The sequence below is a fragment of the Maribacter sp. Asnod1-A12 genome, assembly GCF_045063735.1.
Lineage (GTDB): Bacteria > Bacteroidota > Bacteroidia > Flavobacteriales > Flavobacteriaceae > Maribacter.
The window spans coordinates 689658-747328 of the sequence record NZ_JBEFNZ010000006.1 but is presented as its reverse complement, the minus strand read 5'-3'; the positions used below and the strand labels follow the sequence as shown (position 1 = coordinate 747328).

At 35.4% G+C, this 57671-nt stretch carries 48 protein-coding genes and 2 tRNA genes (2 of these 50 cut by a window edge); 26 read left to right on the top strand and 24 right to left on the bottom strand.

All coding sequences use genetic code 11. The features are described 5' to 3' along the window. From ACJJVP_RS03205 to ACJJVP_RS03190, 4 genes are all read right to left on the bottom strand, one after another. Positions 1 to 1615, bottom strand: the 5' portion of a protein-coding gene (locus ACJJVP_RS03205; RefSeq protein WP_405410679.1) for a TonB-dependent receptor domain-containing protein. 770 nt of this gene lie to the left of the window's left edge; 1615 of the gene's 2385 nt are visible here — the first part of the coding sequence; it begins with the start codon at positions 1613 to 1615; the stop codon falls past the left edge of the window. A 246-nt stretch (positions 1616 to 1861) separates the two neighbouring features. Then, on the bottom strand, positions 1862 to 1984 hold the full coding sequence (locus ACJJVP_RS03200) for a hypothetical protein (protein WP_262493301.1): 123 nt from the start codon (positions 1982 to 1984) through the stop codon (positions 1862 to 1864). A gap of 234 nt (positions 1985 to 2218) precedes the next feature. After that, a complete protein-coding gene (locus ACJJVP_RS03195) occupies positions 2219 to 2350 on the bottom strand; it encodes a hypothetical protein (RefSeq protein WP_262493302.1) in 132 nt (43 codons plus the stop codon). 181 nt (positions 2351 to 2531) lie between these two features. Continuing rightward, entirely contained in the window at positions 2532 to 3779 is a 1248-nt protein-coding gene (locus ACJJVP_RS03190) for a 3-deoxy-D-manno-octulosonic acid transferase (protein WP_405410677.1), read from the bottom strand. Between the two features lie 89 nt (positions 3780 to 3868). On the opposite strand from ACJJVP_RS03190, the gene ACJJVP_RS03185 reads away from it, so the two are divergent. The 4 genes from ACJJVP_RS03185 to ACJJVP_RS03170 all read left to right on the top strand — a co-directional run bounded on the left by ACJJVP_RS03185 (position 3869) and on the right by ACJJVP_RS03170 (position 7832). Continuing rightward, positions 3869 to 5023 carry a DegT/DnrJ/EryC1/StrS family aminotransferase gene (locus tag ACJJVP_RS03185; RefSeq protein WP_405410675.1) on the top strand — a complete coding sequence of 385 codons (1155 nt, stop codon included), beginning with the start codon at positions 3869 to 3871 and terminating at the stop codon, positions 5021 to 5023. 44 nt (positions 5024 to 5067) lie between these two features. After that, on the top strand, positions 5068 to 6084 hold the full coding sequence (gene galE, locus ACJJVP_RS03180) for a UDP-glucose 4-epimerase GalE (protein ID WP_405410673.1): 1017 nt from the start codon (positions 5068 to 5070) through the stop codon (positions 6082 to 6084). Positions 6085 to 6160: 76 nt separating this feature from the next. Then, positions 6161 to 7432, top strand: coding sequence for an amidohydrolase family protein (locus ACJJVP_RS03175; protein WP_405410672.1), 1272 nt, complete (start codon positions 6161 to 6163; stop codon positions 7430 to 7432). A 46-nt stretch (positions 7433 to 7478) separates the two neighbouring features. Next, positions 7479 to 7832, top strand: a complete 354-nt coding sequence (locus ACJJVP_RS03170) for a hypothetical protein (RefSeq protein ID WP_405410670.1) — start codon at positions 7479 to 7481, stop codon at positions 7830 to 7832. Positions 7833 to 7839: 7 nt separating this feature from the next. Here ACJJVP_RS03170 and ACJJVP_RS03165 read toward each other — a convergent pair whose 3' ends face one another. Both ACJJVP_RS03165 and ACJJVP_RS03160 read right to left on the bottom strand, forming a co-directional pair. Next, on the bottom strand, positions 7840 to 8943 hold the full coding sequence (locus ACJJVP_RS03165; RefSeq protein ID WP_405410668.1) for an acyltransferase family protein: 1104 nt from the start codon (positions 8941 to 8943) through the stop codon (positions 7840 to 7842). A gap of 36 nt (positions 8944 to 8979) precedes the next feature. Continuing rightward, positions 8980 to 9495, bottom strand: coding sequence for an alpha-ketoglutarate decarboxylase (locus tag ACJJVP_RS03160; RefSeq protein ID WP_405410667.1), 516 nt, complete (start codon positions 9493 to 9495; stop codon positions 8980 to 8982). A gap of 117 nt (positions 9496 to 9612) precedes the next feature. Between ACJJVP_RS03160 and ACJJVP_RS03155 the strand changes: the two genes are divergently transcribed. Further along, positions 9613 to 12408, top strand: a complete 2796-nt coding sequence (locus ACJJVP_RS03155; RefSeq protein WP_405410665.1) for a 2-oxoglutarate dehydrogenase E1 component — start codon at positions 9613 to 9615, stop codon at positions 12406 to 12408. 25 nt (positions 12409 to 12433) lie between these two features. Continuing rightward, positions 12434 to 13654, top strand: a complete 1221-nt coding sequence (odhB, locus tag ACJJVP_RS03150) for a 2-oxoglutarate dehydrogenase complex dihydrolipoyllysine-residue succinyltransferase (RefSeq protein ID WP_405410664.1) — start codon at positions 12434 to 12436, stop codon at positions 13652 to 13654. Positions 13655 to 13698: 44 nt separating this feature from the next. Here the strand turns inward: odhB and ACJJVP_RS03145 are convergent, their stop codons facing one another. Beyond that, positions 13699 to 14148 carry a retropepsin-like aspartic protease gene (locus tag ACJJVP_RS03145; RefSeq protein WP_405410662.1) on the bottom strand — a complete coding sequence of 150 codons (450 nt, stop codon included), beginning with the start codon at positions 14146 to 14148 and terminating at the stop codon, positions 13699 to 13701. Positions 14149 to 14185: 37 nt separating this feature from the next. Here ACJJVP_RS03145 and ACJJVP_RS03140 point away from each other — a divergent pair, with 37 nt between their 5' ends. The 8 genes from ACJJVP_RS03140 (at position 14186) to ACJJVP_RS03105 (ending at position 19339) form a co-directional block, all read left to right on the top strand. After that, positions 14186 to 14953, top strand: coding sequence for a TatD family hydrolase (locus ACJJVP_RS03140; RefSeq protein ID WP_405410660.1), 768 nt, complete (start codon positions 14186 to 14188; stop codon positions 14951 to 14953). A gap of 15 nt (positions 14954 to 14968) precedes the next feature. Then, positions 14969 to 16006, top strand: a complete 1038-nt coding sequence (locus tag ACJJVP_RS03135) for an asparaginase (protein WP_405410658.1) — start codon at positions 14969 to 14971, stop codon at positions 16004 to 16006. Between the two features lie 71 nt (positions 16007 to 16077). Beyond that, positions 16078 to 16165: transfer RNA gene (locus tag ACJJVP_RS03130), tRNA-Ser, on the top strand. 77 nt (positions 16166 to 16242) lie between these two features. After that, positions 16243 to 16992, top strand: coding sequence for a MotA/TolQ/ExbB proton channel family protein (locus tag ACJJVP_RS03125; protein ID WP_396632252.1), 750 nt, complete (start codon positions 16243 to 16245; stop codon positions 16990 to 16992). A gap of 25 nt (positions 16993 to 17017) precedes the next feature. Then, positions 17018 to 17449 carry a hypothetical protein gene (locus ACJJVP_RS03120; protein ID WP_348353261.1) on the top strand — a complete coding sequence of 144 codons (432 nt, stop codon included), beginning with the start codon at positions 17018 to 17020 and terminating at the stop codon, positions 17447 to 17449. Positions 17450 to 17464: 15 nt separating this feature from the next. Next, positions 17465 to 18088, top strand: coding sequence for an ExbD/TolR family protein (locus ACJJVP_RS03115; RefSeq protein WP_405410655.1), 624 nt, complete (start codon positions 17465 to 17467; stop codon positions 18086 to 18088). A gap of 22 nt (positions 18089 to 18110) precedes the next feature. Continuing rightward, on the top strand, positions 18111 to 18593 hold the full coding sequence (locus ACJJVP_RS03110) for a biopolymer transporter ExbD (protein ID WP_076547258.1): 483 nt from the start codon (positions 18111 to 18113) through the stop codon (positions 18591 to 18593). A gap of 77 nt (positions 18594 to 18670) precedes the next feature. Continuing rightward, complete coding sequence (locus tag ACJJVP_RS03105; protein WP_405410653.1) at positions 18671 to 19339, top strand: porin family protein; 669 nt, start codon at positions 18671 to 18673, stop codon at positions 19337 to 19339. 599 nt (positions 19340 to 19938) lie between these two features. On the opposite strand, the gene rpoN is transcribed toward ACJJVP_RS03105, so the two are convergent. The 5 genes from rpoN to pyrH form a co-directional block, all read right to left on the bottom strand. Then, entirely contained in the window at positions 19939 to 21396 is a 1458-nt protein-coding gene (gene rpoN / locus ACJJVP_RS03100) for an RNA polymerase factor sigma-54 (RefSeq protein ID WP_036151821.1), read from the bottom strand. 38 nt (positions 21397 to 21434) lie between these two features. Further along, positions 21435 to 22868 (bottom strand): asparagine--tRNA ligase, encoded by a 1434-nt coding sequence (gene asnS / locus ACJJVP_RS03095; RefSeq protein WP_405410651.1) that lies wholly within the window; start codon positions 22866 to 22868, stop codon positions 21435 to 21437. Between the two features lie 90 nt (positions 22869 to 22958). Beyond that, positions 22959 to 25349, bottom strand: coding sequence for an RND family transporter (locus ACJJVP_RS03090; RefSeq protein ID WP_405410649.1), 2391 nt, complete (start codon positions 25347 to 25349; stop codon positions 22959 to 22961). A gap of 131 nt (positions 25350 to 25480) precedes the next feature. Further along, positions 25481 to 26035, bottom strand: a complete 555-nt coding sequence (gene frr, locus ACJJVP_RS03085; protein ID WP_405410648.1) for a ribosome recycling factor — start codon at positions 26033 to 26035, stop codon at positions 25481 to 25483. Between the two features lie 45 nt (positions 26036 to 26080). After that, complete coding sequence (pyrH, locus tag ACJJVP_RS03080) at positions 26081 to 26788, bottom strand: UMP kinase (protein ID WP_036151830.1); 708 nt, start codon at positions 26786 to 26788, stop codon at positions 26081 to 26083. A 142-nt stretch (positions 26789 to 26930) separates the two neighbouring features. Between pyrH and ACJJVP_RS03075 the strand changes: the two genes are divergently transcribed. Next, positions 26931 to 28814, top strand: coding sequence for a peptidase M61 (locus ACJJVP_RS03075; RefSeq protein ID WP_405410646.1), 1884 nt, complete (start codon positions 26931 to 26933; stop codon positions 28812 to 28814). A gap of 82 nt (positions 28815 to 28896) precedes the next feature. Here ACJJVP_RS03075 and tsf read toward each other — a convergent pair whose 3' ends face one another. From tsf to rplM, 4 genes are all read right to left on the bottom strand, one after another. After that, on the bottom strand, positions 28897 to 29862 hold the full coding sequence (gene tsf / locus ACJJVP_RS03070; protein WP_036151832.1) for a translation elongation factor Ts: 966 nt from the start codon (positions 29860 to 29862) through the stop codon (positions 28897 to 28899). Positions 29863 to 29932: 70 nt separating this feature from the next. Continuing rightward, a complete protein-coding gene (gene rpsB / locus ACJJVP_RS03065; RefSeq protein WP_405410644.1) occupies positions 29933 to 31051 on the bottom strand; it encodes a 30S ribosomal protein S2 in 1119 nt (372 codons plus the stop codon). Between the two features lie 241 nt (positions 31052 to 31292). Then, complete coding sequence (gene rpsI, locus ACJJVP_RS03060; RefSeq protein ID WP_036151836.1) at positions 31293 to 31679, bottom strand: 30S ribosomal protein S9; 387 nt, start codon at positions 31677 to 31679, stop codon at positions 31293 to 31295. Position 31680: 1 nt separating this feature from the next. Then, positions 31681 to 32136 (bottom strand): 50S ribosomal protein L13, encoded by a 456-nt coding sequence (rplM, locus tag ACJJVP_RS03055; RefSeq protein ID WP_116770290.1) that lies wholly within the window; start codon positions 32134 to 32136, stop codon positions 31681 to 31683. Positions 32137 to 32381: 245 nt separating this feature from the next. Between rplM and ACJJVP_RS03050 the strand changes: the two genes are divergently transcribed. Then, the gene (locus ACJJVP_RS03050; protein ID WP_405410642.1) at positions 32382 to 35012 is read left to right on the top strand and encodes a DUF5916 domain-containing protein; all 2631 of its coding nucleotides are present in this window, start codon (positions 32382 to 32384) and stop codon (positions 35010 to 35012) included. Positions 35013 to 35106: 94 nt separating this feature from the next. After that, the gene (locus tag ACJJVP_RS03045) at positions 35107 to 35613 is read left to right on the top strand and encodes a hypothetical protein (RefSeq protein WP_405410640.1); all 507 of its coding nucleotides are present in this window, start codon (positions 35107 to 35109) and stop codon (positions 35611 to 35613) included. Positions 35614 to 35665: 52 nt separating this feature from the next. Here ACJJVP_RS03045 and ACJJVP_RS03040 read toward each other — a convergent pair whose 3' ends face one another. The 5 genes from ACJJVP_RS03040 to ACJJVP_RS03020 form a co-directional block, all read right to left on the bottom strand. Then, positions 35666 to 35965 carry a T9SS type A sorting domain-containing protein gene (locus ACJJVP_RS03040; RefSeq protein WP_405410639.1) on the bottom strand — a complete coding sequence of 100 codons (300 nt, stop codon included), beginning with the start codon at positions 35963 to 35965 and terminating at the stop codon, positions 35666 to 35668. Between the two features lie 89 nt (positions 35966 to 36054). Then, positions 36055 to 36729, bottom strand: a complete 675-nt coding sequence (locus tag ACJJVP_RS03035) for a hypothetical protein (protein WP_405410638.1) — start codon at positions 36727 to 36729, stop codon at positions 36055 to 36057. Further along, a complete protein-coding gene (locus ACJJVP_RS03030; RefSeq protein WP_405410636.1) occupies positions 36726 to 39977 on the bottom strand; it encodes a T9SS type A sorting domain-containing protein in 3252 nt (1083 codons plus the stop codon). The genes ACJJVP_RS03035 and ACJJVP_RS03030 overlap by 4 nt, the downstream gene beginning before the upstream one ends. 118 nt (positions 39978 to 40095) lie before the next feature. Next, positions 40096 to 42930: a DNA polymerase I gene (gene polA, locus ACJJVP_RS03025; RefSeq protein WP_405410634.1), complete on the bottom strand. Its 2835-nt coding sequence runs from the start codon at positions 42928 to 42930 to the stop codon at positions 40096 to 40098. A 102-nt stretch (positions 42931 to 43032) separates the two neighbouring features. Further along, the gene (locus ACJJVP_RS03020; RefSeq protein ID WP_405410633.1) at positions 43033 to 44019 is read right to left on the bottom strand and encodes an isoaspartyl peptidase/L-asparaginase family protein; all 987 of its coding nucleotides are present in this window, start codon (positions 44017 to 44019) and stop codon (positions 43033 to 43035) included. A gap of 41 nt (positions 44020 to 44060) precedes the next feature. Here ACJJVP_RS03020 and ACJJVP_RS03015 point away from each other — a divergent pair, with 41 nt between their 5' ends. From ACJJVP_RS03015 to ACJJVP_RS03005, 3 genes are all read left to right on the top strand, one after another. Continuing rightward, positions 44061 to 44783: a copper homeostasis protein CutC gene (locus tag ACJJVP_RS03015; protein WP_405410632.1), complete on the top strand. Its 723-nt coding sequence runs from the start codon at positions 44061 to 44063 to the stop codon at positions 44781 to 44783. Positions 44784 to 44840: 57 nt separating this feature from the next. Then, positions 44841 to 46070 carry a metallophosphoesterase gene (locus ACJJVP_RS03010; RefSeq protein ID WP_405410630.1) on the top strand — a complete coding sequence of 410 codons (1230 nt, stop codon included), beginning with the start codon at positions 44841 to 44843 and terminating at the stop codon, positions 46068 to 46070. Positions 46071 to 46162: 92 nt separating this feature from the next. Further along, entirely contained in the window at positions 46163 to 46459 is a 297-nt protein-coding gene (locus tag ACJJVP_RS03005; RefSeq protein ID WP_036151869.1) for a co-chaperone YbbN, read from the top strand. A gap of 81 nt (positions 46460 to 46540) precedes the next feature. Here the strand turns inward: ACJJVP_RS03005 and ACJJVP_RS03000 are convergent, their stop codons facing one another. Then, entirely contained in the window at positions 46541 to 49867 is a 3327-nt protein-coding gene (locus ACJJVP_RS03000; protein WP_405410628.1) for a DUF2723 domain-containing protein, read from the bottom strand. A 168-nt stretch (positions 49868 to 50035) separates the two neighbouring features. Here ACJJVP_RS03000 and ACJJVP_RS02995 point away from each other — a divergent pair. Both ACJJVP_RS02995 and ACJJVP_RS02990 read left to right on the top strand, forming a co-directional pair. Next, positions 50036 to 50106 (top strand) — tRNA-Gln (locus ACJJVP_RS02995). 253 nt (positions 50107 to 50359) lie between these two features. Then, positions 50360 to 50692 (top strand): hypothetical protein, encoded by a 333-nt coding sequence (locus ACJJVP_RS02990; RefSeq protein WP_051941699.1) that lies wholly within the window; start codon positions 50360 to 50362, stop codon positions 50690 to 50692. Positions 50693 to 50727: 35 nt separating this feature from the next. Here ACJJVP_RS02990 and ACJJVP_RS02985 read toward each other — a convergent pair whose 3' ends face one another. Beyond that, positions 50728 to 52053, bottom strand: a complete 1326-nt coding sequence (locus tag ACJJVP_RS02985) for a cation:proton antiporter (RefSeq protein WP_405410626.1) — start codon at positions 52051 to 52053, stop codon at positions 50728 to 50730. 222 nt (positions 52054 to 52275) lie between these two features. Between ACJJVP_RS02985 and rimP the strand changes: the two genes are divergently transcribed. The 3 genes from rimP to infB are packed head-to-tail and all read left to right on the top strand — an operon-like array spanning position 52276 to position 56865. Continuing rightward, entirely contained in the window at positions 52276 to 52737 is a 462-nt protein-coding gene (rimP, locus tag ACJJVP_RS02980; RefSeq protein WP_405410625.1) for a ribosome assembly cofactor RimP, read from the top strand. Between the two features lie 12 nt (positions 52738 to 52749). Beyond that, positions 52750 to 53982 carry a transcription termination factor NusA gene (gene nusA, locus ACJJVP_RS02975; protein ID WP_276491957.1) on the top strand — a complete coding sequence of 411 codons (1233 nt, stop codon included), beginning with the start codon at positions 52750 to 52752 and terminating at the stop codon, positions 53980 to 53982. Positions 53983 to 54024: 42 nt separating this feature from the next. After that, the gene (gene infB / locus ACJJVP_RS02970) at positions 54025 to 56865 is read left to right on the top strand and encodes a translation initiation factor IF-2 (protein WP_405410622.1); all 2841 of its coding nucleotides are present in this window, start codon (positions 54025 to 54027) and stop codon (positions 56863 to 56865) included. A gap of 56 nt (positions 56866 to 56921) precedes the next feature. Here infB and ACJJVP_RS02965 read toward each other — a convergent pair whose 3' ends face one another. Beyond that, positions 56922 to 57293: an SPOR domain-containing protein gene (locus ACJJVP_RS02965; RefSeq protein WP_405410621.1), complete on the bottom strand. Its 372-nt coding sequence runs from the start codon at positions 57291 to 57293 to the stop codon at positions 56922 to 56924. A 231-nt stretch (positions 57294 to 57524) separates the two neighbouring features. On the opposite strand from ACJJVP_RS02965, the gene ACJJVP_RS02960 reads away from it, so the two are divergent. Continuing rightward, on the top strand, positions 57525 to 57671 hold the start of the coding sequence (locus ACJJVP_RS02960) for a c-type cytochrome (RefSeq protein WP_405410620.1). It continues 1227 nt past the right edge of the window; only the first 147 of its 1374 coding nucleotides appear in the window; the start codon lies at positions 57525 to 57527; its stop codon lies beyond the right edge, outside the window.

The window sequence follows — 57671 nt, the reverse complement described above, 5'->3', positions numbered from 1 at the left end:
TGGTGTGACCGCTAGGGAAAAGATTACTATAATTTTTATCGTTGCTTACATTCGTTGTTTGTAGTAAGGTAGCAACATCGGTGTCTTCAAAACGAAGTCCTACTTTTATGCCCCATTTATCTCCTTCATAAGCAGTGGTACCGTAAATGCCCAGTACTTTTTGGGTCCATTGGAATACGTTGGTCAAGTTAGGGTCTTCAATGAAATCCGTACCATCAAAATTGCTGATGGCAAAATCATTTTCTACATCATTAATTTGATATTGCGCACCGGTCTCCAAAGTAAATTGCTCTGACCAAGGGTGTGTATAATCTGCTTTGAAAGTATATTCTGCTTGAGTGAAATCTGTTCTACTTTTTTGAAGTGTATCGTCATCAGTACCAATAGTAGTGGTATTGTTAAAGTCTGATGTTTGATCCTTTGCGAATAAGTTTCCAGTAGCACTTAATAACAAGGATTGTTCTTTATTGCCTTCAAAATCCTTTTTGTATTGAAGTTCGTATGAGTATTTCGGATTTGTAGCTTCCGTCAGTTCTTGTCTTCTAAAAGCGTCTGTCAATGTATTGCTTTCATCAAAAGTGCTGAATATGGCATCTGCAATTTCCTTTTCCCATTCATATGCAAAATTTCCCGAGAGTGTAATTACGTTAAGGTCGTTGATATGATAATCTGTGCCTAAAATAAGATTGAAGAATGTCTCGTTCTTGTCGTTCTGGCCAAAACTGTTGATGTATGTGCTATCTTCTAAATTACGATTTTCGGTCTCTTCATCACTTGGGAAGGTTCTACGACCAAAACCAAGCTGACTAAATAAGTTGAATTTTTCAGTACGTCTATTTAAGCTAAGACCTATACTGTGATTATTTGGAATACCTGTGTTTAAAGTAACGGCTCCATTTAGCCCTTTTTTTTCTTCTTTTTTAAGAACGATATTGATGATACCTGAAGTTCCTTCGGCATCGTATTTTGCTGAAGGGTTGGTAATAACTTCAATACGCTCTATCATATCTGCAGTCAAAGTACCAAGGGCATTACCCTGTTCATTAGCTATGACCGATGGTTTGCCATTAATCAACATTTGTACACCTTGGCTGCCCCGTAAACTTATAGTACCTTCAATATTTACATTTACAGAAGGTACATTGTTCAAAACTTCTAATGCACTAGCACCTGTACTACTTAAATCGGCGCCCACATTGAAAACACGTTTGTCTAATTTAAATACTGTCTGACTTACTTCACCTTCTACCACCACTTCGTCTAATTGTTGAGAGTCTTCAGCAATAGAAACTGTTCCTAAATCAATTTTTCCTTGTGTGATGGTGGGGTTATCAAATCTTTTGGTGGTAAAACCTATAAAACTAACTTCAATATAGAAATCTGCAGCTGTTGTCTCTAAGGTGAAACTACCATCTTGCAAAGTTGTAGTGCCCACAATAGGTTTTTGATCTGTAGGGTTACCTACAAGAACGGTGGCAAATTCAATAGGACCGCCATTATTTGTTTCTACAATTTTGCCGGAAATGATAGTAGTGGTCGTGCCTTGTGCTAGGGTTAAATGAGTGCCCAGCAACACAATGATGAGCAGAATCGAGTGATGAAGTTGGTTGTGCATGATAAAGTTGATGTTGTTGAATGTAAAGATGCATTATTGTTCGCATATTTAAAACCAATATTCTACAAACAACATCAGGAGTGTTTTAAACAACCAACTTTTGAGAAAATTCATCCTTAAAAAGGTTGGTGTTCCAATAAATATAAAAAAGGATTTTAGAATAATAATTTAAATAAAAAATGCCCCTTTAGTAAGAGGCATTTTTTTAAAGTAATTTTTTTCCAATAAGGGTTTGGTTTTAAAAGGTTAGACAATCCCCAAAAGGGCTAAAAAAGCTCCTACTACAACTACAGCTAAAAATGCATGCATTGCAATAACAAGCACGGAGAGATAAGTTTCTACTCCGGTTTTAAATGATAAATTGTTCATAACATTACCTACTTTAAAGTTACACTACTAAAGTTAGTTGAATTAAGCAACAATTCCATAGAAAAAGTTGTAAAACTCTCTTAAATAGATGTAAAATTCTATATTTTTGTGGTATATGTTTTTTAAAATATGCATTTCAGCCTAGAAAATGGTATCTCGTCGATAACTGAATTACAGCACTTTAGAATTTTATATCACAATTTGTAGCTTTCGTAAGTATTATTATGATGAAATCTATTTAATAAGATTCAACCAATCTGCTATGCCTGCCAAGGGTACAGATAAAAGTATTATTACCAAGCAGGTAACCATTAATTTAAGAAATCCATTGAGTATTTTAACTCCTGAAGTTAGTTCTTGTTCCATAATCATTATTCTATTGTTCTGCTTTCAATATGGTAGATCTAACCTAAAGTGCTGTTAAATAGAGGGGTAAAATCGATTAACGTATAGAAAGTATCTGTGTAAAGTATGTTTTCTATACAATAACTATCAGTTATGAAAATGGTTTATTAAATAATACAGAAGGTGGTTAATTGAATATAATTCAATTATTTGATGTTAAAACTGCATTTAATTTAGAAACAATACGTTTGGTGGCACCAGCTTTTTCTTTGATGTAGCCTGTGTTTATAAGACCGATTTTTGAGCTGTAGTCAATATTTTCAAAGCACTTATCTGCATGCTCTTGGAATTCATTTTTATTCTTTATAGAAATGACACCTCCTAGTTGTACCAATTCTTCTGCCTCGGCAAATCCATTATACTGTGGGCCTATAATAACCGGGATACCGAAGACAGCTGGTTCTAATGTATTGTGCAATCCTGTAGCAAAACCGCCACCTACATATGCGATGTCGGCATAGCTATATACTTTGGTCAAAATACCGATTATGTCAATAACGATTACATCATATTCAGCTAAAGTTGCATTCTCAATTTCTGTATAGCGTATTACTTTTTTGTCAATAGCTGCTATTATCTCTTCAATATGATTATCCTTGATGGCGTGCGGAGCTATTACAAATTTTATTGGCTGTAAATTTTTATTGATATAGTCTATGATGATTTTTCCGTCCTCTGCCCATGTGCTTCCTGCAACAAAGCAGTACTTATCATTTTTAAAGCGGGTCATGAAATCTAATTTATTGTCACGCTCTACTATTTCACTTACTCTATCAAAACGAGTATCTCCGGCAATGGTTACATTAGTATATCCAACGGAATTTAATAGTGATTTTGATTTTTCGTTTTGTACAAAAAAGTGCGAGAAGTTATTTAATGCGTTGCGCATAAAACCACCATGCCACTTAAAATAAATTTGATTGTCTTTAAATAATGCTGAAATTAAATAGGTTGGAGTATCAGCTTTTTTTAAGGCATTTAAGTAGTTGGGCCATATTTCATATTTAATAAAAATGGCGATATCTGGGTGTGCGGCTGTCAAAAAGGAATTTACTTTCCGTTTCGTATCCATAGGTAGGTAGCAAATAACATCAGCTATTTTGCTATTCTTTTTTACTTCGTATCCTGAGGGGGAAAAAAAAGTAATTATTATTTTATGTGTAGGATGATGAATTTTTAATTGTTCAATAACAGGTAAACCTTGTTCGTACTCGCCTAAAGATGCTGCATGAATCCAAATAACGCTGTCTTCTTTTGAGATAGACTGCTTAATTAACGAAATAGTTTCTTTTCTGCCCCTTACAAATAGCGATAGTTTTGAATTCACCAATGCCAATACCTTTAAAATGGCAGATGCGCTTATGACAAGAAGATTATAGATAAAGTTCAAACAGATGCTTTTAGGCTAAATTACGTTTCTTCCATAAAATTAGTGTCGTCTGTTTCGTATTTTTGTACGACTTCATGTAATTACAACAGATGAAAAAGATACAAATGGTAGACCTAGGTGGTCAATACCAAGAAATTAAAGATCAAGTAAATACTTCTATAACTCAAATTTTAGAAACGTCGGCATTTATAAACGGACCAGAGGTTCATGCTTTTCAAAAGGAGCTAGAAGACTATCTTCAAGTCAAGCATGTAATACCATGTGCCAATGGTACCGATGCTTTGCAAATAGCAATGATGGGTTTAGGTTTGAAACCTGGTGATGAGGTTATTACTGCAGATTTTACTTTTGCTGCAACAGTAGAGGTTATTGCGTTGTTACAACTTACTCCGGTTTTGGTTGATGTCTATCCAGATACGTTCAATATTAATATAGAAGCTATAGAAAAAGCAATAACGCCAAAAACGAAAGCTATAGTTCCTGTTCATTTATTCGGTCAATGTGCCAATATGGATGCTATTCTTGAGTTGGCAAAAAAGCATGATTTGTTCGTTATTGAAGATAATGCTCAGGCAATTGGAGCTAAATATCTTTCAAAAGATGGTACAAAGCACATGGCAGGTAGTTTGGGTAATGTAGGTGCAACATCTTTCTTTCCTTCTAAAAATTTAGGTTGTTATGGTGATGGTGGAGCAATTTTTACTAATGATGATGAACTAGCTCATACCTTAAGAGGTATTGTTAATCATGGTATGTACGAGCGTTACCACCATAATGTAGTTGGTGTTAATTCTAGATTAGATTCTATACAGGCCGCAGTGTTACGAGCTAAACTACCTAAGCTAGACGGTTACTGCGATGCACGAAGAAATGCTGCTCGTGCGTATTCAAAAGCATTTGAGGGTCAAGAGCATATTATTACGCCAGTAACGGTAAATAATTGTGAGGGTATTTGCGATGTGTGCGATTGTCATGTTTTTCATCAATATACGTTGAGAATTACCAATGGTAAAAGAGATGAGCTAGCACAATTTTTGGCTAAAAATAAAGTTCCTTTTGGTGTCTACTACCCAATTCCGCTACATAAGCAGAAAGCTTATCTGGATGATCGATATAAGGAAGAAGATTTTCCTGTAACCAATCAATTGGTCACAGAAGTACTGTCTTTACCGATGCATACAGAATTAGATGAAGAACAGATTAACTACATAACTGAGTTAATTATCGGATTTGTAAACGGGTAGTGGTGTAGTTTTTTAAATTTGATAACAATCAAACAGCATTGTAAATGAAAGTATTAGTAACAGGCGGATTAGGTTTTATCGGTTCTCACACAGTAGTGGAGCTTCAAAACAAAGGGTTCGAAGTGGTCATTATAGATGATTGCTCTAACTCTGATGAAAATGTACTTGATGGTATTAAAGCTATTACAGGTAAAAAGCCGCTTTATGAAAAGTTAGATTTAAAAGAAAAACATAAAGTTGAAGACTTTTTTCAACGATATCAAGATGTTGCTGGCGTTATCCATTTTGCTGCCTCTAAAGCAGTAGGCGAAAGTGTTGAGAAACCATTGTTGTATTATGAAAACAATATTGGTACGTTAGTTTACATATTAAAGGAACTTTGTAAAAAGAATAAGGCTAGTTTTATTTTTAGCTCTTCTTGTACAGTTTATGGTCAGGCAGATAAAATGCCGATTACAGAAGACGCACCGGTTAAGGTAGCAGAATCGCCATACGGTAATACCAAGCAAATGGGCGAAGAAATAATAGCAGATACCTGTAAAGTTACTCCAAGTTTAAATGCTATTGCCTTGCGTTATTTTAATCCAATGGGTGCACACCCAAGTGGAGAAATAGGGGAGTTGCCAAAAGGAGTGCCTCAGAATTTGGTGCCTTTTATTACGCAAACTGGTATTGGATTAAGGGATCAGTTATCCGTTTTTGGAGATGATTACCCTACACCAGATGGTACATGTATAAGAGATTATATTTATGTGGTGGATTTGGCTAAAGCTCATGTGGTTGCTTTGGAGCGTTTGTTGAACGGAAAAAACGAATCTAATTTTGAAGTTTTTAATGTAGGTACCGGAACTGGTAGCTCGGTATTAGAGGCTATAAAAAGTTTTGAAAAAGTATCTGGCAGAAAATTAAATTATAAAATAGTTGACAGAAGACCAGGTGATATTACCACTGCTTATGCAGATACCACTAAAGCAAATAAAGTATTGGGCTGGAAAGCGGAGTATACTTTGGAAGAGGCCATGAATTATGCATGGATTTGGGAACAGAAAATACGTGACTGATTTTTTCAGTTGTAACCATATAAATAAGGGGAAATATAGCTATATTTCCCCTTATTTAATTTAAAGACCACCTCTTATGAAAAAATCATTATTTCTTCTCATGCTTCTGTCTTTTACAGTAGCTACAGCGCAAGACACATTCCTTCAATGCGGTAAAATTGTAGATGTTGAATCGGGTAAGGTGTTGTCTGAGAAAACAATTGTTATTTCGGGTAACAAGATTACAGAAATCAAAAATGGTTATGTAGTTGGTGGTGATCAAGATCAGGTGGTAGATTTAAAGTCAAAGACCGTATTGCCGGGTTTCATAGATATGCATGTGCACATTGAAAGCGAATCTAGTCCGTCAAGATATTTAGAGGCTTTTACCATGAATGAAGCTGATGTCGCCTTTGAATCTACGGTATATGCAAAAAGAACATTAATGGCAGGCTTTACAACCGTACGTGATTTAGGTGGGTCAGGAGTGAATATTGCCTTGAAAAATGCAATTAATAAAGGTACTGTTGTTGGTCCACGTATTTTTACAGCAGGTAAAGCACTTGCTACTACAGGTGGTCATGCAGATCCAACTAACGGTAGAAGTAATGAATTAATGGGTGATCCGGGACCAAAAGAAGGTGTAGTCAATTCACCTGCAGATGGTAGAAAAGCGGTTCGCCAACGTTATAAAGATGGTGCGGATGTCATTAAGATTACTGCAACCGGTGGTGTTTTAAGTGTTGCTAAAAATGGTCAGAACCCTCAGTTTACTATTGAAGAAATAAAAGCAATTACAGAAACGGCTAAAGATTACGGTATGCTTACAGCAGCGCATGCGCATGGTGATGAAGGTATGCAAAGAGCCATTTTAGGAGGAATTAAAACTATTGAGCATGGTACTTTGATGTCAGAGGAAACAATGGAATTAATGATTAAGCATGATACGTATATGGTGCCAACCATTTCTGCAGGACAAGAAGCGGCTAGGCTGGCAAAAATACCAAACTACTTGCCACCTGTTGTAGCTAAGAAAGCTTTGGAGATTGGTCCTAAATTGAATGCAACTTTTGCAAAAGCTTATAAAAAGGGGGTGAGTATCGCTTTTGGTACCGATTCTGGAGTGTCGCCTCATGGAGATAATGCTAAAGAATTTATCTACATGAACAAAGCAGGTATGCCTATCATAGAAGCGTTACGTTCAGCTACAATTACAAATGCAATGCTTTTAGGTGAGAAAGAATTAGGTCAAATCAAAGAAGGTTATTTAGCCGATATCGTTGCAGTAAATGAAAACCCATTAGATAATGTAGAAACATTAACAGATGTTGTTTTTGTTATGAAAGATGGTGTTGTGTATAAGCAATGATTTTGGATTATTTTTTATTTGATGAAGTAAGGTATATAGGTGCGAAATGAAGTTAAATGTTGATAATAGCGAGCAATTAATGAAGGTTGCTATTGGTGATTCTCTTTTTGATAAATTGAAGCATCAGGTGGAGAAGGATTTTGTTCTTGCCAATATACCTCTGCAAATTCCTGAAACATTAGGTCATACGGAATTTATAGCGCTTATTCGTGAGAAAGTGTATTACTTAATGATGGAGCATTTTGCTGAATATTTAAACTTAATGTACATCATAGACATTCCGGAAAGTGCATTTCAGAATATTGAAATCACCGATACAGTTGATGTTGCAGATCAGGTCACATTATTGATTTTAAAGCGGGAGTATAAAAAGGTATGGTATCGTAATCGATATCAATAATGTTACTTTATACCTTTATATAAATACCTTTTTTGTCCATAATATAACCAACTAGCCAGCAGGTAAACATTATCCATAAAGCAAATAATAGCGAACCAAAATAATCGCCAGCTGTGGCTATGAAAATGTTATCTGCTATCCAGTTATAAGCATTTGTGCCATTCATGGATATTGCGGCCAAGCTGATAATGAACAGTTCGGATAATAGGTAAATAAATAGTGTGTTTCTGCCAAATACTTCAAAGAAATACGTCCATTTGCCAGGTTTGGACATATCCAGTAGATATATTAAAACGGCTATAATAAATATGTCTATTCCGCTAGTAAGTAATACAAAAGAGCTGGACCAAAGCTTTTTGTTGAACGGGAATATTAAATCCCATGCAAATCCTGCTACAACAAGAAGACCTGCAACCATTATAAGTTTTGCAATGGTTTCAAAATTCTGACCGCTTTTTTGAAGGAATTTTCCGGTAAAATATCCTGCAATAACATTTACTATAGCAGGTAAGGTGCTTAATAATCCCTCGGGGTCAAAAGCTACGCCGCCATTACCATGATACATATGGTCTGCACCAATTAAGAATTTGTCAAGTTTTAATACTGCATTCCCTGTCAATGATAAGTCGCCGAATTCCAACAGTATAATATGATACCCTACTAAAGCCAAAGCGCTAAAAATCAAAACAGATTTTGTTTTAAAATAATATAGTAGAATTGATGCAAATAAGTAGCATAGTGCAATTCGCTGTAATACTCCGAAAATTCTGGTTTCGGCAATCGGTTTTAGACCACCATCTTCAAAAAATGGAAACCAATACATAAGATACCCTAATAAAAATATTATAGTAAAGCGTTTTAGAACCTTTTTGAAAAATGTACTACTTCCTTCGCTTTCGTATTTTTTCATACTAAAACTCATCGCATTACCTACCACAAACAAAAATGTAGGGAAGACAAGATCGGTAAGTGTGAATCCGTTCCAAACGGCATGTTTTAAAATTCCGAAACTCGTGTCTCCATTTCCGGGGGAGTTCACTATAATCATAAGCGCAACATCCATCCCCCTAAAAACATCCAATGAAAGATATCGGTTCTTTAATTTATTCATATTGGTTGGTTTGGTCTTATGAAAGATAACGATTAATTAAAAATAAACACGTACAAATGGCATTAGTGCATTACCGTAAATGCTTTTGTTATCGTCATATAGTAAATCGTAGCGTATACCAAATGTTACATTTCTGTTGCTGTAACCTGCGCCAATAAAAAAAGCCGGTAGCCAATAGTTGTCTTCTATATCTATGGTCGTTGTAGCTATAGTTCTATTTATACGTAATTGTTCAAACTCTGCAGAAAGCTGTATTTGTGGAATTGGATTATATAGTGAAAGAATACTGCCGCCATAAGCCAGTAATTTATCTTCATCGAACTTTGCATAATTGAAGCTTAAGCTTGCACCAGATGCAAATTGATCGTTAAATTGATAAATAGCACTTGGTGCAATTGATCCATTAAATCCATTATTTGTGAATCCTAACCCAATACTTCCACCAAATCTTACGTTATTCCAGAAATCAGCATTGGTTTTTGAAGATTGAGCAAGAGAGAAAGTGATATTTAATGTTGCTAGCCCTATAAAAATTAATTTTTTTAAGCTCATATGATGATTTTGTTTTAAAGTTTCGTTTTTTTCAATAATACATGGCATTCTATCGTTAGATATTGTAAATGTTGTATTTTTGTTAGAAATTTATTCTAAAGATACAGAAAGTAATTCATGGATAAATATTCCTTTTTAAATACCGTTCATACCTCTTTTTTTTCAGAGTTATACGATAAGTACTTAGTAAATCCAGATAGTGTAGAGCCAAGTTGGAGAGCCTTTTTTCAAGGATTCGATTTTGGAATGGAGAGCTCTTTAGATGAGCTGGAAATCGATGAAAATCGTACTACAGTTGTAGTAAATGGTCATTCTAGTGAAATGCCGGAATCTCTTCAGAAAGAGTTTCAGGTAATTCGATTAATAGATGGTTATAGAAGCAGAGGTCATCTGTTTACTAAAACAAATCCCGTACGTGAGCGAAGACATTACGAACCAACTTTAGATATTGAAAATTTCGGATTAGCTTCGTCTGATCTCGATACTATTTTTAATGCAGGTGATGTAATTGGTATAGGTCCAAATTCTTTAAAAGAGATTGTTAGACATTTACAAAGTATCTATTGCGATGCTATTGGTGTAGAGTATATGTATATACGAAAGCCAGAGCGCGTTAAATGGATTCAAGATTGGATAAATGTAAATGACAATCATCCGAATTTTGAGCCAGATCGTAAAAAGCATATTCTTAAGAAGCTTAATCATGCTATTTCTTTCGAAACTTTTTTGCATACTAAATATGTAGGGCAAAAAAGATTTTCTTTAGAAGGAAATGAATCATTGATCCCTGCCTTAGATGTAATTGTAGAACGCGCGGCAGAAATGGGTGTGAAGCAATTTGTTATGGGTATGGCACACCGTGGTAGATTAAATGTACTTACCAATATATTTGGCAAATCGGCTAAAGATATCTTTAGTGAGTTTGACGGTAAAGATTACGAACAAGAGATTTTTGATGGAGACGTTAAGTATCACTTAGGTTGGACGTCTGATAGAAAATCTGATAACGGAAATAAAATTAAGATGAGTATTGCTCCTAATCCATCTCACTTAGAGACGGTCGGTGCGGTTGTTGAAGGTATTGCTAGAGCAAAACAAGATGCAGATTATCAAGATGATATTTCTAAGGTTTTACCTATTGTAGTTCATGGTGATGCTGCAATAGCAGGTCAAGGTTTGGTATATGAAGTAGTTCAGATGGCTGGTCTTGATGGATATAAGACCGGTGGTACCATACATATAGTTGTAAACAACCAAATTGGGTTTACTACGAATTACCTAGATGCTAGAACATCTACTTATTGTACAGATGTTGCTAAGGTGACATTGAGTCCGGTATTACATGTTAATGCAGATGATGCAGAGGCGGTAGTACACGCATCTCTTTTTGCATTAGAATATAGAATGCGCTTTAAGGGTGATGTATTTATAGATTTGTTAGGTTATAGAAAATACGGGCATAATGAAGGTGATGAGCCAAGATTTACACAGCCTAAATTATATAAAGCTATATCTAAACATAAGAATCCAAGAGATATCTATGCAGAAAGACTGATTCAAGAAGGTGTTATTGATGGCACTTATGTAAAGCAGTTAGAAAAACAGTATAAAGATTCTCTAGAAGAAAAATTAGAAGATTCACGTAAAGAAGATAAAACTGTAATTACACCGTTCATGGCAGATGAATGGAAAGGTTTTGAAAATGTACGTGAGTGGGAAATGATGGATGCGGTGAATACTAAATTCACTAAAACCAAGTTGAATAAAATTGCCAAAGTAATTACGGCTTTACCAGAAGGTAAAAAGTTTTTACGTAAAGTTGAGAAATTGGTTAAAGACAGATACAATATGTATTTTGAAGCCGATAATCTTGACTGGGCAATGGGAGAACTTTTGGCATACGGGTCTTTATTAGAAGAAGGTTATGCGGTTCGTATGTCTGGACAAGATGTAGAGCGTGGTACCTTTTCTCACCGTCATGCGGTAATGAAAGTTGAAGAAAGTGAAGAAGAGGTTATTTTATTAAATCACCTTTCTGAAAAACAAGCTAAATTTCAAATATACAATTCACTATTGTCAGAATATGGTGTGGTAGGTTTTGACTATGGTTACGCCATGGCCAGTCCTAATACATTAACTATTTGGGAAGCACAATTTGGAGATTTCAGTAATGGAGCCCAAATTATGATTGACCAGTATATTTCTGCGGCAGAAGATAAGTGGAAGCTTCAAAACGGTTTGGTAATGTTATTGCCACACGGTTATGAGGGACAAGGTGCTGAGCACTCTTCTGCTAGAATGGAGCGTTACTTACAATTGTGTGCTAAGGATAATATGTATATAGCAGATGTGACTACACCAGCGCAGATGTTCCATATTCTTCGTAGACAAATGAAGTCTAATTTTAGAAAGCCATTGATCATATTTACTCCTAAGAGTTTGTTGAGACATCCAAGGGCGGTATCTAAAATTGCTGACTTAACCGGTGGTGGTTTCCAAGAAGTAATAGATGATGAAACTGCAGATGCTAAAAAAGTAAAAAGTTTAGTATTCTGTACAGGTAAGTTCTATTATGATTTGCTAGCTGCTAAAGAAGCGGATAATAGAGATGATGTTGCTTTGGTAAGGGTGGAACAGTTGTTTCCTATACCGGAAAAACAAATGAAAGCGGCTATTGCAAAGTATAAAAATGCAGATGACGTGGTGTGGGCTCAAGAAGAACCTAGAAATATGGGTGCATGGAGCCATTTATTAACGCATTTTGACGAGGCTCGAAATTTCAGAGTAGTGTCTAGACGTTTTTATGCGGCACCTGCAGCAGGTAGTTCTGTACGTTCAAAAGCACGTCACCAACAAGTTGTAGATTACGTCTTTGATAAGACAAAGGACAATATGTCCAAACCTAAAAAATAATATAACATATCAAATTATAGAAAGAATGATTCTAGAAATGAAAGTCCCTTCGCCGGGAGAGTCTATCACAGAGGTAGAGATAGCGGAATGGTTAGTTGAAGATGGGGATTATGTAGAAAAAGATCAAGCAATTGCAGAGGTAGATTCAGATAAGGCTACTTTGGAATTACCAGCAGAAGTAAGTGGTATAATTACATTGAAAGCAGAAGAAGGTGATGCTGTTGCCGTAGGTGCTGTCGTGTGTTTAATAGATACAAGTGCAGAGAAACCAGAAGGTGCTTCAGATGCACCTAGTGCACCGAAGGAAGAGAAAAAAGAAGCGCCAAAAACTGAAAAAGCTCCTCAGCCAGCTAAAGCTAAGGAAACTTATGCTTCGGGTGTGCCTTCACCGGCCGCAAAGAAAATACTTGACGAAAAAGGAGTGGATAGTGCATCTGTTTCCGGTTCAGGTCGTGATGGAAGAATTACTAAAGAGGATGCTGTAAATGCAGTTCCTTCAATGGGTACACCTACAGGTGGTAACCGTGGTGAGACGCGTTCTAAACTTTCCATGTTGAGAAGAAAAGTTGCCGAGAGATTGGTTTCTGCAAAGAATGAAACAGCTATGCTGACCACTTTCAACGAAGTGGATATGAGTGCTATTTTTGAGCTTAGAAAAAAGTATAAAGAAGATTTTAAAAGTAAACATGGTGTGGGGTTAGGGTTTATGTCCTTCTTCACAAAAGCTGTGGTTAGAGCTTTGGAAATGTATCCTGCCGTTAATTCTATGATTGATGGTAAAGAAATGGTTTCTTATGATTTCTGTGATATTAGTATAGCGGTGTCTGGACCAAAAGGATTAATGGTTCCTGTAATAAGAAATGCTGAAAACTTAACATTTAGAGGTGTTGAGGCAGAAGTAAAAAGGTTGGCATTAAGAGCACGTGATGGAGCAATTACTGTTGATGAAATGACGGGTGGTACATTTACTATTACTAATGGTGGTGTATTCGGTTCTATGTTGTCTACGCCAATTATCAACCCACCACAAAGTGCTATTTTAGGTATGCATAATATTGTAGAGAGACCAATCGCTAGAGAAGGGGCTATTGCAATTGCACCTATAATGTATGTTGCGGTTTCTTATGACCACAGAATTATTGATGGTAAAGAATCTGTAGGTTTCTTAGTTGCAATTAAAGAAGCTTTAGAAAATCCAGAAGAATTATTGATGGATAATAACGTAAAGAAAGCTTTAGAAATGTAAATATTCTAAAGCTCGTAATATATAGAAAAAGCGTTGAGGTAAACTCAGCGCTTTTTCTTTTTTAGATAAATACACTTTTTGCTGTAGTCTATAATTGCTTTCGACTTTTTTAGAATGTCGGCTCCAATAATTCCGTCAACAGGTTCTGCATTATGGGCAGTCAGTGCTTCGTTAACGTGCTTAAGGTCGAAAAGTACGATCTCTAGTTTATTATACTTCCAAGAATTGATGTCAATTGTATTCTCTTTAGAGACTAAGGTTTCCATATTAGTGGCACCTGCCCCTGCAGCTTTAATTATAGATTCTTCAGAAATTAATTTAAAATGTTCAATTCGATTCATTCCAATACAGGTGTTGGATGCTCCGGTATCTAAAATAAACCGTCCTTCAACAGCGTTTATTTCTGCATTAATTTCAAAATGATCTGTAGCGGTCAAAACTAAGGGTATGCGTACGTAATTTTTATCCTTCAAAAAGTTTTTGAGGGTAGTCATAATTCATTTTTTTCAAAGATAAGCCTATTTTTGCGGCATGATAATAACAGATACGCATACACATTTATATAGCGAAGCTTTTGATGAAGATAGAAATGAAGCCGTGCAGAAAGCAATTGATTTAGGAGTGAAGCGATTTTTTATTCCTGCTATAGATTCTACCTATACAGAAAGTATGTTAGCTTTAGAGAAAGACTTTCCGGGTCATATGTTCTTAATGACAGGTTTGCACCCTACGCATGTGAAAGAAAATTTTGAGGAAGAGTTGTCGCATGTAGAAGAAATGTTGGGTAAACATACTTACTATGCAATAGGTGAAATTGGAATAGACCTTTATTGGGAAAAGAAGTATTTGAAAGAACAGCAAATTGCTTTTAGAAAGCAAATACAGATAGCCAAAAAGCATAAATTGCCTATAGTTATACATTGTCGCGATGCCTTTGATGAGGTGTTTGAGATATTAGAAGAGGAAAAAGGTGATGATTTAAGAGGGATATTTCATTGTTTTACGGGAACATATGAGCATGCGGAAAAGGCTATATCATATAATATGAAGTTGGGTATTGGTGGAGTGGTTACTTTTAAAAATGGTAAAATAGATACTTTTTTAAATAAAATAGATTTAAAACATATTGTACTTGAAACTGATTCGCCTTACTTAGCGCCTACACCTTATAGAGGCAAAAGAAATGAAAGTGCCTACATTATTAATGTACTTGAGAAATTGGCGGATATTCACGGTGTTCCAAATGAAGAGGTAGCTTTATTGACAACAGGGAACTCTAAGGATGTTTTTGGTATTTAGTAATTAAAATAAGAAATGGGTTTGGGTGTAGATAAAAGAAATATATTATTGATTTATACGGGAGGTACTATAGGTATGATGAAAGATTATACTTCTGGTGCCTTAAAAGCTTTTGATTTTTCGCAGTTGGTGAAGAATATACCTGAGCTTAATCAATTAGATTGTACTATATCTAGTTTTTCTTTTGATCATCCAATAGATTCTTCTAATATGAACCCTACGCATTGGGTGGCAATATCTGATATTATTACAGAGAAATATCATGATTATGACGGATTTGTGGTATTGCATGGTAGTGATACTATGAGTTACACGGCATCCGCATTGAGTTTTTTGCTAGAGAATCTTTCAAAACCTGTAATATTGACAGGGTCTCAATTGCCTATTGGTGATTTAAGAACCGATGCTAAAGAAAATTTAATAACTGCTATTCAAATTGCAGCATTATGTGAAAAGAGGAAGGCGGTAATTCAAGAAGTCGGACTTTATTTTGAGTATAAATTGTATCGTGCTAATAGAACTACGAAGATAAATGCTGAACATTTTCAGGCTTTCGCTTCGTTAAATTATCCTCATCTAATAGAATCAGGAGTGCATTTGACCGTTTTTAATGAATATTTATTGCCTCAAAAAAAGAAATTAACGTTAAAATCTCATAGAAATATGGATGATAATGTGGCGATTTTAAAAATTTTTCCGGGAATTAACAAAAATGTTATTGATGCAATTTTGCAAGCTGAAAATTTAAAAGCACTGGTTTTGGAGACGTATGGTTCTGGAAATGCGCCTATGGAAGAATGGTTTTTAGAGAAATTAAATAATGCAATAAATAAAGGTATTCATATAATTAATGTTACGCAGTGTTCTGGTGGCGCTGTAATGATGGGGCATTATGAAACTAGTTCTAGGCTAAAAAAAATGCAAGTTATTAATGGTAAGGATATTACAACTGAGGCTGCCATTACAAAGGCAATGTACTTACTTGGTAGTGGTATCTCTAATGAGTTGTTTAAAACTGTTTTTGAAACTTCACTACGTGGAGAGATGCTATAAATTTAACAGTGCTTTAATTTCTTAAACCAATATTTTTTTTGTTATTTGCCCACCCTTAAAAAAGGTATCTTAGAGAGGTGGCCGAGTGGTCGAAGGCGCACGCCTGGAAAGTGTGTATACCCCAAAAGGGTATCGAGGGTTCGAATCCCTTCCTCTCTGCAAGTAAATTTTACTTTTTTTATATTGTTTTTTTTTTATCTTTAACCCTATTAACTAACTAATTTAAGTTTGAAAAAATGAAAAAATTATTCCCAAGCCTAGCAGTCGCTGGGGCATTTGTAGCAGGTACAAATATTGTAAGTGCAAAAGTAGCAGCAGTAGCTTTGCTAGTTCAAGAAGGAGGAGCTGAAACTGAAAGAGGTTTTACTCAACTATTAAAAGAAATGTTTATTACAGGTGGTGCCGGTTTCATGGGTATCGTTCTTTTATGTTTGATTCTTGGTTTGGCGGTTGCTATTGAAAGAATTATTTATTTGAACATGGCTAGTACAAATTCTGCCAAGTTGAAACAACAAGTTGAAGACGCATTGGCATCTGGAGGTGTTGAGGCTGCAAAAGAGGTTTGTAGAAATACAAAAGGACCTGTTGCATCTATCTACTACCAAGGTTTAGATAGAGCTGGTGAGAGCATTGAGTCTGCTGAAAAAGCGGTTGTTGCTTATGGTGGTGTTCAAATGGGTCAATTAGAGAAGAACGTTTCTTGGTTGTCTTTATTTATCGCAATTGCACCAATGCTTGGTTTCATGGGTACGGTAATCGGTATGATCGCAGCCTTCCAAAAGATTGCAGCTGTTGGTAACTTAAGTGCATCTCTTATTGCAGGTGATATTCAGGTTGCATTATTAACAACGGTATTTGGTCTTATTACGGCAATTATCCTTCAAATTTTCTATAACTACATTATCGCTAAAATTGATAGCATCGTTAATGATATGGAAGACTCTTCGATTACTTTAATCGATATGTTGGTTGATCACAAAAAATAAGTATCACTTTTAATACCTAAAAATTATGCAAAAAATTATTAAAATAGCATTAATTGCTATAGGTGTATTAAGTGCTATACTATGGTATTTATTACCAAGTTCAGATATGCCGGCAGCTGAAGCTGCTTCAAGTGGAGCTTTGAACACAATGTTTATTATTACATACCTTTTATTAGGAATAGCTGTTGTAGTAAGTTTAGTGTTTACTTTAAAAAACTTGTTTTCAAATCCACAAGGTCTTAAAAAGACTTTGTTCGTTGTAGGTGGTTTTTTATTAGTAGTTGGAGTTTCTTATGTATTAGCTAGCGGAACGGATGTAGATCCTGAGTTTGCTGCTATGTCAGATGAAGGTACTATAAAGAATATAGGAATGGGATTGAATGTATTTTTCATCCTTACTATAATCGCTGTATTATCTTTGATTATACCAGCTGTTAAAAACATGTTTAGTAAATAATAAAATTAGAAAACTATGGCTAGAAGAGCAGGAGCACCAGAGGTTAGTGCGGGTTCAATGGCGGACATAGCTTTCCTTTTACTTATCTTTTTCTTGGTAACAACTACTATTGAAACTGATGCAGGATTGGATCGTATGTTACCTCCAATGGAGCCACCTACGGAAGCACCACCAATTATTAAACAAAAGAACATTTTTACGGTAAATATTAACCGAAATGGTCAGTTGTTGGTGGAAGATGAGATTCTTTCAATAGATAAATTGCGTGAAAGAGCAATGGCGTTTTTAGATAACGGTGGAGCACCATCAGGAAGTCCTGATTATTGTAGCTACTGTAAAGGAAAACGTAATGCTGAATCTTCGGATAACCCGACGAAAGCAATTATATCTTTAAAGAATGATCGTGAAACTAAGTATAGTACATACATTACAGTTCAGAATGAATTGGTAGGTGCATACAACGATCTTAGAAATAGAGAAGCTAAACGTTTATTCGGAAAAGAGTATGTTGAAATGGAAGCTGAGTATTTAAATCCTGAAACTGAAGATTCTGTAAAAGAGGAATTGAAAGAAAAGGTAACAAGAATACAAGGTTTATTTCCTCAGAAATTATCTGAAGCTGAAACTTCAAGCGAATAATTAATAAATTAAAAGTAACACTATGTCAAAATTTGCAAAGAAAAAAGATGGAGAGGTACCAGCGGTATCAACAGCTTCCCTTCCTGACATTGTATTTATGCTTTTGTTTTTTTTCATGACGGTAACCGTAATGAAAGATAGTTCCTTGAAAGTTGAAAACGTACTTCCGAACGCTAGTGAAGTAAAGAAATTGGAAAAGAAAGACCGTGTGATCTATATTTATGTTGGTAAGCCAACTAGAGAATATGAGAAAACATTTGGTACTGAACCAAAGATTCAATTAAACGATAAATTTGCTAGTCCTTCAGAAGTTGGTGATTATATTTTAATGGAAAGAGCTAAAAAGCCTCAGGAAATTCAAAATGTATTGACCACTGCACTTAAGGTTGATAAGAACGCTAATATGGGATTGATTTCCGATATTAAACAAGAGTTAAGAAAGGTTAACGCTTTAAAGGTAAATTATACTACCTATGAAGGTGACGCTTTCAATAATCTACAATAGTTAGTTAAGTAGAATATTACATTTTTAAAACGCTTCAAATTTATTTGAAGCGTTTTTTATTTCATTAAATTTACTTCATGCGCTTTGTCCTATTATTTTGTTTGGTCACGTTTTATTCCAATGCTCAGTTAGTAACTAATAGTGTGGAGGAAGAACGTTATTTTGAAGATCAGTTTTACATAGGATTATCCTACAATTTTATTTTAAATCATCCTGAGGGTTCTAATCAACGTAACTTATCTTATGGTCTACAAGCAGGTGTGATTAAAGATTTGCCTTTAAATCGTGCAGGAACTAAAGCTATAGGTATAGGAGCAGGCTTGGCATTGAACAGTTATTACTCAAATCTTGTTGCAGATATTTCTGATGATGAGATATCTTATAGTATCAATGACGATATTACTAGGAGTAAGCTAGAAACGCACCTATTAGAGTTTCCGTTAGAGTTTAGATGGCGGAATTCTACATCAGAGGAATATAAGTTTTGGCGTATATATGGTGGTATTAAGGCTGCATATGTGCTAGGTGCTCGATCAAAGTATGATTTAGATGATATTAGTGAGGGTTTCAAGAATACCGATCTGACAAAATTTCAATACGGTCTGACTTTAAGTTTTGGGTATAATACCTTTAATGTAAATGCTTATTATTCTTTAACCGAATTGTTTGATGGTAATGCTTCTGTAAATGGTGAGGTATTGCAATATCGTCCACTTAGAATCGGACTTATTTTTTATATTCTATAACCAAAACCTTACGGTTAACAATTGTGATAATAGCCCTATAAACAGACCAACTATCACTTCAATACTTGTGTGTGCTTTTAAATAAAGTCTGGCGGTTATAATACTTCCCGTAAACAGAATAAATAAACTTATTGCGATTATTAAATTGATTTCAAAGTGTATACTTAGATTGATCAAATACATTAAAAGACCACTTACGCCAACGGTATGTAAGCTGATTTTAAAATTAAACAGTAGTAATAATATACAGGCAACAGTGGCTCCTAATAAACCCGTAAAATAAAAGTATAACTCACTCACGTAATTGTTTGGAATGACCTTGTAGAGGATTAAAAGAAGAATGGAGGCATGAATATAAAGGGGGTATTTTCTTTCTTGTATAGTGTTTAGGGATACTGATTGGACTAGACCCAAATTTTTCAATATTAAAAATGTAATTATGGGTATAATAACCGTTAATATAAAAATAGGTAGAATGCTAGCACTCTGTATTTCTAAAGGTGTGTATTTTGGAGTTATAAGAAAATAGGCAACAGTACCACCTATTGGAATGAAAAGGGGGTGTAATATGTATGAGATTAAGTTAGAGAAAACCTTCATTAGATTTCTTTTCTCATGCGTGCTACCGGAATACTTAGTTGTTCTCTATATTTGGCAACTGTTCTTCTTGCAATAGGATATCCTTTTTCCTTTAGAATTGCTGCAAGTTTGTCATCGGTTAATGGCTTTTTCTTAGGCTCATTTTGGATAACTGTTTCTAAAATTTTCTTTATCTCTTTAGTAGAAACATCTTCACCTTGTTCATTTTTCATTGACTCGGAAAAGTACTCCTTAATAAGTTTAGTACCATAAGGGGTATCTACATATTTGCTATTTGCTACCCTTGAAACGGTAGAAACATCCATGCCAATTTCATCTGCAATATCTTTTAAGATCATGGGTCTTAAATTACGTTCATCTCCTGTTAGGAAATACTCTTTTTGATATTGCATAATTGAGTTCATGGTAATGAACAATGTCTGCTGACGTTGTCTAATAGCGTCTATAAACCATTTAGCAGCGTCTAATTTCTGCTTAATGAACATTACTGTGTCTTTCTGGGATTTAGACTTCTCCTTGGCTTCTTTGTAGCCTTTGAGCATATTGCTATACTCTCTAGATACATGTAATTCTGGTGCATTTCTGCCATTGAGGGTAAGTTCTAATTCACCTTCTGTAATTCTTATTGCAAAATCAGGTACAACGTGCTCTACAATTCTGTTGTTTCCAGAATAGGAACCACCTGGCTTAGGATTTAATTTTTCAATTTCTCCGATTGCCTCTTTTAGCTCAGCTTCGGTTATATTATGTTTTTGAATTAATTTTTGATAATGTTTTTTGGTAAAGTGCTCAAATGATTTTCTAAGAATATCCGTAGCAAGCTCAATACTTGGTGTAATTTCTTTGCGTTCCAGTTGTATGATCAAACATTCTTCTAAGGATCTTGCACCAACACCTGGTGGGTCTAGCTCTTGAACTATGCCCAGTATTTTAGTTATGGTTTCTTCGTCTGTGTATACATTTTGTGTAAAAGCCAAATCGTCCATAATGTCGGCTATTGGTCTACGTATGTATCCACTTTCATCTACACTACCTACTAAGAACTCGGCAATGTTCCATTCATCATCTGTTAGATAAACGGTATTTAGCTGATTTAATAAATGCTGGTTGAATGAAATACCTGCAGCATAAGGAACACTTTTTTCCTCATCGTCAGAACTGTAGTTATTTGCTTTGGTACGATAATCAGGAATTTCATCATCACTCAGATAATCGTCTATATTGATATCTTCTGTGTTGATGGTTTCGTTGTCTGATGCATCATCATAAACATCATCATAATCATCGGTAGTGCTTTCAACATCTTCTTTACCGGTTTCTAAAGCAGGATTCTCCTCTAATTCTTGTTTTAGGCGTTGTTCAAAAGCCTGCGTAGGCAATTGAATCAGCTTCATCAATTGAATTTGCTGGGGAGATAACTTTTGGGAAAGTTTAAAAGATAAATGTTGTTTTAGCATTACTTTAATCTAGTACTTGTAAAAGTAATTAAATCCGCTTAGAATTCAGCATTCTGCGGTGTTCTAGGAAACGGTATTACATCTCTAATATTGCCCATACCTGTAGCGAAAAGAACTAATCGTTCAAAACCAAGTCCAAATCCACTATGCTCTGCAGTTCCAAATTTTCTCAAATCTAAATACCACCAAAGTTCTTTTTCGTCAATGCCCAGTTCCTTAACCTTCTCCTTTAATACATCTAAACGCTCTTCTCTTTGAGATCCACCAACTATTTCGCCAATACCAGGGAATAGAATATCCATGGCTCTAACAGTCTTTCCGTCTTCGTTTAAACGCATGTAAAAAGCTTTGATTTTTGCAGGATAATCAAACAATATTACAGGACATTTAAAATGTTTTTCTACTAAATAACGTTCATGTTCACTTTGTAGATCGGCACCCCATTCTTCTATTATATATGAGAATTTTTTCTTTTTATTGGGCTTGCAATTTTTAAGAATATCTATAGCTTCAGTGTAACTAACTCTTTTGAAGTTGTTATCTGCTACGAACTTTAACTTTTCAATTAAAGGCATTTCACTACGTTGAGCTTGCGGCTTGCTTTTTTCTTCGTCTAACAATCTCTTTTCTAAGAACTCTAAATCTTCTTGACAATGTTCTAAAGTATAAGAAATAACATTCTTAATAAAGTCCTCCGCCAAGTCCATATTAGCATCTAAATCAAAGAAAGCCATTTCTGGTTCTATCATCCAAAATTCAGCTAAATGCCTAGATGTATTAGAATTTTCAGCTCTAAATGTTGGTCCAAATGTATACACTTTTCCTAAAGCCATAGCGTAAGCTTCAGCTTCTAGTTGACCAGATACCGTTAAGTTGGTTTCTTTTCCAAAAAAGTCTTCTTTATAATTAACTTCGCCTTCTTCCGTTAACGGTGGATTTTTTTCATCAAGTGTGGTTACTCTGAACATTTCACCAGCACCTTCTGCATCTGATCCCGTAATAATAGGAGCATGAAAATAGTTGAAACCATTTTCTCTAAAGTAGTTGTGTATAGCAAAAGATAAAGTAGATCTAACACGCATAATTGCTGCAAATGTGTTAGTACGTATTCTTAAATGTGCTTTTTCTCTAAGAAATTCTAAGGAGTGTTTTTTAGGTTGAATAGGATATTCTTCTGGATCAGCTACACCCAATACCTCTAAAGCGCTAACCTGAATCTCTACAGATTGTCCGCGACCTTGACTTTCAACAAGCGTTCCCGTTACTTTTAATGCAGCACCAGTATTTACTTTTTTTAATAGCTCTTCGTCAAAATTTTCAAAATCAACAACACACTGAATGGTGCCTAAGGTAGAGCCATCGTTCAATGCTATAAATCTATTACTTCTAAAGGTTCTTACCCAACCTTTAATTGTTACTTCTTGTAGTAAGTTCTTACTTGCTAGTAATTCTTTTATTGTTGCTAAACGCATGATCTTGAATTGAAAATTATAGTCCCAAAGATAGGATTTTGTTAAAAAATAGAGAGCTTAAATAGCTATATAACTTGAGATGAAATAATTTTATTGGTTATTATTTTCATCTTGTGGTAAAATATCTATTTGTGGTTTTTTAAGTGTTTGTTTGTTAGCGATACTTTTTTCCAGTGACAAGAGTAGTGAAGGCAATAAAATTAAATTAGCCAACATGGCTAATAACAATGTTGCTGAAACTAAAGAGCCTAGTGCTACGGTGCCACCGAAATTAGATATTACAAAAACTGAGAAACCGAAAAATAATACAATTGAGGTGTAGAACATACTAACCCCTGTTTCCCTTAATGCGTTATAAACCGATTTTTCTATGCGCCAATTGTTGGCCGTGAGTTCTTGTCTATACTTTGCGAGAAAGTGTATGGTGTCATCTACCGATATACCAAAGGCGATACTAAATACCAAAATGGTTGATGGTTTTATTGGAACGCCAACAAAGCCCATTATACCAGCGGTTATCACTAGGGGCAATAAGTTAGGAATCAATGAAATAACGATCATTCTAAATGATCTAAACAAGTAAGCCATAAATAAGGCAATTAACCCAATAGCCAAAGCAAGTGACATGATAAGGTTTTTTACCAAGTACTTAGTTCCTTTTAAGAACAATAATGCACTACCCGTCATGTAAACATTATATCGCTCAGCTGGGAATATCTTTGTAATGTTCTCTAATAAACGCTCTTCTATTTCCTCCATACGGCTGGTATTGACATCGCGCATGAAAGTCGTCATTCTGGCTGTTTGTCCCGTGCTGTCTACAAAGGCTTTTAATAAATCGCCATTATCACCAGATTTACGGGCAACATCCATAATGAACGTATTTTCTTGACTGGTAGGTAATTGATAATATTTTGGAATACCATTATAGAAAGCTTGTTTAGAATACTTTACCAAATTCACGACAGAAACAGGTGTAGAGAGTTCTGGAATTTCTTCAATAACTTCCCCAAGTTGGTTCATGCGCTTAAGAGTAACAGGTTTTAAAACGCCTTTAGGAGTTTTAGTGTCTACTACAATTTCTACAGGCATAATACCTTTAAACTCTTTTTCAAAAAAACGAATGTCATGAAAGAATTCAGCATTCTTGGGCATGTCTTCAATAGGGCTTCCTGATATTCTTATTTGATAAATTCCTATAATACTTATTACCAATAACGATATAGAAACTATATACACCGTAATTCTTCTATGTCTTACAATACGTTCCATCCACTGAACAAAGGCATCAATCCACTTTTTATTTAAATGTTTTAAATGCTTTGTTTTTGGAAGCGGCATAAAACTATAAATAATGGGGATGATCAATAGCGATAAAACAAATATGCCTATGATATTAATAGAGGCAACTATACCGAATTCTTTTAATAAGGTACTGTCAGTTACAATGAAAGTAGCAAAGCCTGATGCGGTCGTAATGTTGGTCATCAAGGTAGCATTTCCAATCTTAGAAATAACTCGTTGTAGTGACAATGCTTGGTTACCGTGTTTCTTGACTTCTTGCTGGTATTTATTTATCAAAAAGATACAATTGGGTATACCTATAACAATAATTAAAGGTGGAATAAGTGCAGTAAGAACGGTTATTTCATATTGCAACAAACCAAGTAAACCAAAAGCCCACATTACACCAATAATCACCACACACATAGAAATGAACGTAGCTCTGATACTTCTGAAGAAAAAGAAGAAAATCAACGAGGTAACACCAAGTGCCGCCAAAATAAATTTACCAATTTCATCAATGATATTTTGGGAGTTCATTGTTCTCACATAGGGCATACCTGATATGTGAACGTCCAAATTGGTCTCTTCTTCAAATTTTTTGACCAATGTGTTTATGTCCTGTAAAATGAAGTCTTTTCTAACCGAGGTATTTACAATATCCTTATCTAGATTAACAATGGTTCTTATTGTTTTACTTTCCTTATTGTAAAGTAGATTGTCGTAAAATGGTATGTCGTTAAAAAGATGATTGGTAATGCTATCTATTTCTTTTTTAGATTTTAGTTCGCCATTTATTAAAGGGCGCATTACAAATTCTTGCTTCTCTTTGTCTTTTATAAGCTCTTTTAAATTGTCTGTTGAAACAACAAATTCCACTTCTGGGAAAGCGGCAAGTTGTTTGCTAAGCTTGTTCCAACGGTTAAAATTGGCAGGTGTAAACAAGGCACTATCACGTATGGCGAAAACAACCGCATTACCCTCTTCTCCAAATTTGCTTAGAAAATCTTGATATTGAACATTTACGGGGTGATCATCTGGCAGTAAGTTTGTTTGCGAGCTAGAGAATCGCATGTATTGCCATTGCCAACCCATAAAAACGGTAAAACCGGCAATCAAGAGTAAAATCAGGATTCTGTTTCGTAGAATTATGTTTGCCGTTTTAGGCCAAAATCCTTTCGTAAGTTTAGCTACCATAACTGTTTTTGCAGGTCGCAAAGGTAACTATTAGCTACATCTGTTCCTAAATTGAAAAGTTTAAATTTTTTACAAAAAAAATAAAGCTACCTAGTTTAGGTAGCTTTAAATGATAATTATAAATTTCTTGGTTATACTTTCATAATCTCAGCTTCTTTCTTAAGTAAGAAGTCTTCGATTTTCTTTGTGAAAGCATCAGTTAAATCTTGAACATCCGCAGTGGCATTTTTTTGAAAATCTTCAGAAATATCTAAATCCTTAATTTCTTTGTTTGCATCTTGCCTTGCGCTTCGTACACCTACTTTTGCATGTTCAGCTTCTGCCTTGGCTTGCTTGGTAAGTTGTATTCTTCGTTCTTCTGTTAATGGCGGAACGTTGATGATAATCATGTCGCCATTGTTCATAGGGTTAAAACCTAGGTTGGCGTTCATAATTGCTTTTTCAATTTCTTGAAGCATATTCTTTTCCCATGGTTGAACAGAAATGGTTCTACCATCTGGGGTGTTTACATTGGCTACCTGAGCTAACGGAGTTTGTGATCCGTAATAATCAACCATTACCGATGATAACATTGTTGGGCTGGCTTTTCCAGCTCTTATCTTCAAAAATTCTCTTTCTAGGTGAGCTATGGCGGCATTCATGCCTTCCTTTGTAGCGTCTAATATAAATTGTACTTCTTCGTTCATATAATAATTATATTACTATCGCAATAACATAAACTATACCGAAAATTATAGGTTGACCGTTGTACCAATAGTTTGGCCGTCAACAATTTTTAGCAAGTTTCCTTTTTTGTTCATATCAAAAACTACAATTGGTAGTTCATTCTCTTGACTTAGTGTAAAGGCTGTAGTATCCATCACCTTTAGTCCTTTTGTAAGTACCTCTGAAAAAGAGATATTATCAAATTTCGTAGCACTTTTATCCTTTTCTGGATCGGCAGTGTAAATACCATCTACACGGGTTCCCTTTAGAATTACATCGGCTTCTATTTCAATAGCCCTTAGTACAGCTGCAGAATCCGTGGTAAAATATGGGTTACCTGTTCCTCCACCAAAGATAACAACTCTTCCTTTTTCTAAATGCCTCATGGCACGTCTTCTAATGAAAGGCTCGGCAACTTCATTGATTTTAATGGCACTTTGTAATCTGGTTTGTATACCGTTCATTTCTAATGCACTTTGTAATGCTAAGCCATTGATTACGGTTGCCAACATTCCCATGTGATCACCTTGTACTCTGTCCATTCCTGTTGCTGCACCTGCTAAGCCACGAAAAATATTACCGCCACCAATAACTATGGCAACTTCAATACCTTTTTCAACTACTTCTTTAATTTCTTCCGCATATTCATTTAGACGATTAGAGTCTATTCCGTATTGCTTTTCGCCCATTAAGGCTTCACCGCTTAGTTTTAGAAGAATTCTTTTGTAGTGCATCTTAATTTTTTATTTGCCATCAAAAATAATGAAAATATTTGATGGGTGTAGTCAATATTTGGTTGAAGCAAAACATAAATCGTTGAGATGTTGTCCTTGCATATTATCTATCTTTGATATCATTGATTTTAAATATTCACATATGAAGTTTTTTATGAAGAAAAATGTATTAATTATTGCCACTGCGTTGCTACTAAACGCTTGCGGGGCAGGTAAGGTTCTTTTGTCTGTCGAGAATAGTCCCGTGGTCACCTCTATTGATTTGGTAAATGTTGTTGAAGATAAAGTTCAGGTAGGGATCAACCCTGGAGCGTTTACAACTTCAACGGTCATATTTAGAATACCTAAGACTGTGCCTGGAACATATAGTTCCGATAATTACGGTAAGTATATTGAAGATTTTGAAGCGCTAGATTATAAAGGGAATGTTCTGCCTAGCACTAAACTAGATGATAACTCTTGGAGTATTTCAAATGCTGCTCAGTTAGATAAAGTTCAATATTGGGTAAATGATACTTATGATACGGAGGATGAAGTAGATGATGCTGTTTTCTCACCGGCAGGTACCAATATCTCAAAGGATAGCAATTTTATGCTTAATCTTCATGGATTTGTAGGTTATTTTGATGGGTTCAAAGAAATACCTTATGCTATTCAGATTAAAAAGCCAACAGATTTAGTAGGTACTACTACGCTTGCTAGAGAAGTAAATAATAAGCCAGATCCTTTGTGGGATGCTTTTAAGGCAAATCGTTATTTTGAAGTAATTGATAACCCAATAATGTATGCAAAACCAAATACAGAGTCTTTTGAGATAAATGGTATTACGGTAACCTTAAGTCTTTTTTCGCCTAATAACGTTTACAAGGCGTCTGATTTAAAAGATAGAATGGTGGCTATGATGGGTGCTCAAAAGAAATTTTTAGGAGATGTTGATAGTACAAAGGAATATGACATCTTATTATATATGTCTGATAATACTGTGCCAGATGCTCATGGGTTTGGAGCACTAGAACATCATACCTCTACTGTGGTTGTGTTACCAGAAGCGATGGATATTGGACGTTTAGAACAGGCTATGGTAGATGTGGTTTCTCATGAGTTTTTTCATATAGTTACACCGCTATCCGTTCACTCTAAAGAGATTCAGTATTTTGATTTTAACGACCCAAAAATGTCTGAACATTTATGGATGTATGAGGGCACTACAGAGTACTTTGCTAATTTATTTCAGATTCAGCAAGGTCTAATTACTGAAGAGGATTTTTACGAACGTATGTTGGCTAAAATCACTAATTCAAAATTCTATGATGATAGTATGTCTTTTACTGTTATGAGTAAAAATATATTGGAACAGCCTTATGAACCTAATTATGCCAACGTATATGAGAAAGGAGCTTTAATAAATATGTGTCTAGATATTATATTGAGAGAGAAGAGTGGAGGGGAGAAGAGTATGCTTTGGTTAATGAAAGAGTTGTCTAAAAAATATGGTACAGACGTTCCTTTTGAAGATGAAGCTTTATTTGGGGAAATTGTTTCCATTACATATCCTGAAGTTGATACTTTCTTTAAGCGGCATGTAATTGGTACAACACCTATAGATTATGATGTGTATTTTGCTAAGGTTGGTTTAGTGACAAAGAATGTTGAGGAGCCTACCGGTTACTTTTTTGATGGTCAAGTGCCTTATATGGATGTTGATGTTAAAAATGACAGTGTAGTATTTATTCGTAAGAATATAGCCTTGAATTCTTTCTTTGATGATTTAAAATTGAAGGGTGGCGATATTTTTAGGGTTATCAATGGCCAAGATATTAATTTAGAAACCCTACGTCCGATAATAGGTGAAAGCTTTGGTTGGACACCAGAAACCGTAGTAAGCATGACTGTAGAAAGAGACGGGGAAATGATATCTGTAGAAGGACCAGTAGGGCAACCTTTAAAGAAGGTCAGGAAAATTGTTCCGTTAGAAGGGGTAATTGAAGAAACCGTTAAGTTGCGAAATGCTTGGTTGAAAAATTAGGAGATAAGTAAAATATTGAAAATAAAAAAACCGTCTACTTTTTACAGTAAGACGGTTTTTTATTGAGTTAGTTGTATTGTAATTAACCTACGGTTACACGTTTAAAACCTAAAACAGAAACATCACCATGAGACTCAACATATTTAGCTACGTTGATTTTCTCATCCTTAATGAAGTTTTGGTCTAATAAACACTGTTCTTGGTCCAAAGTAGTATTATCAGATACGAATCTTTCCATTTTTCCTGGAAGAATTTTATCCCAAATTTTCTCTGGTTTACCTTCAGCTTGTAATTGCGCTTTAGCATCTTCTTCTGCTTTAGCCATAACTTCAGGAGTTAACTGCGACATAGAAATATACTGAGGTACATTTTTAAGTGTTTTACCTAAACGACCTAGTTCTTCGTTGTCTTTTTCAATAACAGCTATTCTAGCCTCTGTTTCAGCAGCTACGAACGTAGGGTCAAAATCTTTATAAGATAATGTAGTTGCACCCATAGAAGCAACTTGCATAGAAACGTCTTTAGCCAATACATCAGCAGTCTCAACTTTAGCGGAAAGACCAACTAAAGCAGCGATTTTGTTAATGTGAACGTAAGAACCAACATATGGCGCTTCTAACTTTTCAAAAGCAGTGATTTCTAATTTTTCACCAATAACACCAGTTTGTTCAACTAATTTGTCAGCAACTGTCATACCTCCAAAATCAGCAGCTAAAAGCTCTTCTTTAGAGTTACAGCTAAGTGCTATTTCAGCTAATTGGTTGGCAAGAGAAATAAAGTTCTCGTTTTTACCAACGAAATCAGTTTCACAACCAAGTACTATAGCAACACCCACAGTTTGGTCAGAATTTAACTTAGCAATCGCAGCACCTTCAGATGAATCTCTGTCTGCTCTTTTTGCTGCTACTTTTTGCCCTTTTTTACGAAGCACTTCAATGGCTTTGTCAAAATCACCTTCGGCCTCGACCAAAGCGTTTTTACAATCCATCATTCCAGCGCCAGTCGCCTTTCTTAATTTATTTACTTCTGCGGCGGTAATTTTTGCCATTTTATTTTCTTTTAGGATACCCGTTTTAAAGGGTTGTTCTTAGATTTATTTATATCAAAAATAGAAAAACTTATTCTACACCACCTTTAGTGTTGTCTTGCCATTCTTTAAGTTCGTCCCATTTACCATCAGCAGCCATTTTAGCTTGCTTTGGCCAAGAGGTAGGATCTAAATGAGCCATTCTAGAACTTGCTTCTGTTAAGATTTCTTTGATCTTTTCAGCTTCACCTTTAGAAAGGTCTGCGAATGTAGCGATACCTGCAGCAACTAATGCTTCGGCAGCTTTTGGTCCAATACCTTCAACTTTTGTTAAATCATCAGCATTCACATCTTTAGCTACTGCTTCTTTTGTAGCCTCAACATTTACTTCAACGTCTGGTACGTTAGCAACCATTGGTGCAGGTTTAGTATCAACCTTAGCCGGAGCTGGAGCTGGCTTTTCAGCTGCTACTTTTTTCTTAGGAGCTTTTTCTTTTTTCTCTTCAGAGTTACCTTTTTCAGCCTTACGTTCTGCAAGACCTTCAGCTACTGCGTTGGCAACTTCTGTCATAATGATATCAATAGACTTTGATGCATCATCGTTAGAAGGTATAAGGTAATCTACATCTCTAGGGTCACAGTTGGTATCTACCATTGCGAAAATAGGAATGTTCAATTTTTGAGCTTCTTTTACTGCAATGTGTTCTCTCATTGTATCAACAATGAACAAAGCACCTGGTAAACGAGTCATTTCAGAAATAGAACCTAAGTTCTTTTCTAATTTTGCGCGTAAACGATCAACTTGCAATCTTTCTTTCTTAGATAATGTAAGGAAAGTACCATCTTTCTTCATACGATCAATAGAAGCCATTTTCTTAACAGCTTTACGGATAGTAACAAAGTTTGTTAACATACCGCCTGGCCATCTTTCTGTGATGTAAGGCATGTTTACTGCTGCTGCTTTTTCAGCAACGATATCTTTTGCTTGTTTTTTGGTAGCTACGAAAAGTATTTTTCTACCTGATGCTGCAATTTTGCTAAGAGCCTCATTGGTCTCGTCTAATTTTGCAACTGTTTTGTAAAGGTTGATTACGTGAATACCATTACGCTCCATGTAGATGTAAGGAGCCATGTTTGGATTCCACTTTCTTGTTAGGTGACCAAAATGTACACCTGCTTCTAATAATTGTTTTACTTCGACTCTCGCCATTTTAAATTTAGTTTACGTTCTTATGAATTAGCAATGATAAAGTGGTATTTCGATTTATAACCGAAAAGCCTTCATCATTTAGATGCTAAACTAATCTTACCTTTAATATAAAATGATTAAAGGATTTTTAATTGTCCTAAAAGGACTTTCAATGAACTTGTTAATAATCTGGATTTTCCAGTATGATAAAATATAAAAATAGGCACCCAAAAAGGGTGCCTGATAATTTTGTAATTCCGAATTAACGTTTCGAGAATTGGAATTTTTTACGTGCTTTCTTCTGACCGAATTTCTTGCGTTCAACCATTCTTGGGTCTCTAGTTAATAGACCTTCTGGTTTTAATACTGTTCTGTTCTCAGCATCAATCTCACACATTGCTCTAGATAAAGCAAGACGAATAGCTTCTGCTTGACCAGTGATACCACCACCGTAAACATTTACTTTTACATCATAAGTATCTAAGCTTTCAGTTAATGTGAAAGGTTGTTTTACTTTGTATTGAAGTGTTGCAGTTGGGAAGTATACGCTTAAATCTTTGTTGTTAATAGTGATATCACCATTACCATCAGAAAGATATACTCTCGCTACAGCGGTCTTTCTACGACCAATTTTATGAATTACTTCCATCTTATTTAATATCTTTTAAATTAACAACAGTTGGCTTTTGAGCTTCTTGACCGTGCTCTGTACCTGCGTAAACTTTAAGGTTTCTAAAAAGTTCTGCACCTAATCTATTCTTAGGTAACATTCCTTTTATTGCTTTTTCAAGAATACCTTCTGGATTTTTATCCAATAGCTGTTGTACGCTAGTAGTACGTTGACCACCTGGGTAACCAGTATATCTCATATATGATTTATCAGACCACTTGTTTCCTGTAAGAACAATTTTCTCTGCGTTGATAATAACAACATTATCACCACAATCAACATGAGGGGTGAAACTTGGCTTGTGCTTTCCTCTTAACAAATAGGCGACTTTTGAAGCCATGCGTCCTAATGTTTCTCCTTCGGCATCTACCAATAACCACTCTTTGTTGACAGTTGTTCTGTTGGCCGAAACGGTCTTATAACTTAATGTATCCACTACTGCTATTTTTAACTATTATTTTAATCAATCCCTAGAAAGGGGCTGCAAATCTACAATTATTAACTTGAATTGCAAATACTTGTTTCTTATTTTTTTACATTTTTTAAATAAATGTAACATCTAACTACTTTATCTATATTGAGATACTGTTAAACTTATCGGTTTTATTACTATTTCTGTAACAATTACAATTCTTTTGTGTCTCTTTAATATCACATCAATCAACCAAAGAACGCACAGTCATGAATAAATGTTTATCCCTAAGTATCTTATTTCTACTATTCATTACGACAATAGTAGCTCAAAAAGATGTTGCAAAGGTACAAAGGGAATATATTACCAAGCAACTTCCGGTAGGAGAAGAAATTACAATTGACGGAGAATTGTCTGATAAGGCTTGGGATACGGTATCTTGGGATGGTGATTTTACAGTTTTCGACCCTAATAATGGAGAAAAACCAAGCCAATCTACAAAGTTTAAGATCACCTACGATGCCAAATTTCTTTATGTTGGCATTCGTTGTTATGATAGTATTCCTTCTAAAATAGAAAAAAGACTTGCTAGGCGCGATAATTTCTCGGGTGATTGGATCGAGATTAATATAGATAGTTATAACGATAAAAGAACCGGTTTCTCTTTTAATATTTCTGCCGCAGGCGTAAAGGGGGATGAGTTCATATCTCAAAATGGAGATTTTTGGGATGCTAGCTGGAATCCAATTTGGTATACTGCTTCTCAAATTGATGCGGATGGATGGACTGCTGAGATGAAAATACCTTTCAGTCAATTAAAATTTGGAGAACAAAAAGAACAGATTTGGGGTTTACAATTGAACAGAAGATTTTTTAGGGCAGAGGAACGTTCTCTTTGGCAACCTGTTTCGTTAGATGCCCCGGGCTGGGTAAGTGAGTTTGGTGTACTTAGGGGGCTTATTGATATTCAGTCACAAAAGCAATTAGAAATTCAACCCTTTTTAGTAAATCAATATGATTCATATCCTTCGCAAGATGGTAATCCATTTCGTGATGGTAATGATTATAGGTTAAATGCTGGGTTAGATGCTAAAATTGGTTTGACAAATGATTTGACCTTAGACTTGACCGTAAATCCGGATTTTGGTCAAGTAGATGCTGATCCCGGAGCTATTGCTTTAGACGGATTTCAAATCTTTTTTGAAGAGCGACGGCCTTTTTTTATCGAGAACAAGAATATTTTCGATTATGAGTTTGCCGATGGTAATGACAATATTTTTTATAGTAGAAGAATAGGAAGAAGTCCGCAGGGTTTTGCAACGGCGACGACAGATGAATTCATTGATCAGCCAACAAATAGTACAATTTTGGGTGCTGCTAAGTTCTCTGGCAAAACCAAAAACGGGTGGTCATTGGGTCTTTTAGAAAGTGTTACCGGTAAAATGTATGCAGAGATTGAAGATGTTGTAGGTAATAAACGTTCAGAACTTGTAGAACCACTAACTAATTATCTGGTAGGTAGGGTGCAAAAAGATTTTAATGAGCGTAATTCTTTTATTGGTGGAATTTTTACTGCTACGAATAGAAATATACCAGATAATCTAGATTTTTTAAGAAGTGGTGCATACACCGGCGGTTTTGATTTTAAACACAATTGGAAGGATAGAAATTATTATGTGGAAGGCAACATTGTTGGTAGTCATGTTACAGGAAGTGAAGATGCCATTGCAAGAACGCAAACTAGTATAACGCACCTTTTTCAAAGAGTTGATGCAGACCATGTTTCTGTAGATCCTAATAGAACCTCGCTTACAGGTACTGGTGGTAAAATAGAGGTAGGTAAAGCAGGTGGTGGTAATTGGAGATATGACGGTGGCATCATTTGGCGATCACCAGAACTGGAACTTAATGACATTGGATTTCTAAGACAAGCAGATGAAATTAAACAAACTGCATCTGTTAGTAGGTTGTTTATTAAACCCACTAATTTATATAGAAGGGCAAATATGGAATTAAGTCAGTATTCAACCTACGATTTTGAGGGTAATTATAATAGAATTCAATATCAGTTTGAGGGATTTATAAATTATAAAAATAATTGGTGGACAGAAGTTGGGGCGGCGCATAAACCCCGTATATTCTCTAATACCGTATTACGTGGCGGACCACGTTGGCGTTGGTCAGATGAAAATTTTGCATATCTATTTTTCGGTTCTGATAGTAGAAAGAAACTAAGTTTTACCTTGGGTTATGTAAATAGTCAGGCAGCCGAAAAAAACTTTTCGTTAGCGCGTTATGTGTTTAGATTATACTACCAACCTTTTGATGCTTTTAACCTGTCTATCTCTTCTGAATTTGAAGAGAATCCTAATAAAACGCAATATGTTACCGAAACCAATTTTAATGGAGATGCTAGATATATTACCGGTAATATTGATCAAAAAACGTTTAGTACTTCCATCCGTTTTAATTATAGTATAAATCCTAATTTATCTATTCAGTATTATGGCGAGCCATTTATTTCTAGAGGAACGTATACCAATTTTAATTACGTGAATAATCCTATTGCAGAAAGTCTCAATGAGCGAGTAACTTTATTCTCTGAAAATCAAATTTCGCAATCTAATAACACTGATAACTATTTGATTGATGAGAATTTTGACGGAATTACAGATTATCAGATTGAAAATCCAGATTTTTCATATGTCCAGTTTCGATCGAATTTAGTATTGAGATGGGAATATGTGCCTGGGTCGGAAATCTTTTTGGTCTGGTCACAAGGAGTTGTAGGGGCAGGGAATCCTGGTGAAACTTTGGGCAGGAATTTAGATCGTCAAATACTAGGACAGAAAAAAGATAATACCATTTTGTTAAAGGCAACGTATAGATTTATACTCTAAGTCCCCGTTCTTGTTAGGTAGCTGTTTGTTTGGTTATGAAATAATAAGTTGATTTTTTCGTTTTTATGCTTGTACAACCAAAAAAACTAAAAAGATGTATAAGCATATTTTACTAATTGCAGGAGTAGTATTAACACTGGTATCCTGTAGTTCTGACAAAGATGAGACCCAAAATGAAGCAGAATTCAATAGTGCGGCTATTATAGGTACTTGGGATGCTACAGAACTTGAAATTGACAATGAAACGGCAAGTGACGATGTTAAATTTGGAAAACAGATTCTAGATTTTCTTACAGAAGAAAATTGCTTCATTATTACTTTGCAGTTTAATGAAGACTTAACGGCTAGCGCTTCTAATTCCGCAAATTATATTGAAGTTAACGCAACTGCTACGGGTTTAGATATTCCTTGCCCAACAGAATCTGATGTCAATGAAAGTACTTATACTTTTGATGGGGAAACTGTAACTACCATAGATGAAAATGGTGAGGAAGTGGCAATAGGTGTTACTATTGACGGTAATGTAATGACATTAGATGCCAGCGATCTTGATATTCCTAACTTTTCAGAAGACGGGCAATTGATTTTCGTGAAGCGATAAACTATATTGAATTATAGTAATAAATGACCCTTGCACTTTGTGTGAGGGTTTTTTATTGCTTGTAAAATTTAGTTTTTACATTTTGATGTTCAGATTGTATGGTAATCATGTACAAACCTTTTTCAAGATTGAAAACAGGAATATTCAGGGAATTTCTTTTAATATCCCATTTGTGAAAGATAATTTGGGTTCCGTAACTATCTCTGATGCTTATAGCCGCATTCGAATCATTTTTGAGTCCTAAGACATTAATAACATTCGTTGCAGGGTTAGGAAAGACTTTTATGTCTTGCGCAGTCAATGAAGCACCGCTAAAGACCGTAAAAGCTAAAATAATTATAAGTCTTTTCATGAAAAATAGCGTACCTCATTGTAGAAGTACGTTATATGCTAACGTTTTAAAAATACATTTTCGTCTTCCTTTAAAGAAACTTTAACTTTCTAAAATGTGAAATAGGTTTCGCTAGTAGATGTATTGTTGTTGCTGTCTTTAGAAACTACACGGGCAATATATTGCTCTCCGGCTGTAATATTGTAATTGGTATTTATATTGGTTGTATTCTCAAGAATCAGTTCTAAGTTACCTGAGGTGCCAATGTAAACATCGTAGGTTGATAGGTCGTCATCTAGGTCTTCACCTATCCAAGATACGCTTACTGAACCGTCACCATTATCTGAAACACTAATTTCTGCTGGGAAGGGAGCGAAATTTTCAGTGCTTGTACCTTCAGAATAAAAATTCCAAGAATCACTCGTTAGTGTTTTTGAACCTAAAATAGCAGTTACAGACCATGAAAATTGGGTGCCTTTAGGTAAACCTACAGCAAATGATGTTGTGGTTATAGTTCTTTTGTCTGTTGAGTTGTTTTCTTGGTTCGTAATTTCTAATTCATATGAAGTAGCGTTTGTAGATGCTGACCATTGAAGCTCTATGCTAACGCCGTCTGTACCATTATCTTCTCCTTCAGTGCATATTAAGTTGTTTTCAGGAAATACAAGATTGAAAGCGCCCAGTTCTTTTTCTGTTTCCTCTGGCGGATTGTTGTTGCTGTCATCGCTTCCACCGCATGACGCAACTAGTAATCCTACTAAAATTAATTTTATAGCTAATTTCATTTTTTTACAAATTTTAAGTTGATTTCTTTATCTCCATCTATAATTGTTAACATATAGACGCCAGGAGAAAGATTGGAAATATTCATTTCTAATGTGCCGTTACTTATCTGTTTGCGCTCTTGTAGAGTTGTTACTCCGCTTAAGTTTGATAAGATAACTTGAGCATTAGTCATAATGTCTAGACCTTCAACTCGTAACATATCAGTCACTGGGTTTGGAGATAAAATAGCATTACTGAGTACAATACTATCATTAAAAACACCTTGGCAAATTTTATCGGTTTCTATAGAAATAACATTAGCTCCTTGATCAAGCGGAAATGATAATTGCTGATTATCACTATTATCAACTTCAAATGAATATACTTTCTCATTAACTAAAACTTGGTAATTCTTGCTTCCAGAAACTACAACACTTGCTTTTTTAGCGGTGTAGTCTATAACGGTTTTACCGGAAATAAATTCTTCGGGAGTTTCAATTGTTACTGTGTAGCATTGTTCATAGCTTGGATACTCAGGTACGGTTATACATACCGTATACGAACCAGAAGAAAGATCTGATCTTACTAGCCCATTTGATGCGTTAATGTTATCAAAGGTGTTATCTAGTAACATGCCGGTGATTTGAACCGTGTAATTGTAATCCTCAGTGAAAGAAACAGAAATTTCACCATTTGCCGTATTTGGACAACTGGTACTTGTTACTTTTACTTGAATACCATCATTTGAAATATTTGGGAGTGTATTTTCAGAAATCGTACACCCGCTCGAATCTACAGTCTCACCTTCTGGGGTGTTGGGACAATCGTCATCAGCATCTTGTACACCGTCATTGTCAGAATCTGTTACTGTGGTCACTGTACAGCCATTTTCATCAACTGTATCTCCTATTGGAGTATTAGGGCAATCGTCATCAGCATCTGCAACACCATCATTGTCAGAATCTGATACTGTGGTCACTGTACAGCCATTTTCATCAACTGTTTCTCCTGCCGGAGTATTAGGGCAATCATCATCTGCATTTTGTACGCCGTCGTTGTCTATATCGTTACTGCTAGAGATATTAAGAATAGTAGTTTTTTTAACTAGAACTAAGTTGGGAACTTTACTATTTGTAATATGACAATTGTAATTTCCGGAATCTGTAGAGCTAACATTTAGAATGCTAAATGTTCTTTCTGTGGCCCCGTCAATAGTAGTGGCATTTTTCCTCCATTCATATATATTATTTGAACTGGTAGTAGCCTCTACTGAAATAGAGAATTCATTACCGCTGTTTAAAGTGATTGATGAGGTATCGTCTATTTCATTTTGATAAAAATAATCGTAGACACTAGCATCAGAAGCTAAGTCAAGTAATTCCTCTATATTTTCGAAAACGTAGTTGTTGTTTCTAAGATTAACTTGTATTAAATCAGGTGATGCAAATATCGGTATCGCCCCTGAAAGGTTATTGTCCTCAACTTTAAATACCCTTAAACCAGGTAGGCTACTTAGGTTTTCAGGAATTGTACCTTCAAGCATATTTTCATTTAAATATATTGACCCTATAAAAGAAAGGTTTGCTAAGGTGTTAGGTATATTTCCAGTAAGATTATTGCTGGATAAGTCAAGACTATTTAAAGATGATAATTCTCCAATACTAGCAGGAATTGTTCCTGTGAATTCATTGAAATTTAAGCGAAGTGAAGATAATTTAATGAGATTGCCAATAGATGATGGTATTTCTCCAGATAAATTATTTCCATTTAGCCAAAACGTAGTTAACTCTGTTAAAGCTCCAATAGAAGTTGGTAATGTACCTGATAAGTTGCAGCCCATAACATTGAAGTACTCTAACTCTGTTAAATTGCCAATATCAGTTGGAATACTCCCTGATAAGTTACAGTTTTCAGCGTTGAAGAGTTTTAGCTTTGTAAGATTTGTAAATTCGGTAGGAATAACACCTGAAATGTTATTTTCACTTAAGGAAAAATACACTAGGTCTGTCAAATTACCTATTTGTACTGGTATCTCTCCGTTTAAGTTGTTAAGACTTATCGTAAATTTTTCTAATTGGATTAAACTACCTATTTCAAGAGGAATTGTTCCAGTTAATAAATTGCTTCCAATATCAAATTCTTTTAATTGAACTAGGTTTCCGATTTCAGAAGGAATCGTACCGGAAAATTTATTATAATTCATATTTAAAGTATGCAACTGTAATAAGTTGGTTATCTGAGATGGAAAGGCACCTGTAAAATTATTAGAATTTATGTCCAATACTTTGAGGTTTAGTAAGTTTCCTATTTGTTGCGGTAAACTACCTGATAGGTTGTTAGATCCTAGATTCATGATTTCAAGTTGAGACATGAAACCTATTTCTTCAGGTAAAGTTCCTGATAATTCTAGATATTCAAAATAAACTTCCTTGAGTTTTGTTAGGTTGCCAATTTCAGGAGGAATTGTCCCAGATATTTCGTTATGGACAGCTCCTGTGATAAAAGTACTTTTGTTTAAATTTAAAATTTGTAATTCTTCTAAATCACCTATTTCTGGTGGTAATGATCCTTTCAGCCCATTGCCGGGTAATTCTATTTTAGTTACACGATTATCGTTGTTTAACTCTACACCGTACCAAGTGCTTATATCTGTAGTCAAATCCCAAGTATTGGTCCAGTTAGGTCCATCCAAGGCATTGTAAAATGCAATTAATGCTTCTCTGTCAGAGTTGATGGATTCATTTATGTCAATAACTTTTACATTATCAACATATACCTCAAAAAGTTCATCGATAAAAGTAAATGCGCTAACTTCTAATTTCCACGCTTCAGTTACTGTAATTTCGATTTCGTCCTCTCTGGATTCCCATTCATATCCTTGAGGAATCGCATTTCCGGAGCTATATGGGAAGCTGCTTACAGGTCCAAATTTAAAACCTATAACCTGTTGTCCAAAAGGATCCCGACCTGTTTTTACTTTAAAGTCGTAACTAAATTTATATGTTTTTCCAGCTTCTAGAATAAAGTTTTTTGAAACTATAGTAGGTTCAGTGGTGCTATTTGTTTCAATTAAAAGGGCACTGTTGTTGCCACTAGATGTTATATTGGTTTCTTGATTTATATTTCCTTCTTGTGATTCCCAGTCCTCAAGCGTTCCGGTAGACCAGTTTTCAAGGTCACCATTGATGACTAAATTAGTTTGCGAAAATCCTGTAAAACAATACAAAAATAGGGCTGTCAATAGCAGCCTAGTGTAATTTTTAATCATAGTTAATTCTGGTTAGGAAAACACTAATATAAATATTAGCGTTTTGTTAACAGAATATTTTCGTCGAAATACTACAATTTTTTCTTACAAAGTGTGACTTTTCTATTGCAAATAAGTGTTAATGCGCCACCAACCAATTCTCACCCAATCCAACCTCCACATCTAAAGGAACTGCAATTTTGTATGCATTCTCCATTTCAGATTTAATGAGTGTTTGTAATTCTTCTAGTTCTGGCTTGTAAATATCGAACACTAATTCATCATGTACTTGTAAAAGCATTTTAGACTTGTAATTGCCTTTTTCTAGTTTGTTATGAATATTGATCATAGCGATTTTTATGATATCTGCGGCACTACCTTGAATAGGTGCATTTACGGCATTTCGCTCTGCAGCGCCACGAACTATGGCATTACTGCCATTGATATCTTTTAAATAGCGTCTTCTTCCTAAAACAGTAGAAACATAACCATTTTCTCGTGCAAAATCTATTTGTTCGCTCATGTAATTTCGCAACTTTGGGTAGGTCTTGTAGTAGGTATCTATTAATTCTTTTGCTTCTTTTCTTGACAAGTCCGTTTGGTTGCTTAATCCAAATGCAGATACACCATAGATGATTCCGAAGTTAACTGTTTTCGCATTGCTACGCTGCTCTCTAGTCACTTCTTCCAAAGGCACATTAAATACTTTTGATGCTGTAGAAGCATGAATATCCTCACCATGTTTAAAAGCTTCAATCATGGTAGTCTCTTCACTCAAAGCTGCAATTATACGTAGCTCTATTTGAGAATAATCCGCTGCTAATAAGGTGTAATTCTCATCACGTGGAATAAACGCCTTTCTAACTTGTCTACCACGCTCAGTTCTTATTGGTATATTCTGTAAATTTGGATTATTACTACTTAACCTTCCGGTAGCAGCAACGGTTTGCATGTAGTCTGTATGCACTCTTCCTGTAGATGGTTCTACCTGTTCTGGTAATGCATCTACATAAGTGCTTTTCAATTTAGCAAGACCTCTATAGTCTAATACATTCTGAATGATTTCATGGTCCTTTGCCAAATAAGATAATACATCTTCTGCGGTGGAATATTGACCTGTTTTTGTCTTTTTAGGCTTGTCAACTAGTTTCAGTTTGTCAAATAGAATTTCACCTAATTGTTTGGGTGATCCAATATTGAATTCTTCACCGGCAACTTCGTAAATTTTCTTTTCTAGATTGCTGATGTCATTGTTCAAGTCTTCTGAAAGTGAATTCAAGAATTTCTCATCTAAATTGATGCCTTCTAATTCCATGTCCGCCAAAACGCGTAATAACGGAATCTCAATGTCTTGAAATAACTTTTCTGTATTGGCTTCTTTTAATTCTGGTCTAAAATGTTGAGCAAGTTGATAAGTGATATCGGCATCTTCAACCGCATATTCCGTTTGTTTTTCTAAAGGAACATCGCGCATGCTCAATTGATTTTTCCCTTTTTTACCAATTAGTTCTGTGATGGAAACCGGGGTGTAATTTAAATACGTCTCTGCTAATACGTCCATATTATGACGCATATCTGGGTTAATTAGATAATGTGCCAACATAGTATCGAACAGAGGTCCTTTTACATCTATATTATATTTATCTAAAACCTTAATGTCATACTTTAAATTCTGACCTATTTTTTCAATTTTTTCAGCTTCAAAGAATGGGCGTAATTCTTCTAAAAGTGTCTGAACTTCTTCTTTATTATCCGTAAAGGGAATGTAATATCCTTTTGTTGCTTCCCAAGAAAAAGCAATACCAACTAATTCTGCTGTTAATGGATTTAAACCTGTGGTTTCCGTATCAAAACAAACCGAAGTTTGCTGCATTAAGTTTTTTAGAAATAACTTCATCGCCATACCTGGGGCAACACTTTGGTAAGAATGCGCAACATCTGCAATGGTCTTTCTACTTGAAAAATCTTTTACAGTTGCGCCAGAATCTGCAGGACTTCCAAATAGCGAGAACTGTCCTGATCCAGCATCTTGTATCTCTTTTTTAGCGACTGGTTTGTTTGTAACTTCTGTGTTCGCCTCTTCGGCTTCCGCAGAAAATAATTTTATAAACTGATCTTTTAATCTTCTAAACTCAAGCTCTTCGAAAATTTTCTGAACTTCTTCGGCATTTGGTTCAGACATCTCATAATCACTAGCATTGAAAGTAACATCAACATCTAAACAAATAGTAGCTAATTTTTTAGAAAGTAAACCAAGTTCACCATTGGCTTCTACTTTCTCTTTCATTTTACCTTTAAGCTTATCGGTATTCGCCAAAAGCCCTTCCATTGAATCAAATTGCTCAATGAATTTCTTGGCAGTTTTATCACCAACACCTGGTAAACCAGGAATGTTATCACTGGCATCACCCATCATGCCTAAATAATCAATAACCTGTTCTGGTCGTTGAACCCCAAAACGTTTTTGAATTTCTGGAATACCCCAAATTTCTATACCGTTACCCATTCTAGCAGGGCGATACATGAAAATGTTTTCAGATACCAGTTGTCCAAAATCTTTATCTGGCGTTACCATAAAAACTTTGTAATCTTCTTTTTCTGCTTGTTTTGCCAACGTTCCGATAATGTCATCTGCTTCCCATCCTTCTTTTACTACAACAGGAATCTGCATTGCATTTAAGATATCTTGAATATAAGGTACGGCAATACGGATGGCATCAGGAGTTTCTGATCTGTTGGCTTTATACTCGGGGAACAACTCTGTACGTTCGGCACTTCCACCTTTATCAAAACAAACGGCTAAATGATCTGGTTTTTCACGACGAATAACATCGAATAAAGAATTCATGAATCCCATAATGGCAGAAGTATCCATGCCTTGAGAGTTTATTCTAGGGTTTTTTATAAGTGCGTAGTAACCACGAAAAATTAGTGCATATGCATCTAGCAAAAAGAGTCTTTTTTGATCTGCCATTTTTGAGTATTGATTGTAAAACGTTAAAAGTACAAATTGATAGGGAAACAATAGGTGGGAATGCGCTATTGCTTCGTCAATTTATGGAGCTGTGTTGATAAGTTATTTGTTCAAATAACTATCTGAAGGATTGTTTACATGACCTTTTTTAGAATAAGTTCTGTAACTAAACCCTGGGTGAATACAATAACCACCTGTTTCGCCTTTTTTGTTAATGGCGATAAACCCAATTTGAAAATCTTGTTTGTCCTTATTTTTAGCGATAATGCGTTTTACACCTTCTTCGCATGCCTCTTGTGGCGATTTGCCTTGTCGCATTAATTCAACAATTAAAAAACTACCAACCGTTCTTACAACTTCTTCACCAACACCAGTTGCCGTAGCGCCACCAACTTCATTGTCAACAAAAAGTCCTGCGCCTATAATGGGCGAGTCACCAACCCTGCCTGCCATTTTATATGCCATGCCACTAGTGGTACATGCCCCCGCAATATCGCCATCGGCATCAATTGCTAACATACCAATGGTATCATGATTTTCTATATTTATGATAGGTTTGTATTGAGATGTTTTTTTCCATTTTTCCCAAGCTTGTTTTGATTCTTCGGTTAGCAAATCTGTTTTCTCAAAACCTTGTTCGTAAGCAAACTGTTCGGCTCCTTTGCCGGCTAGCATTACATGCGGCGTCTCTTCCATTACTTTTCTTGCTACTGATATGGGGTTTGCAATATTCTGCATTGCTAAAACAGCACCACAATTGCCATCTTTGTCCATAATACAGGCGTCTAATGTAACATTGCCATCTCTATCGGGCCTGCCGCCGTTTCCTACTGTGCTATTGCTTAGGTCATTTTCTTCTACCATTACCCCTTGGTGAACGGCATCTAATGCATTACCTCCTTTTTCTAAAACCTCCCATGCTTTGGCTGTTGCATTGCCAAAATTCCATGTACAAATTGCAATTGGTAGAACTGGTGCGTTATCTGCTCTTTTTACTAGAGGAGTTTCTTTGTATGAAGCTAATATAGGTGCGGATACTATACCGGCGGCTACTGTGCTAGAATTTCTAAGAAATTTTCTTCTTTTCATGGGATGGGTTCTTTACTTTTAGTGACCTTAAATATAGGAATATGATAGTAGAAGTTTGTGCTAATTCATTGGAATCTGCTTTAGTTGCCGAACGTGCCGGAGCAGACCGAATTGAGTTGTGTTCAGAATTAGCGGTGGGCGGATTAACACCTTCTTACGGGTTGTTGAAAGCTGTGAGAAGTAAAATTACAATACCGGTTAATATTCTTATACGTCCTAGAAGTGGTGACTTTACATATTCTGATGAAGAGCTGGATATTATGATTTCGGATATTGAGCTGTGTGCAGAGCTGGGATTTAATGGAATTGTATCTGGAGTTCTTTTGGAAAATTTTTCTTTAGATGTAGTACGAACCCAAAAACTAAAGGATGCTGCTGGTAAATTGAAATTTACGTTTCATAGGGCGTTTGATTGGATAGAGAACCCGTTGGATGCTTTGAAGAAATTGGAAACTATGCAAGTGGATACTATTTTAACTTCTGGACAACAGAAATCAGCACCTGAGGGAATAGATTTCTTATTCCAATTAAAAGAACAATCGAAAATGATACAGATTATGCCAGGCTCGGGTGTAAATGCTGCTAATGTTGAGCTATTTAAAGATAAAGGTTTTAAAATGGCACATTTATCGGGTACTAAGATGGTGCAATCCTTATCTTCAAAACCGTTAATTTCTATGAATTCAGTTAACTTTTTAAGTGATAATCAAAGGGCAATCACGCAATTGGATTATATTAAAGCTGTTGTGGCCAAGGTTAAATAAAATGCAATTGAGCACACATACCGTTGAGATACAGATATCTTTGTAAAAAATTCATTCATGATCCGTTGGTTTATTTTTGTCTTAGCTTATGTTGCTTTAAGCTGTTATGTATTGCAAGCATTAAAAACAATTACCAAGCAACCGTGGTGGTCATGGATTTATATTGCAATATCATTAGCGGTCATGTTAAATTTTATCTACCAATTTTCTATAGGGGAAGAGACAGGTCGTGTTTTAAGTATACCTAAAAGTTATGCTTTTGGTTTTTTGTTGACCATGTTAACGTTCAATATCATCACTATCTTATTCTTGTTTTCTGAAGATATATATCGTTTTATAGCAGGTGCATATCAAAAAATGTATGGTGAGGAAAAGCAATTCGGACTTCCGGCACGTAGACGTTTTCTTAGTTTACTAGCACTGGGAGTAGCTGCCGTACCATTTGGGGCGCTGCTATATGGTATGTACAAGGGGAAGTACAATTTTAAGGTGTTAAAATACGATTTGGAATTCGAAGATCTTCCCGATAGTTTTGACGGGTACCAGATTACCCAAATTTCAGATATACATAGTGGTAGTTTCGATGATAGAAAAAAGATTGAATACGCTGTAAACCTTATTAATCAGCAGAAAAGCGATGTACTCTTGTTTACGGGTGATATGGTTAATAATATGACTTCTGAAATGGAGCCGTGGGCAGATCTTTTTAGTACCCTTCATGCAAAAGATGGTAAGTTTTCAGTTTTAGGTAATCATGATTACGGTGATTATATTCCTTGGGATACCGAAGAGCTAAAACAACAGAATTTAGAAGACCTAAAAACATTGCAAAAAGAAATGGGTTTTGATCTTTTGCTTAACGAGCATAGATATTTACAAAAAGGGGATGATAAGATTGCTTTGGTGGGTGTAGAGAATTGGGGCAAAGGCGGATTCAAAAAAGCCGGGGACCTTAAAAAGGCTGCCTCACAGATTAATGCCGACGATTTTAAAATATTAATGAGTCACGATCCATCACACTGGGAAATGGAAGTAATTAAAGATGCTTACCATTACCACTTGACATTGAGCGGACACACTCACGGGATGCAATTTGGTATTGAAATACCAGGTTGGATCAAGTGGAGCCCTGTAAAATGGAGATACCCTTATTGGGCGGGTATTTACAAAGAAATGGGGCAATTCATTAATGTAAACAGAGGTTTTGGCTTTTTAGGTTATCCGGGTAGGGTAGGTATATGGCCAGAAATTACCGTGATAACTTTGAAGAAAAAGGCATTAACATGATTTTAACCCTATTACAGTACTACTATTAGGATGCTAAGAGTAGTATTTTAACAATTTTTATTACATTTGGCTAACAAAGAAAAGCATTTTATATGTCCAAATTTGGTGAATTAATAGATTTAAAGGTACCTGTTCTTCTTGATTTTTATGCAGAGTGGAATGAGCAGTCAACTGCAATGCATCCTGTATTAAGGGATGTAGCCGCTGCTTTAGGTAGCAGAGGTAAGGTTATAAAAATAGATGTGGATAAGAACAAAGAGCTTTCTCAGGCTTTACGTGTTAAGGGTCTACCTACGCTTATGATCTATAAAAAAGGTGAAATGGTATGGCGACAAAGTGGCGAACAAGATGCTACTACGCTAATGGGTATTCTTAAAGAATACGTTTAAAATTTTATATTATTTAAAACATAAAAAAAGCTTTGAGTGTAAACTCAAAGCTTTTTTTAATGCGCTATTTTGAAAGAATATCTATTCTACAATTTCAGTTTTAGTATTGTCAGGTAAAATGGTATCAGAAACAGGCATGGTATCCATCATATCTGGATTGGTCTGCTGCATTTCTTCACGCATGTCCATATCGTCCTCATCTTTATAGAAGTGTTGGAACTTATCTATATACTCATTGAATATTAAGGTTTCTTTTTCAGCAACATCCTCGCTATCATTGGTGATGATCATATCTATATTACGTCTGTATGCCTCCATATCTGCAATGATGTCATCAATATTGCTGTATTGCTCGTCTAAACTTGTAGAAGCGTAATATTCTAATCTTTCTTGGTATTTGCCTTTCAACTTTTCAAAAAGAGCACGTGCTTTCTGGCTTTCACCAACTTTATAATAGCCGTCTACAAAAGGTTCCACTAAAGTGTAGTATCCAAATTTATCTACAGGCATGTTGGTCAATGAAATCTCAATGATATCTTTAGCCTTGTCCATTTTATTCTCCTTGATCAAAGCTTCCGTTAAACGAGCTAAATTACCTCTAAAAGATACGCTCTGAATACGGGTTTGTGTATCGTGGTAAATGTCGCCACCTGCATTACCCCAATCCCATCCGGTAACGATATCATACATTAATTCGGTATCAATTCGTCCTAATTCAAATGCGTTAGGTCTTTCTGTACGAATAGGTACGAGCTTGTACGCTAAACCATCTAATTGAAGATAATCTTTCATCCATAAATACTCGGCATCGTCAAAACTACCTCCAGAGAAGTATAAAGGACGTTTCCAATCATTATTGGCTAAGATATCAAGCATCATCATGCTCTTCTTTGTAATAGCACCTGGTAAGTCAATATCAATGTACTCAACAATAAGGTCTGCGTCTTTTGCTTTGACCAAGCCGCTGTTTAGTACATTTTGTTTGTTTACAGGAACCCTAATTTTATTAGTAGGGTAGTAGATCATGTTCTGAGTATCTTCAGAATACTGACTTAAATCTGCACCATTTTGCTCAAATAAATACTTAAGCTTTGTTCTAGGTTTATCGCTGTCGATCCAATTGATGAAATCCTTTATTGGCCATCTATTCTCTGTAATACCTTGGTGGTATAGCACATCTCTTGATCCCCATCTGTATTTTTCATGTGTAATCTGAGAAGGTATAGGTGCACTTTCATAAGCGGCAGCCTTCATTTGATCTACATACCAATCTGTTTCAAAAAGACTGGTACAAACTATACGAACGTCTGTTCTGTAATGTTCAATCTCTTGTGCGTACCAAATTGGGAAGGTGTCATTGTCACCAATGGTGAATAAAATAGCTCCTGCATCTTCCTGGCAAGAATCTAAATATGCTTTTGCAGACGAATTTGCCGTGAATTTGCCAGATCTATCATGGTCATCCCAGTTTTGTACCGCCATTACCGTTGGTACGGCAAGTAATGTTACAACAACTACTGCAGGGGCTAATATTTTAGGAGTGATCCATTCTTTAAAACTATCATACAATCCGTAAACCCCTAATCCGATCCAAAGAGCAAATACATAGAATGAACCTACAAGTGAATAATCTCGTTCACGAGGTTGAAAAATACCGGGGTTTGTATAGAACTGTATAGCTAATCCCGTAAACAGAAAGAACATCAATAATACCCAAAATTGCTTTTTGTCTTTTGAGAGTTGAAAAACTATACCTATGACCCCTAAAATTAAGGGCAAAAAGTAATACGTGTTTCTTCCCGGATTGTTTTGAATGTCGCTTGGTAAGTTCTCTTGACTTTTTCCTCTAAAAAATTTATCTGCAATGTTAATTCCGCTTATCCAATTACCATTGTCATTGTAGCGGCCTTGTATGTCATTTTGTTTTCCAACAAAATTCCACATAAAATAACGCAGATACATATAGTTGAATTGAAATTCAAACATATATTTAACATTGTCCCACACGGTTGGCGGCTGTACTTCTATATATTCATCAAAACGTTTTAAAAAGCTGATATACTGGTCGGCACCGATTTCGCCATTTGCAAAACCAATTTTAACTTGTTCTGCAGCTTGCCTTAATTCTTGGTTTGGTTGTGTGATCCTAAAATCTAAGGCTCCAAAATAACGCATGTAGTTTTCTGCATTTTGCGAACTCCACATTCTAGGTAGTAAACCTTGGTGTTTAGGGTTGGGGCCTTGAACGGCATCTTTGTATTTATTTACAATAATGTATTTCCCTAATGTGTAATCTTTCTCATATTTAGGTTTTCCATCTTGATCTTCGCCTGCTGGTGCAAACATATCTGAATAATAGGTACCGTAAACGGGACTATCAACACCTGGGTATTGCTCTCTATTGTAATATGCTAAAAGTGCTCTTGCATCTTCTGGGTTGTTCTCATTGATAACAACCTTGGCATTTGCTCTAATTGGCAACATTAACCAGGAAGAAAAACCTAGAAATAAAAACATCATACACAGAACAATGGTATTGCCTGTCTTATAATTGTTTTTACGAGTATAGTTTAAGCCGAAGTAAAAAGCAGCTATAAATAAAAGACCGATAATAATAGAACCTGAATTAAATGGTAGACCTATACTGTTAATAAAGAATACCTCTCCCCAACCAAAAAGCTGAAGTACATAGGTTAGCGAAAATTTATATACTAACATTAAAATCGCTATAACAATGATGTTAGCTAGTAAAAAGTTCTTTACTGTAGTCTCTTTGTAGGTTTTAAAATAATAAAGTAAACCAATTGATGGTATTGCCAAGAAGCCCATAAACTGAACTCCAAAAGTTAACCCGACAACAAAAGATATTAATACAAGCCACTTGTTTCCACGAGGGTCATCAAGATTATCTGTCCATTTTAATCCTAGCCACAACAATAAGGCCATGATAAAGCTTGCCATAGAATATACTTCTGTTTCTACGGCATTGAACCAAAAGCTATCTGAATATGTAAATGCCAATGAACCTACTAAGGCACTACCAAATACTGCAATTGCTTTGCTATTGGTGAAAGGACCATCGTTATCTATTAATTTTCTGGTGATATTAGTAATTGTCCAGAACATGAATAAAATGGTAAATGCACTTGATACGCCAGAAACCAGGTTTACCATCATAGCAACTTGACTTGGTTCTAAAGCGAACATTGCAAAAAATGCGCCTATCATTTGTAGTAAAGGTGCTCCAGGTGGGTGACCCACTTGAAGCTTGGCTGCTGTTGCTATATACTCTCCCGCATCCCAAAAACTATTGGTGGGTTCAACGGTAATGTAGTATGTAATAAGGGCTATAAAAAATACGGACCATCCTAATATAGTGTCCCACTTGTGGTAGTTCTTTGAAAACATGAAGCTTGGGTTAAACCTAAGTGGCGAATTTACTAATTAATATAGAAAGGAATGAACTATTTTTATAAACCTTTAACATGGGTAAAGCATATTTTTTTCATTTTTACTTAAAAAAATGTTTGGTGAAACAAAACTTTGTTTTAAATTTGCAGCCTCTTAAAAAGGTATTGGCCCATGGTGTAATGGTAACACTTCGGTTTTTGGTACCGTCATTCAAGGTTCGAGTCCTTGTGGGCCAACTAAGAGAACAATGTAAATCCTGATATCAATTGATATCAGGATTTTTTGTTTTTATGATTTATATCATTTTATTTTAATTTCAACTGTAAGACCTTCGCCGTATATATATGTTTAATTGCTGAATGTGAAGAAATGGTTAACTGTGTGTCAGTATTTTTGTACATTTAAACCGATAACGTTATAAATACATCGGAAAAGAAACCATTTCGACAATGTTATTATATACTTTGGTACCCTAAAGAACTTAACCCTATGAAACTCTCTCCAAAAGTTTTAAAGATTTTATTGATTGTTGTTTTGCTTGGATTTGGAATTGGATTCTACTTGCAAGACGTGAAACATGAAGAAAGTACTGCCCATGCTTGGAAAGCGAATCGTTATAATTTGGATCGCTTCAATAAAATCATGGAGTACAATAACAAAATGAACTCCTCTAACTGGAGAGTGCTTAAAGATAGTATTGATCAACAGTTAGATACACTAATGATACTTCGTTTTCGTAAAGAAGTAGATAGTTTAGAGGATTCTGAGCCACAAGCATATAGTGATCAAGTTGAGGTGCATGCATCTTTCATGCCTCAATAGCTTTAAACAACCTTCTTAATTTTATAGATTTCTTTTTAGTGCGAGTCCTCTGGGTCAATTTGTTCTGGGGTGTCATCTTCTATCTCTAAAAGTTCTTCGTCATCTGATTTTCTAATTGCGTCTTCGGCTAAATTTCTTTCGGTTATTTCTTCGTCAATTTCATCTAGCATCGTACCCATTTTTCGTTTATCACGTATCATAGCCCATGTCATTACTAAGCTAGTAGCTATTATTACGAATAAAAGAATACCAGATTCAAATCCTTCAATTTGTGCTTCCATAGGTATAGCATAGAAAAGTAGTACGGTAATTAATCCCCTTGGAGCAATGAATAACTGCGGTAACATATCTTTACCAACGAAAACTATAAGTATCAAAAATCGTATGGCATAAATAGATGCTATAATTAATAAACTGACTATAGCAACATTAATGCTCAGTAATGATGAAAGTACTATGGTGATACCAAATATTACAAAGAAGAAAGTTCTGACTACAAATGCAGTTTCTAGGGTGACGATGTGCAACTCATGATAAATTTGTTGCATTCTTTCCTTTTCAAGAAAGATTTTGGTCTTACCGGGGAAAAATAAGTTGACATTTTTTACAATTAAACCAAATACAAGAATGATAATTAAAGATGATAGGTGCATTTTCTTTCCTATGGCATAAAGAAGTAGCAGAACAGAAATCAATAAAAATAGTTTTGCTTGGCTTTTTATGCGTTGAAAGACTAATATAATTGCATAGCTAGCAACCAATGCTATTACTATTGTTACGGCGAAATTTATACTGAAACCAGCAACTCCTGAGTCTTCAGCGGGGTTTAGTTTTCCTGTTAGAAAGTAGAACATCATAATACCCATGATATCAGAAAAAGTACTCTCATAAATATGGAATTCTTTTTTAGCTTCACTTAGTCCGCCAACGCTTGGTATAATTATAGCGCTAGAAAGAATAGACAACGGTGTGGCATATAACCATGCAGATTGCATAGTCATATTAGGGATAAATTGATATAGAATTAAAGCGGCAACATATGCAGAGCCTACCAAACCAATTAATGCAATGGCCATTGATTTAAGAATGGGCCATAATTTTTCTTTTTTTAATTCTAGTTCTAAAGCAGCTTCTAAAACGATCATTATAAGGCCAACAGTACCTAAAATTTCTAATGAGCCTTTAAAGTCTGGAATCTCTGGTATAAAGAATTCTAATCCTATTTTAATAAGAATCCCCAGTACAATGAGCATAAGAACTGCTGGTATATTCGTTTTTTTAGAAATGCCGTTAAAAAAGAATGATAAAACTACAATTAAAGAAGCCCCTATGATGAGGTTGTAAGATGAAAGAATTTCCATTAAGTATTATTTTGGTTGGTGTTTCGCTAAAAATAAGATAATTTCTAAAAGAGCATATTTTTTGAGGTATTAATTATTTATTTAGATTGTTTTCATAGTGAATGAATTAGGTGTGAATAGTCTATTGTAGGAAATTAAATTTATTGTATATTTGCAAAGCTGAAAGGATATAAAAGTATTCATGAGGGGACAATTAGTCCCCTCTTTTATTACTTATTATTTATGCTAAAGGAAAAAGTAAAAGAATTATTGGAACAAGGTCTTCAAGAAGATCCCTCCCTATTTTTAATCGATTTCACTATGGGTGCTGATAATAGCATTCATGTTGTAATAGACGGTGACCATGGGGTTACGGTTAGCGATTGTATAAAAATAAGCAGGGCTATTGAAAATAATATAGATCGTGATGAGCACGATTTTTCCCTTGAAGTTGCCTCTGCTGGTGCAGCGGCTCCGTTGGTTATGCCGCGTCAATATGTAAAAAATGTTGGTAGAAAACTTGAAGTTCGTACAAATGACGATAAGTTTGAGGGGAATTTAACCGCTGTGAACGATGATTCTATTGTTCTGGAATGGAAAGCTAGGGAGCCTAAACCTGTAGGTAAGGGAAAAGTGACCGTTCAGAAAAAAGAAGAAGTAAATTTTTCAGATATTATTAAAGCAAAAGTTGTATTAAAATTTTAATTGTAATTACCAATGGAAAATATTGCGTTAATTGAATCTTTCTCAGAGTTTAAGGACGATAAGTTCATAGACAGGGTAACATTGATGGCCATTTTGGAAGATGTTTTTAGAAATGCGCTTAAAAAGAAGTTTGGTTCAGATGATAACTTTGATATCATTATCAACCCAGATAAAGGTGATTTAGAAATTTGGAGAAACCGTATCGTTGTTAACGATGGTGAGGTTGAAGAACCAAATGAGGAAATTTCATTGTCTGCAGCTCGTAAAATTGAGCCAGATTTTGAAGTTGGTGAAGATGTGTCTGAAGAAGTTAAGTTGATAGATTTAGGAAGAAGAGCAATTTTGGCATTACGTCAAAATCTTATTTCTAAGATTCATGAGCATGATAATACAACTATTTATAAGCACTTTAAAGATTTAGAGGGCGAAATCTATACGGCAGAGGTTCATCACATTCGTCATAAAGCAATTATTTTGTTAGATGATGAGGGTAATGAGATTATCTTACCAAAAGATAGACAAATACCTTCTGATTTCTTCCGCAAGGGCGATAATGTAAGAGGTGTTATTGAAAGTGTAGAATTAAAAGGTGCAAAACCTACTATTATAATGTCTAGAAGTTCACCTAAATTCTTGGAACAATTATTTTTCCAGGAAATACCAGAGGTGTTCGATGGATTGATTACTGTGAAAAAAGCGGTTAGAATACCAGGGGAAAAAGCAAAGGTTGCTGTTGACTCTTATGATGATCGTATTGATCCAGTTGGTGCCTGTGTAGGTATGAAGGGGTCTAGAATTCATGGAATTGTTCGTGAGTTGGGTAATGAAAACATTGATGTTATCAATTGGACAGCCAACCCACAATTGTTGGTGACAAGAGCATTGAGTCCGGCTAGAGTTTCTTCTGTTAAGTTGAACGATGAGAAGATGACGGCTCAAGTTTATCTGAAGCCAGAAGAGGTTTCTAAGGCAATTGGTAGAGGTGGTCACAACATTAGATTAGCTGGTCAATTAACTGGTTATGAGATAGATGTATTCCGTGAAGGGGTTGAGGAAGATGTTGAATTAACAGAATTCTCTGATGAAATCGATGCTTGGATTATTGAAGAATTCAAGAAGATCGGTTTTGATACAGCACGTAGCGTCTTGGAACAAGATGTTAACGATTTAGTGAAACGTACAGATTTAGAAGAGGAAACAATTTTAGAAGTTGTGCGTATCCTAAAAGAAGAATTAGAAGATTAGCTATATATTAGCACTTAAATAAAAGAACGGGAATCAGTATTTATGGCAGACAATGCAAAAATAAGGCTTAATAAAGTTCTTCGTGAACTTAATATTTCCTTGGATAGGGCAGTGGACTTTCTTAACGGAAAAGGACATGATGTGGAAGCGAGGCCTACCACAAAAATTTCCGATGATGTTTATCAAGTTTTGCTTGACGAGTTCCAGACGGATAAAAGCAAAAAGGTAGCTTCAAAAGAGGTTGGTGAGGAAAAGCGTAAGGAGAAGGAGGCAATTCGAGTTCGATTAGAAAAAGAACAAGAAGATCGTCGCTTGGCCCGTGAGCGAAGAAACGCTGAATCTGAAGAGAATGCTTTAGTGGGTAAAGTTGAGCTTGCCGGACCTAAAATGGTTGGTAAGATAGATCTTAACCCAAAGAAAAAAGTTGAAGAGGAGCCTGTAAAGGAAACTCCAAAAGCTGAGGAAAAGGCAGCTCCCAAGGTTGAAGAAAAAGCTGCGCCTAAGGTTGAGGTGAAAGAAACTAGAAAGGTTGTATTACAAGGACCTAAAATAGTTTCCCAGCCTGAGAAAAAATCAGAGGTTAAGAAAGAGGAGCCTAAAGTGGAAGCTCCAAAGGCGGCGGCGCCAAAAGCTGAAGAGACTCCTAAATCAGAGGTAAAAAAGGAATCTGCGAAAGTAGAGCCAACTGCTGATGCTGCTCCGGAACCTGAAGCTCCTAAAACTATAGAGACCCAGTATCAGAAATTGTCTGGACCTAAAATTGCAGGAGAGAAAATTGATCTTAGCAAGTTTGAGAAGCCTAAGAAAAAGAAAGAAGATAAAAAACCTGCTGCAGGTGCAGACCGTAAAAAGAGACGTAGAAGAATTGTTACTAAGAATCCTTCTGGTCCAGGTCAAAATAGAAACACTGGTAACTCAGGTGATAGAAATAAAGGTAGAGGAAGATTTGCGCCAGTTGCAAAAGTAGAGCCTACTGAAGAAGATGTTCAAAAGCAGGTACGTGAAACCCTAGAAAAACTTCAAGGTAAATCTAAGAAGGGTAAAGGGGCGAAGTATAGAAGAAGTAAAAGAGATCAGCACCGTGAGCAGACTGAGAAAGATTTAGAACAACAGGAATTAGAGAACAAGGTGCTTAAGGTAACCGAGTTCGTTACTGCAACTGAGGTTGCGACTATGATGGGTGTTTCTACAACTGAGATTATTTCTGCTTGTATGTCTTTAGGTATTATGGTAACTATGAATCAGCGTTTAGATGCTGAAACATTATCTATTGTAGCTGAAGAATTTGGTTATGAAGTTGATTTCGTTACTGCAGATATTGAAGAAAGTATCGTAGAGGAGGAAGATGCTCCTGAAGATTTAAAACATAGAGCTCCGATTGTAACCGTAATGGGTCACGTGGATCACGGTAAAACTTCTTTATTGGATTACATCCGTAAAGAAAATGTAATTGCCGGTGAAAGTGGTGGTATTACACAGCATATTGGTGCATATGGGGTAACACTGGAGAATGGAGAGCGAATTGCTTTCTTGGATACACCGGGTCACGAAGCGTTTACCGCGATGCGTGCAAGGGGTGCTCAGGTTACCGATATCGCAATTATTGTAATTGCGGCAGATGATGACATTATGCCACAGACGAAGGAAGCAATTAGCCATGCACAAGCTGCTGGTGTGCCAATCGTTTTTGCAATTAACAAAGTTGATAAGTCTACATCTAACCCTGATAAGATAAAAGAAGGTTTAGCACAGATGAACTTATTGGTAGAAGATTGGGGTGGTAAAATACAATCTCATGATATTTCTGCCAAAACTGGTTTAGGTGTTAAAGAATTATTGGAGAAAGTTTTGCTTGAAGCTGAATTGTTAGAGTTGAAAGCTAATCCAGATAAGCATGCTACCGGTACTGTGGTAGAAGCGTTCTTGGATAAAGGAAAAGGTTATGTATCTACTGTTTTAGTTCAGTCGGGTACACTTAAGATAGGTGATTATGTATTGGCTGGAACCACTAGTGGTAAAATCAAGGCAATGCAAGATGAGAGAGGGAACAATGTAAAAGAAGTTGGGCCGTCTACTCCAATATCTATTTTAGGACTTGATGGTGCTTCACAAGCAGGTGATAAGTTCTATGTATTGGAAGATGAGCGTGAGGCAAAACAAATTGCTTCAAGAAGATCTCAGCTACAACGTGAACAGTCTGTAAGAACACAGCGTCATATAACTCTTGATGAAATTGGACGTAGAATTGCATTAGGTGATTTCAAAGAGCTTAATATTATCCTTAAAGGTGATGTTGATGGTTCTGTTGAAGCACTTACAGATTCTTTCCAGAAACTATCTACAGATGAAATTCAAGTAAATATTATTCATAAAGCAGTTGGTCCTATTACAGAATCAGATGTGTTATTGGCTTCTGCATCAGATGCGGTAATTATCGGATTTAATGTAAGACCTATGGGTAATGCTAAAGCTATTGCTGAGAAAGAAGAAATTGATATCCGTATGTATTCTATTATATATGCTGCGATCAACGATCTTAAAGATGCAATGGAAGGTATGTTGTCTCCGGAAATGAAAGAAGAGATTTCTGGTACTGCTGAAATTAGAGAAACATTCAAGATTTCTAAAATTGGTACTATTGCAGGTTGTATGGTAACGAGCGGTAAAATCTTTAGAAACTCTAATATTAGATTAATACGAGATGGCGTAGTTATTTATACCGGTACATTATCTTCATTAAAACGATTTAAAGATGATGTTAGAGAGGTGGCTAAAGGTTATGACTGTGGACTTCAAATTAAGAACTATAATGATATCAATGAAGGTGATATCGTTGAAGCATTCCAAGAGGTTGCGGTGAAGAAAAAGTTAAAATCTAAGTAGTATTTTCATAAAAGAGTTTCTAAATCTCTTTAAAAATAAAGCAAAAAAAAATCGACCTATTTGGTCGATTTTTTTGGTTTTAATAACATTGCATCGGGGTATTTTATTCTTACCTCGTTGAACTTTCTTTCGGCGTCTAACCTAGAAGTGAATCTTCCAACTCTTACACGATATGTTGGAGAATCAAAATCAATTTTAGAAGCAAGTTCAGGAAAATCTTCTTCTACGTTTGCTTTTATTTTTTGTGCTTTTGCATAGTTGCCAAAGCCAACTTGTATTCTGTAGTATTCATTGTTGCTTAAAGATGATTTGTAAATCTCTAGCAATTGATCAATCTTTGGGTCTTGCTGTATGTCTACATTTGCACTTTGGGCATAGCTAAAGTGACTAAAACAAGCAAAAACTAGGAGGGTACTAAGAATTTTCATAACCTATTTTCAATTTTATTTTCATTCAGGGCAAAAGTAATTTATTAAGGGTCAAACAAATAAATCTTGATCTATTTAGAATATTTCTAAATTGTAAATTATAGATACATTAACATTTTGCAAATAAAGTCTATGTCGTATTTTTGTCTTCGATTTAGGCATTTGGTGGATTGTAATTGGTTTCATCTATGACCAAAATCATGCCAAGATTCCGATAGAAATATTCGATATATGAAAAAGGTTCCAAACCGAAATCAGTTTTCTAAAATTTTAGGATTATCCCTAATTGTATTTTTGCTTTTTGTAAGCCCGTTAACAGCGCAAGATGAAGCTGCTGCAGATGCAACAGCTACTGGGGCTGCTGCTGGTGCAGGAGAT

Excerpts from the sequence above, each read along its gene's own strand:
- ACJJVP_RS03200 (WP_262493301.1), bottom strand. The coding sequence starts at position 1,984 with ATGAACAATTTATCATTTAAAACCGGAGTAGAAACTTATCTCTCCGTG.
- ACJJVP_RS03195 (WP_262493302.1), bottom strand. The coding sequence starts at position 2,350 with ATGGAACAAGAACTAACTTCAGGAGTTAAAATACTCAATGGATTTCTT.
- ACJJVP_RS03185 (WP_405410675.1), top strand. The coding sequence starts at position 3,869 with ATGAAAAAGATACAAATGGTAGACCTAGGTGGTCAATACCAAGAAATT.
- galE (WP_405410673.1), top strand. The coding sequence starts at position 5,068 with ATGAAAGTATTAGTAACAGGCGGATTAGGTTTTATCGGTTCTCACACA.
- ACJJVP_RS03175 (WP_405410672.1), top strand. The coding sequence starts at position 6,161 with ATGAAAAAATCATTATTTCTTCTCATGCTTCTGTCTTTTACAGTAGCT.
- ACJJVP_RS03170 (WP_405410670.1), top strand. The coding sequence starts at position 7,479 with ATGAAGTTAAATGTTGATAATAGCGAGCAATTAATGAAGGTTGCTATT.
- ACJJVP_RS03165 (WP_405410668.1), bottom strand. The coding sequence starts at position 8,943 with ATGAATAAATTAAAGAACCGATATCTTTCATTGGATGTTTTTAGGGGG.
- ACJJVP_RS03160 (WP_405410667.1), bottom strand. The coding sequence starts at position 9,495 with ATGAGCTTAAAAAAATTAATTTTTATAGGGCTAGCAACATTAAATATC.
- ACJJVP_RS03155 (WP_405410665.1), top strand. The coding sequence starts at position 9,613 with ATGGATAAATATTCCTTTTTAAATACCGTTCATACCTCTTTTTTTTCA.
- odhB (WP_405410664.1), top strand. The coding sequence starts at position 12,434 with ATGATTCTAGAAATGAAAGTCCCTTCGCCGGGAGAGTCTATCACAGAG.
- ACJJVP_RS03145 (WP_405410662.1), bottom strand. The coding sequence starts at position 14,148 with ATGACTACCCTCAAAAACTTTTTGAAGGATAAAAATTACGTACGCATA.
- ACJJVP_RS03140 (WP_405410660.1), top strand. The coding sequence starts at position 14,186 with ATGATAATAACAGATACGCATACACATTTATATAGCGAAGCTTTTGAT.
- ACJJVP_RS03135 (WP_405410658.1), top strand. The coding sequence starts at position 14,969 with ATGGGTTTGGGTGTAGATAAAAGAAATATATTATTGATTTATACGGGA.
- ACJJVP_RS03125 (WP_396632252.1), top strand. The coding sequence starts at position 16,243 with ATGAAAAAATTATTCCCAAGCCTAGCAGTCGCTGGGGCATTTGTAGCA.
- ACJJVP_RS03120 (WP_348353261.1), top strand. The coding sequence starts at position 17,018 with ATGCAAAAAATTATTAAAATAGCATTAATTGCTATAGGTGTATTAAGT.
- ACJJVP_RS03115 (WP_405410655.1), top strand. The coding sequence starts at position 17,465 with ATGGCTAGAAGAGCAGGAGCACCAGAGGTTAGTGCGGGTTCAATGGCG.
- ACJJVP_RS03110 (WP_076547258.1), top strand. The coding sequence starts at position 18,111 with ATGTCAAAATTTGCAAAGAAAAAAGATGGAGAGGTACCAGCGGTATCA.
- ACJJVP_RS03105 (WP_405410653.1), top strand. The coding sequence starts at position 18,671 with ATGCGCTTTGTCCTATTATTTTGTTTGGTCACGTTTTATTCCAATGCT.
- rpoN (WP_036151821.1), bottom strand. The coding sequence starts at position 21,396 with ATGCTAAAACAACATTTATCTTTTAAACTTTCCCAAAAGTTATCTCCC.
- asnS (WP_405410651.1), bottom strand. The coding sequence starts at position 22,868 with ATGCGTTTAGCAACAATAAAAGAATTACTAGCAAGTAAGAACTTACTA.
- ACJJVP_RS03090 (WP_405410649.1), bottom strand. The coding sequence starts at position 25,349 with ATGGTAGCTAAACTTACGAAAGGATTTTGGCCTAAAACGGCAAACATA.
- frr (WP_405410648.1), bottom strand. The coding sequence starts at position 26,035 with ATGAACGAAGAAGTACAATTTATATTAGACGCTACAAAGGAAGGCATG.
- pyrH (WP_036151830.1), bottom strand. The coding sequence starts at position 26,788 with ATGCACTACAAAAGAATTCTTCTAAAACTAAGCGGTGAAGCCTTAATG.
- ACJJVP_RS03075 (WP_405410646.1), top strand. The coding sequence starts at position 26,931 with ATGAAGTTTTTTATGAAGAAAAATGTATTAATTATTGCCACTGCGTTG.
- tsf (WP_036151832.1), bottom strand. The coding sequence starts at position 29,862 with ATGGCAAAAATTACCGCCGCAGAAGTAAATAAATTAAGAAAGGCGACT.
- rpsB (WP_405410644.1), bottom strand. The coding sequence starts at position 31,051 with ATGGCGAGAGTCGAAGTAAAACAATTATTAGAAGCAGGTGTACATTTT.
- rpsI (WP_036151836.1), bottom strand. The coding sequence starts at position 31,679 with ATGGAAGTAATTCATAAAATTGGTCGTAGAAAGACCGCTGTAGCGAGA.
- ACJJVP_RS03050 (WP_405410642.1), top strand. The coding sequence starts at position 32,382 with ATGAATAAATGTTTATCCCTAAGTATCTTATTTCTACTATTCATTACG.
- ACJJVP_RS03045 (WP_405410640.1), top strand. The coding sequence starts at position 35,107 with ATGTATAAGCATATTTTACTAATTGCAGGAGTAGTATTAACACTGGTA.
- ACJJVP_RS03040 (WP_405410639.1), bottom strand. The coding sequence starts at position 35,965 with ATGAAAAGACTTATAATTATTTTAGCTTTTACGGTCTTTAGCGGTGCT.
- ACJJVP_RS03035 (WP_405410638.1), bottom strand. The coding sequence starts at position 36,729 with ATGAAATTAGCTATAAAATTAATTTTAGTAGGATTACTAGTTGCGTCA.
- ACJJVP_RS03030 (WP_405410636.1), bottom strand. The coding sequence starts at position 39,977 with ATGATTAAAAATTACACTAGGCTGCTATTGACAGCCCTATTTTTGTAT.
- polA (WP_405410634.1), bottom strand. The coding sequence starts at position 42,930 with ATGGCAGATCAAAAAAGACTCTTTTTGCTAGATGCATATGCACTAATT.
- ACJJVP_RS03020 (WP_405410633.1), bottom strand. The coding sequence starts at position 44,019 with ATGAAAAGAAGAAAATTTCTTAGAAATTCTAGCACAGTAGCCGCCGGT.
- ACJJVP_RS03015 (WP_405410632.1), top strand. The coding sequence starts at position 44,061 with ATGATAGTAGAAGTTTGTGCTAATTCATTGGAATCTGCTTTAGTTGCC.
- ACJJVP_RS03010 (WP_405410630.1), top strand. The coding sequence starts at position 44,841 with ATGATCCGTTGGTTTATTTTTGTCTTAGCTTATGTTGCTTTAAGCTGT.
- ACJJVP_RS03005 (WP_036151869.1), top strand. The coding sequence starts at position 46,163 with ATGTCCAAATTTGGTGAATTAATAGATTTAAAGGTACCTGTTCTTCTT.
- ACJJVP_RS03000 (WP_405410628.1), bottom strand. The coding sequence starts at position 49,867 with ATGTTTTCAAAGAACTACCACAAGTGGGACACTATATTAGGATGGTCC.
- ACJJVP_RS02990 (WP_051941699.1), top strand. The coding sequence starts at position 50,360 with ATGAAACTCTCTCCAAAAGTTTTAAAGATTTTATTGATTGTTGTTTTG.
- ACJJVP_RS02985 (WP_405410626.1), bottom strand. The coding sequence starts at position 52,053 with ATGGAAATTCTTTCATCTTACAACCTCATCATAGGGGCTTCTTTAATT.
- rimP (WP_405410625.1), top strand. The coding sequence starts at position 52,276 with ATGCTAAAGGAAAAAGTAAAAGAATTATTGGAACAAGGTCTTCAAGAA.
- nusA (WP_276491957.1), top strand. The coding sequence starts at position 52,750 with ATGGAAAATATTGCGTTAATTGAATCTTTCTCAGAGTTTAAGGACGAT.
- infB (WP_405410622.1), top strand. The coding sequence starts at position 54,025 with ATGGCAGACAATGCAAAAATAAGGCTTAATAAAGTTCTTCGTGAACTT.
- ACJJVP_RS02965 (WP_405410621.1), bottom strand. The coding sequence starts at position 57,293 with ATGAAAATTCTTAGTACCCTCCTAGTTTTTGCTTGTTTTAGTCACTTT.